We start from the raw sequence: 57,671 nt of genomic DNA, 5'->3' as shown, positions 1-57,671 counted from the left end.
CACGGGCTCGCGCAGCGCTATTACGTCAAGGCCCTGGAGCTTGCGGGGGCGGCTGATGACCACCTCACTTACTGCACCACTCTGCGCGGTATGAGCGTGCAAGCGGTCGACCTGGGTCACAGCGCGAGGGCCATGGAGTTGGCGGAGGCCGCTGCCGCCGCGTCTCCGAAGGCAGGGCCACGGATGCAGGCTTTCCTTGCCGGCCAGCAGGCACATGCCGCCGCACAGATCGGTGACCGAAGCAGGTCACTGCGGTACATCCGCGAAGCGGAGGCTGCTATGGACCGCGCCGAGTCTCGTGGCAAGGTGTTCGGCTCGTACGATCCTTCGGCGCTTAACTATCACATCAGCCAAGTCCGTTACGAACTTGGCGACGCCCATGGGGCCGTTGAAGCCCTTCAGCAGTCGGACCGGCTGCTCTATGACATCTACCGCCGGACTCGGGTACGCCAGCGCACCTACCTGGCTGAGCGCCAATTCGAAATCGGCCACCTCGAAGCCGCCTGCACCACCTGGCACCAGGCACTCGACGATTACCCCATGGTGCAGTCCGGCCGAGCGGATGAGCGGATGCGGACCATGGTCAGGATGATCAAGCCACATACGCGAAATGCTCACGCACGGGCCCTGGACGACCGAGCCCGAACTACCCTTCCCGCTTCCCTGCACTGACGGCAGAAACCCTGTCACACCTCCCCGTGCCGGAAGGCACGACAGCACCCTTCCGGCGTGAACTCCGCCGCGCTGGGTGTCACGCGAACGTCAGGACGTCCGCCGGGCGGTCGAGCCAGGCGCGGGTGGCCCCGTCCGGGCCGACCGTGAGACCGAACCGGTCGAGGTCGGGCCTGCCCCGCTCCGCCCACCAGGTCAGCGTTTGCTCCACCTCGTCCCACAGTCGGCGCGGCCCGGACTGGTGGACCGTGGCGACCGGCTCGCCGCTGCGGAACTCGACGGCGGCCCAGGACCGGCTCGTCAGGTCGAAGAACCACGCCTTCGCGGTCTCCTGGTCCGTCTGGTTGACGACGTGGGCGCAGTCCGGCACACAGAGCCCGACCACGAACCGGGCAGGCTGGTAGCGGTCCCCCAGATCCGCCAGGGTGACCGCTGTACGGGACACTTCGGCGTCGCCGGGGAAGGCGGGGACGTAACCGCGGAAGCGGTCCCAGTCGAGACGCTGAGCCCGTAGTTTCATGAACTCGACCATGCGCAGGAACGGCCCGGACGCCTGGCCGTCCTCGTGCACGGTCAGCCGGACCAGCGCGTCCTGGTCGCTGTAGTGGGTGCCCCACGGGGCGAGGATGATCCCGCCCGGCCGCGTCTGCTCCAACCACACAGGGGGGATGGCCCGCACGCCCGCCGTGACGATCACGCGGTCATACGGTGCCCCGTCCGGCCATCCGTCCCGGCCGTCTCCCTGGACCACCTCGGGGCTGAGTCCGGCCCGCTTCAAGGCGGTGCGGGCCTGCTCCACGACCGCGGCGTCGATCTCGACGCTGGCCACATGGGAACTGCCCAACCTGCGCGACAGCAGGGCGGCGTTCCAGCCGGTACCGGTGCCGACTTCGAGCACCCGCATGCCGTCGCTCACGTCCAAGTCGCGGAGCATCGAGGCAACGACGTACGGCATGCTCGCGGAACTGGTCGCCACCGTGCCCGGCTCGGTGCCGATGTGCCGGCCGTCGTCCCACTGGGTGACGATCGGGGCGTCCGCATACGCGGCCCGCTCCCACGCTTCCGGGTCGTCGCCACGATGGACGGGGACGCTGCGGCCGGTGGCCATGTCGTAGGACCAGACGAGATCCGGCAGGAACAGCGTGCGCGGTACGGCCCTGAACGTCTCGGCCCATTCGGGCGTCAGGGCTCCGATGTCGCGGAGGGACCGCGCCAGTTCGTCACTCGTCACTGGCGCGGCCGTCCTGACCAGGGGTGAGCGTCACTTGCGGTGCTTCCCGTCACCTTCGGGGCTGCCACCGTCCGGGGGCGGCGGCGGGGGCGGCGTCCAGGGCTCGCCGGGGAGGCTGTCCCCGTTGTCACCACTGTCCCCGTCACCCTCGTACCACACGAACGGTCCCTTCATCGTCGGGCCCTCCCTCACCTCGTACGGAACCCGTCAGGCAGAGCGCCGAACGGGGTGTACTCACACGTACGGTAGTGGGCTCTCCTGCCCGCCGGGGCGCCATCGGGGGGCGGGTAAGGACGACATGGTGCACGTTTGGCGCCGTCCGTACGTCGCGCTCACCCCACCCACCCCTCTCGATACCCCCGCCAGTCCTCCTCCGTCGCCGCGAAGTCCACGTACAGGGCGACGCCGAAGCGGGGGCGGTCGGGGGCCGTGCGGGACAGGCCCAGGCGGACGCCGCGGACGGCGGCCGGGACGGTCTCGGCGTGCGCCCAGTGTCCGAAGCGGTTCTCGCTGAAGAAGGGCAGGCCCATCAGGAGGTCGGTGGACTCGGGGGTGACCTCCAGGGCCAGTGAGGTCTGCTGGGCGACATAGCCGCCGTACAGGCTCTGCAACGGCTGCATGGTGTCGTACGACATCACGGCGATCTGGTCCACCCGGCGTGCCACCTGGCCGAAGAACTCCTGCGACCACCACTTGGGGTGACCGGTGACCGCGCCGAAGACGGAGTGGAAGGAAGGCAGCGGGTCGATCTGGTGGGCGGCGACGGAGAGCAGGGCGTCGTGCTCGCGGGTGAGGCGGTGCAGGTCGTCGAGGAGGGCGAGGTAGTCGCGGTCGCCGGAGTGCAGCGGCTCCAGGTCGAAGTGGGCGCCCTCGAACCCCGCCGCGAGGATCTGCCGGGTGGAGCGGACGACGGCGGTCCGGGTCTGCGGGCGCTCCAGGCGCAGTCCGTCGGGGCTCTCGGTGGCCAGGACGTCGCCCAGCCATGCCTGGACGCGGACGCCGGGGAGTTCGCGGTGCACGGCGGCGATCAGCCAGGCGGCCTTCGGGTAGGCGGACTCGGGGAGCGTGCCGTCGTGTTCCAGGGGGCCGGAGTGCACGTACAGGTCCCGGATGCCGGTGCCGTCCAGTTGCCGGGCGAGGGCCGCGACGTCGGCGTCGTCCTTGCGCCCGTCCACCCAGGCATGGCCGAGCCAGAGGGCGTCCCGGCCCCGGGTGTAGGTGCCGTCGGCCGGATCCCCCGCGTAGTTCACCCGCAGCGCGACGCCCGCGGCGAGGAGGGGGAGCAGGACGACGAGGGCCAGAGCGCCGGCCGCCCAGCGCAGGCGTCTTCGGCGGCGGCGCCGCGGTCCGTGCGGTGCCGCGGCGGCGGGCGGCGCGGCAGCGGGCGGCGCGGCAGCGGGCGGCGCGGCAGCGGGCGGCGCGGCAGCGGGCGGCGCGGCAGCGGGATCCTGGTCCGGGACGGCCGGGTCCTGGCCGGAGGCGGCCTCCTGGGTGGCAGCGTCTTCGTCCGGGGTGGCGCCGGACGGCCCGGGTTCCGCCGCCCGCGCCGGTGCCGCGGCGGGCTCCGGTGCCGCGGCGGGCTCCGGTGCCGGTCTGGACTCCGGTGCCGGTTCCGTGGTCATGCCGTCCCTCATCTCGTCGTCCCCGTGCCGTCCCGCCGTCCCCTGCCGTCGCCTCGTCCCCCGCGCGTATCCATCCCGCTCGCGGAGCCGGGCAGCCGCCCATACGCTCCGAAATGTGACGTCATCCGTGTTCCGGGGCCGGCCCAGGCATGCCGCGTCGTACATATCCGTGCGGGTGGCGCACACCGTGCTGGGCGGTTCCGTCTCGGTCGCGTGGCTGGTGTTGCCGGTGATGACGATCGGCACCCAAGATCCGGTTCCCGCGGTGCGGGCCGGACCGGTGGCCGTGGCCGAGGCCGCCGCGCCGGAACAGCACGCGCCGGAACAGCACAGGACGTCCCCGGCCGATCTCGTCGTACCGCTGGTGGCCGTGGGCACGGCGGGGGTCCTGGCGGGATACGCATACCTACGGCGCACCCGGCGGGCCCGGACCCGTACGACGCCCGGGTCCGCGTCGGGAGAGCCGCCCGCGCGCACCCACGTCGTGTCCGACCGGCAGGCCCGGGCCGCGCTGGTCGCGGCGGACGACGCCGTGCGCACCAGCAGGGAGGAACTCGCCTGGGCCGCCGCACGGTTGGGGGCCGCGGCCGTCGAGCCGTTCATCCGGGCGCTGCGGGCGGCCGAGACCGAGCTGTCGGCCGCGTTCGCGATACACCGGCGCTACGAGGAGGGTCTGCCGGGCGACGCGGGCGCCCGGCGGCAGGCGCTCGTGGGGGTGCTGGGGCGGTGCGCGGAGGCCGGGCGGCGGCTGGACGCGGAGGCGGCCGGGTTCGACCGGACGAGGGCACTGGAACGCGACACGGGCGGGGCGGCGGAGGCCACGGAGGGGCGGGTGCGGGAGCTGGCCGGGCGGGCGGCCGACGCGGAGGCGACCTCGGCCGGGCTGGTCGAGCGGCATGGGCCGACGGCCGTCGAACCCGTCCAGGGGTACGCCGTACAGGCCGGGGACCGGCTGGTGTTCGCCGCCGCGCAACTCGACCGGGCCCGTCAGGCGGCCGGTACGGGCGAGACGATGCGGGCGGTCCGCGGGCTGCGCGCGGCCGAGGGCGCCCTCACCCAGGCGGACGTCCTCGTGACCGGGGTGGCGCGGCTGTCCCGTGATCTGCGTGAGGCCGCGGCGCTGGTACCAGCGGCGCTCACCGGCGCCGAGGCGGCGCTGGCCGACGCCCGGAGGGGCATGGGGACCGGCGGGTACGCCCCGTTCGAGCGGAGCCGGGCGCTCAGGAGACCCCCCGGCCGCAACGGCACCGCGGCCGGTCGCAACGGCCGCACGGTCGGCCGCACCGGCGCCACCGCCGACCGGCGACCGCCCGCCCCGGTCCCGCCGCCGAAGCAGCTCGTCCCGGTGGGCGAACTGCGTGCCCGGCTGGCGCACGCCGACACCGTGCTGGCCGCCGTACGGCAGGAGCTGACCGGCGGGCCGTACGACCCGCTGGACGCCCTGCGGCGGATCGCGCGGGCCGTCGAGCCGGTCGGCGCGGGCCACCGGGGCGTCGTGGCGCTCGCCGGGTTCCGTGCCGCGCGCAGCGCCGCCGCGACCGCCGAGGACTTCGTGGCCACCCACCGGGCGGCGGTGGGCGCCGAGGCTCGCACGCTGCTGGCGGAGGCGGTACGGCGGCTCGCGCAGGGCGACACCGGGGCCGCCGACGGGCTCGCCCGCGTGGCCCGGACCCTCGCCGAGCGGGACGTGCGCGTCCACGGGACCCCGTACGCCGGTGCGGCCGGGCACGACCTCGGGCTGGCCGGTGCCGTCCTCGGCGGTGTCCTGCTCGGCGAGGACCCCGACGGCGGCCCTCCGGCGAGCTTCGGCGGGCCGCTCACCCGGGGCCGGCTCAGAACAGGCTGAGCAGCGCCTCCGCCGGGTCCGTCAGGGCGTTCTCCCCGTCGGGGAGCGGAAGTTCGAACCAGACGGTCTTGCCGCGCGGCGTCCGCCGGGAACCCCACGCGGCGCTGAGCAGGCCGACCAGTTGCAGGCCCCGGCCGCCCTCGTCGGTGTCCCGGGCCCGGCGGCGGCGCGGCTGGACCAGACCGGAGTCCCAGACCTCGCAGACCAGGGTGCGGTCCAGCAGCAACCGCAGTCTGATCTCGCCCTCGCCGTAGCGCAGCGCATTCGTCACCAGCTCGCTGACCAGCAACTCCGTGGTGTCCACCAGGGGTTCCAGGTCCCAGCTGAGCAGTTGGCCGCGCGCGTACTCGCGGGCGCGGCCCACGCTGCGCGGCTCACGCGGCAGCGTCCAGTCGCCGACCGACTCGGCGGGCAGGCCCTGCACCCGGGCCATCAGCAGCGCGATGTCGTCCTCGCCGTGGTGGGTGTCGAGGGTACTGAGGACGTGGTCGCAGATGTCCTCCAGGTTGGGACGGCCGTCGGCGCGCGGCGCCGCCGCCGGGGACCGGGGGTCGGGGGCGAGTCCGGCCGGGTTGGTCAGCGCGCCCACGAACGCCTGCAACCCCTCGTCCAGCGGATGGTCGCGGGACTCGACGAGTCCGTCCGTGTAGAGGGCGAGCAGCGCGCCCTCGGGCAGTTCGACCTCCACCTCCTCGAAGGGTTCGCCGCCCACGCCGAGCGGCATGCCCGGCGGCACGTCCAGCATCAGTGCCGCCTCGCCCGGCTCCACCAGCACCGGCGGCAGATGCCCCGCGTTGGCGAACGTGCAGCGTCTGGTCACCGAGTCGTACACGGCGTACACGCACGTCGCCAGGTAGACCTCGGAGAGGTCCGCGTCCCGGGGCTGGCGGGCCGTGCGGGTGGCCTGCTGGATGCCGCCGGGCGTGCCGAGGCCGCGGGCGATCTCGTCCAGCGCGGACAGCACCTCGGCGGGCTCCAGGTCGAGCAGCGCCAAGGTGCGTACGGCCGTGCGCAGTTCGCCCATGGCCACGGCCGCGCGCAGACCGCGGCCCATCACGTCACCGACGACCAGCGCCGTGCGGTGCCCGGGGAGTTCGATGACGTCGAACCAGTCGCCGCCGACCTCGGTGGCCGCGTTGCCGGGCAGGTAGCGGCAGGCGATGTCCAGGCCCGACGCCTCCGGGTCGCCGGGTGGCAGCAGGGACCGTTGCAGTATCAGCGCCCGCTCGTGCTCCCTGCGGTACAGGCGGGCGTTGTCGATACAGACCGCGGCCCGTGCGGCCAGTTCGACCGCGAGGTCCCGGTCGCGGTCGCCGAACGGTTCGCTGCCCTTCGTACGGGAGAACTGCGCGAGGCCGACGACCGTGTCGTGGGCCACCATCGGCACGGCCAGCGTGGACTGGACGAGGCCGCCCTCCTCGGCGGGGACGGACTGCGGACGGGCGGCGCGCAGGGCGCCCGCGCAGGGCGAGTTGAAGGGGTAGTGGTGGACGGCGCCGACCGCGACGGGCGAGCCGCCGCCGACGAAGGGCGCGCCGGAGACCGCGCTGGCGAAGGCGACCCGGCGCAGGTCGGCGCTGCCGTCGGCGAGGCCCGGCGGGGTCTCGTCACCGGCCAGCAGCCCCTGGTAGAGGTCGACGCTGGCGAGGTCGCAGAACCCGGGGACCACGACGTCGAGGAGTTCGCGGGCGGTGGTCTCCAGGTCGAGGGAGTTCCCTATCCGGGCGCCCGCCTCGTTGAGCAGGGCGAGATTTCGCCGTGCGGCGGCCGCCTCGCGGGCGGCGGCCCGGCGGGCCGTGACGTCCGTGCCGAGCCACGCGATGCCGAGCGGGCGGCCGGTGCCGCTCTGTACCCGGTAGAGGTTGACGGACCAGTGCCGGCGCTCCTCCGAGTCCCGGGTGAAGCCCGTGACGTGCATGTCCGTGATGGGCTCGCCGGTCTCCAGGACCCGGCGCAGGGTGGCGGCGACCCGTTCCGCCTCGCCCCGCGACAGGTAGTCGTGGACCCCGCGGCCACGGTGGTCGTCGGGTTTGCCGCCGAAGAGGTCGGCGATCCGCGTGTTGACGCGCCGCACCCGCAGGTCGGTGTCGATCAGCAGGAAACCGAACGGAGTTTGGCCGAAGATCGCCCGCGAGGCACCGAGGTCGGTCTCGATGCCACGCAGGGTACGGACGTCCACCACGATGCAGACGGCGGCCCGTTCGCCCTCGGCGGTCCTGGTCGGCATGACGAACACCTCGGCGAGGCCCTCCTCGCCGGGCCCGCCGCCGTGCTCGTCGGGCAGCCGGAGGGGGACCACGCCGGTCCACTCCCGGCCGTCGAGGATCTCGGCCATCTTCCGCAGGCCGCGCTCACGCTGGTCGGGGGCGACGAAGGCCGCGATGGGGTCCATGCCCACGGCACGCTCGGCGGGGATGCCGAAAAGCCGCTCGGCCCGCAGGCTCCACTGGTCGACGAGCCCGTCGGGGCCGATCGAGAAGGACGCCACGTTGATGTAGTCGTAGAGGGAGCCGGGCGGGCTGCTCTGCCACAGGCCGTCGCCGGGCGCCGCGGCAGCCGCCACGCCCCGAACCCTCGCGCCGTCCGACGGGTCCTCCGACTCCGTGGCCTTCGCTGGTATCTCGCTCACGCGAACCGTCCCCTCCAGCTCACCGCGCCCGGTACCGGTCACCAGGGGCGGCTGCCCGCAGTATCCAGCACTACGGGGCCGCACGGCACGGTGTTCACGATCACAACCTGGTCCGGGCGGTGCTCGGACCGGGTCGCGACAACACTTTCAGTCTTCTAACCAGGGAACACGCCGTCGAATCACGTCCTCCGGTAACCGTCGTCGGACGGCCACCGCGAGTGGACGGACCGGCAGGGCGTGTACACCGGCTTCTCTTCCGTCACGCATCAGCACCTTCCGTATTCCACATACCGGTTCCCCGCCGCACCGGCGCACACCAGCGCACACGCGCACGGCAACGCGCACCGCCGCATGAATCCCCACCGAACGGCGGACGGCCACCAACCGGGCGCCGACAGGGCGCCGGACGGACCGCACCCAAAGGGTCACAAAAACCCGCACTTCCAGCCACGACACACCCCCACTCACCAAGGGGCGCGGGGAACTGCGCGACCAGCCACAACGCACCCGCAGCCGAACAACAACCCGCAACCGCCACCGCCCCGTCCCCCTTCCCCCCCGTCCGGCAGGACCCGTCACCGCCCCTCAAGCGGAGCGCTCAGCTCGAACCACACCGTCTTTCCCTTGTCCGCCGGCCTGGTTCCCCAGCGACGCGACGAGTTGGCGACCAGTTGGAGACCGCGGCCACTCTCGTCGTCGGGCCGCGCCACCCGCTCGCGCGGCGGGTCGGGCAGCGGGTCGGACACCTCCACCCGCAGCGCCGCACCGAGGGCCGTACCGAGCGCCGCACGACGGACCAGACGGACTCCGATGGGCCCCGTCGCATGCCGCAGCGCGTTGGTCACCAGCTCGCTCACCAGGAGCGCCGCGACATCGGCGAGGCTGTCGAGGCCCCAGACCCGCAGTTGCTCGCGGACCGCGCGGCGGGCGGTGCGCACGGCCCCGGGGTGCGCCGGAAAGGTCCATTCGGCGCAGTCGCCTTCGGTGTCGATCACGCCGATCACATCCCAGGCCAGCGAACCCACCCATGTCCGGTTTCGTGGGGCTATTGGGCACATACCCGATATCCGGGACCCAGTACCGCCCGGGAAGGTGCACAGTGGCACAAACGGCGTACGGGACGCTCAGCGGGCGTCCGGCGCCGGCAGGCCCACCACCTCGCGCACCGCGGGGACGTCCTGGTCGAGCCAGTCCACTTCCCAGACCTCACCGGGGGCGAGGCGGCGCAGCGCGTCATGGTCCTGGAGGGGCGCGGGGGCGGCGGAGCCGGGCCGCAGCCGGGCGGTCCACACCTGGAGCACGTACGGGTCCTTCAGGGGCCACTCCCCCGGGACGCGCGCGACGACCTCGGCGTCGACGCCGAGTTCCTCGCGCAGTTCGCGCACCAGGGCGTCCTCGGGCCGCTCACCGGGTTCGACCTTGCCGCCGGGCAGTTCCCAGCGTCCGGCGAGGTCGGGGGGTGCGCTGCGGCGCGCGGCGAGCAGCCGGCCGTCGTCGAGCAGGGCGGCCGCCACCACCACGATCCGTTCCGTCATGTGGCGGAGCCTACGGGACCGCCGTGCGGGTCAGTTGCGCGTGGCGCCGCCGTGCTGGCCGGCGCGCTCGACCCAGTAGAGCTGTCTGTGCCCCCGGTCGTCGAGACTGTCGGCTATCTTCTCGGCCTCGGCGCGGGTCGCGTACCTGCCCACGCGGTAGCGATTGCCGTTGTCGTCCTGCCGTATGACGAGCCAGGGCAGGGTGACCGTGTCGTCGCTCATCGCGCCCCTCCGCTGCCCATCGCCCCGCCTTCTAAGGAAACCGCAATCCGCATATGCCCGAGCGTACGCCTAACCTTCACTGTGCGAATACGGCTTTTCACAAAGAGGTACGCAACCAGCCAGAACGCCGGGGGCGCGCGTTGCTGAACGCGCCCTGCGTGCGTTCCGGTGCGAGAGGTCGCCGCATGTCGCGGACCTCGCGGGTCACCAGCGCGAACGTCCGGATCCCAACGGCCCGCGGCAGCCCGCGGATCCGGGAGGCCAGGAGATGAACACCCCGGGGGCGTGCGCTACTTCACAGGCAGGTGGTACGAAACCCGGTACCGGTCGGCGGGAATGACCACATCGGCCGTCTCGACCGGCCGGCCCGAGGCGTAGTACGTGCGCTGGAGGACCAGGACGACATGTCCGGGAACGCCGCCGAGCACGTGCAGTTCCTCGGCGAGGCCGGGGCGGGCGCCGACCTCCTCGGTGACGTTGTCCACGATGACGTCGATGGCGCGCATGCGCTCGACCACGCCCATGCCGCCGAGCGGGCCCTCCTCGGGCAGCATCACGGGCGTGCGCCCGGTGACGGCCAGGGGCTCCCAGGAGGTGGAGAGCATCATCGGCTCGCCGCCGTCCCGGAAGAGGTACTTGGTGCACATCACGCGGTCGCCGGCCCGGATGCCGAGCCGGTCGGCGATGGCCCCGCTCGCCTCGGTCTGTTCGGTGCGGGACTCCCAGGTGCCGCGGGCGGCGGCGTCGGCCTGCTCCTGCCGGAACGGTGTGGCGCCGCCGTCCGGCCGGAACCCGGAACGGGCCACGCGCCGGGGCATCGGCCGCTCGCGCACGTACGTCCCCGAGCCGGAGCGGCCCTCGACCAGCCCCTCGGCCATCAGCACCTTGCGCGCCTCCAGCGCGACCGTGTCCGAGACGCCGTACTCCTGGCGGATCCGGGCCTGCGAGGGGAGCCGGGTGTGGGGCGGCAGTGAACCGTCGACGATCTTCTGGCGGAGATCACCCGCAACCCGCAGGTACGCCGGCTGTTCACCGAAAGTCACTGGCCGCTCCCATCAGGTTGTACAGACAGCAACAGAGTGGCAACCGTGGGTTGAGCCATGCAAGTAAAGGCCAGAGAATCACTCGATGTGATTACCCCCCGCCGGGAGGGCCGTGCCCAGGCATTTTCTCCCCGCTCCCGCCGCGATCACACCTCCATTCCGGTACCGCCCGGGTCACCGCCCGCCCCGCTGCCGCCCTCCTCGTACGGCGGCGGGGTCGTGGCCAGCCCCAGAGCCTTGCGTGCGGTGACCGTCCGGTCCGGTTCGAGCAGCCGGAAGCCCTTCTCGTAGTGCGCGTAGAAGGTGTCCACGTCACTGGCCCCGGCCGCCTTCGACAACTCCGTCCGGGCCTTGTCGAGGTCGTCCGCGAGGGACGTCACCGGCCCCTTCGCGTCCTGCGGCCAGTCGTGCCCGCGCAGCATCCCGCTCTGCTGGGACAGCGCCGCGGTGACCCGGCGCGCCCACGCCCGGTGTCCCGGCAGGTCGTCCTCGACGTACTGCGCGGGCACCGTGTCCAGGGCCGCGTTCAGGACGTGCGCGGCCTTCAGATAGGCGATCTGGTGGGTGTCGAGGACGGTCTCGTCGTTGCGCAGCGGGCCGGTCAGCTTCTCGCCCTCGGTCGTGTTGCCGAACAGGCAGGTCACCAGGCGGTCGTCGGCCTCCCAGCTCTGCCGGGTGGGCACCAGGTAGTACACGTCCACGTCGTCGGGGACGGCCCAGGCGTCCATCGCGTAGCTGTCCTGGAGCCCGTAGCAGCGGCCGCCGGCGGTCTCGTCCATCGACTCCTCGCCCGGGTACGGGCCGTCCGGCAGGTGGAAGGAGGCGAACACCTCGGCGTCGTGCGCCTTGGCGCAGGCGACCTTGGTGAGGTCGTACGTCTCGCCCTGGAGGGAACCGCCCGGCGCGTCGAAGCACTCGCCCTTGGACAACGAGAAGACCGCGCTGTCGCGCGCGCCCTCCTTGACCCCCTGCCAGAAATCGCCCGCCGCACCGGTGCCCAGCACCAGCGCCCACAGCACGAGCCCGATCACGGACAGCACGGAGCCGCCGACCGCCAGGCCCGTGCCGCGCTCCCCGCGCCGCTTGATCTGCCGGAGGGCGATCGCCCCCAGGACCAGCCCCACGCCCGGCAGGCAGCACAGGATGCCGAGGACGAGGGAGGAGATGGCCAGCCCGTTGACGGGCGCCGGCCGGCCGTAGGGGTCGTGGCCCGGTCCCCACCCGGGGTGAGGCGGCTGCCCCTGGAGACCGGGCGGGTACGGCTGCTGCCCGTACGGGCCCTGGGGATACGGGCCTTGGGGATACGGGCCCTGGGGATACGGGCCGTGCGCGTACGGATCCTGCGGATACGCGTCCGGCGAATACGGACCGGGCTGCGGGTGCTGCCCTTCGGGCTGCTGAGGACCGGGGGGCGGAGGTATGGACACCGGTACCGTGCTCCTGGTTCGAACGACAAAGGCGCGAACTGACGTACGACTTCGCGCATCGTAAGCGCGGTCCGGGCGGGGACGGAATCCAGCCGCACCGCGCGGCGGCCCTGCCGCGCCGGTGCGCGGCGGCCGGCCCGCTCACGGCCCCGGCCCACCGCGGAACGCACAAGGCCGCGTCCGAACGCCGTACCGCAGCCGTCCGTCGTACCGAAACCGGTCAGGGTCACGGCCCCGGTCCCGCTCCGCCCGATGCCACCGCCGCCCGCGCGGCAGGGGCACGGGCCGTCAGTCACACGGGACTTCCTCGACGACGTTCTCCCCGAAGCGCCAGGAACCCCGGTTGCCGAACGCCTCGGCGCGCAGCCCCATGTCCCGGCCGATCCGGGCGGCCCGCCGGTGCGACACGTCCGGGTAGTCCTTCGGGTGCACCCGGACGTAGCCGCTCCGGTCGGCGGGATACGTACGCAGCGCCTCGCGCAGCCGCTCCTCCTGCTCGTCCGGAGTACCGCGGCCGGCGGCCGGGCACGCCTCCCGCGGCCCGGCGCAGGTCTTCGGCGCGTCGTGCTCGCCCCGCCGCGCGGTGTCCGGCCCGCGCCAGGCCATCCACCCGACGGCGGCGAGCGCGGCGACAACGAGCAGCCCCGCGCCGGCCACGTCGCCGGTGGCGTCCGCCTGGCCCGGTGTCTGGGGGCGGAGTTCACCGGCGGGGTCCTCGATCACCCGGATGCGCTGCCCGACGTCGAACCGGTCGGACGTGACCTTCAGCGCGGGACCGGGGACCTCGGTGCCGTCCAGATGCTCCACCTCGTAGGTGTGGCCGCGGGGCTTGCGCCCCTGCGCCGGGTCGCGCCACTCCTTCACCACCGTCACGGTGGTCTCCTCGCCGCGCCGCTGGAGGGTGAGGTCGTCGCGGACCACGGAGACGACGTACGCGGACATCGCGGACGCGAACACGATGAAGAGGGCCGCGGAGAAGCTGTACTCCCAGGCGCCCAGCCCGGCGAGGAGCGCGATCAGCACCACCCCGTGCCCGATCCACAGGAGCATCTCGCCGACGGGCCCGATGTCGTCCGCGAGCAGGGACATCCCCCAGATGCCGGCGAGCACGTAACAGCCGGTGCCGATCGCCAGCGGCCCGCGGTAGCGCACCCGGATCGCTTCCACCTCGCCCTCGTCGTCGGCCCTCACGTCCGCCTCCCTGTCCCGGCACCCTCCTGCGGCGGGCCGCATGCGGCACCGCCGGGCCCTTCCCCACGAGTCGCGCCGCATAATCGAGGCCGTCAACTTCCGCGGCCCGCCGCCGCCCGCACGTAGGTAACGGCGGCGGGCGAGTGATGCCGCGGGCCGCCCGCCCGGGTCCCGCCGGCCCCGCTGGTCCTGACAGGGCGTCAGCGATGGCTGCCGTTCGCCGGGAGGCGGCCCGGCGGCTACGCCTCGGGGACCGTCGACGCCCGGGCGACGAGATGCGGGCGCAGCCGCCGGGAACGGACGTCTTCCTCGCGCAGCCGCCGCAGGAGCAGGTCCATGGCCTGGCGGCCCATGTCGAACATGGGCGAGTGGATCGTGGTGAGCGGCACCGGGATCTCGGCGACGACGGGGATGTCGTTGTAGCCGACGACGGCCACGTCCGCGCCCGGCCGCAGCCCGTGTTCCCGCAGCGCCCCTATGACGCCGATCGCGGCGGTGTCGTTGACGGCGAAGATGGCCGTGGGGCGGGGATTCAGCCGCAGCAGTTCGGCGCCCGCCGCGTGCCCTCCGGAGCTGTCGAAGCGTGAGTGGAGCACGTACTCCGGGGGCAGCGGCAGGCCGGCCTTCTCGTAGCGGCGGACGAAACCGGCGGTGCGCTCCGCACCGGTGCTGGCGTAGGGCTCCCCGGCCACCACCCCGACCTGCCGGTGGCCGAGTTCCAGCAGGTGCTCGGCGGCCAGCCGCCCGCCGAGCAGGTCGTCGGTGGTGACGGACAGATGGCCTTTCAGGCGGCGGGAGACCAGGACATAGGGGATTTTCCGGTCGGCGAGCGTCCGGACCAGTTCGTCGCCGTCGAGCCGGGCGTCACCCAGCACGATGCCGTCGACGCGGCGGGCGAGGAGTTCTTCGAGGCGCTCGCGCCGCAGGACCGGGTCGTCGGTGGTGTTGACGACGAAGGTGTTGTAGCCATGCCCGGCGGCCTCCGCGTCCAGGCCCTCGTAGATGCGCGCCAGGACGAAGTCGGTCAGCCGCGGGACCAGGACCCCGAAGACCCGGCTGCGGCCGGTGCGCAGGGCGGTGGCCGCGGGGTCGCGCTGGTAGCCCAGCTCGGCGGCGAGCGCGCGGATGCGTTCGGCGGTGGCGGCGCCGATGCCGGGCGCCCCGGGAGTCAGCGCCCGGGACACGGTCGAGACGTGCACCCCCGCGCGGGCGGCCAGGACGGCCAGGGTCACGGTGCTGTCGGAGGGGGGCGGGGCGGCGGTCACACGTCGTTTCTATCGCATCGGCCCGGCGGCCGGGAAACCGCGGTCCGCATCACCTCTTGTCGTCCCGCAAAGGATTGCATAGAGTCCTCGCAATCGTTCGCGCAAACGTTCTCGTGGACGATCGTGCAAAGGATTGCTCACCTGTGCGCCCACCGGCCGTGGAGGGACCCGTGACCCGTTTCCGTCTGATCGCCACCGGCGGCACCATCGCGAGCCGGCGGTCGGCAGGGGGCCTGCTGGCCGAGACCACCGGCGCACAGCTCCTGGCGGCGAGCGAACTGGGCGCCCTGGAGGTGGAGGTCGACGACTTCACCACCAAGGGCAGCTACGCCTTCACCCTGGACGACCTCCTCGCGCTCGTGCGCCGCGTCCACGACGCGCTGGCCCAGGGCGTGGACGGCGTGGTCGTCACCCACGGGACCGACACCATGGAGGAGTCCGCGTTCCTGCTGGACCTCTTCCACGCGGACCCGCGGCCGGTCGTGCTCACCGGCGCGCAGCGGCCCTTCGACAGCCCGGCCCCCGACGGTCCGGCCAACCTCGCGGCCTCGTTCGCCGTCGCGGGCAGCCCCCAGGCGCGGGCGCTCGGGCCGCTGCTGGTCTTCGACGGGCTGGCCTGGCAGGCCCGGGGCGTCCGCAAGGTGGAGACCCTGGCCGCCGCCGCCTTCGGGGCACCCGGGCGCGGCCCCTGTCTGCGCGTGACGCACGACCGCGTACTGCCGCTCGGCGCGCAGCCCCGGCCGCCCGCCTTCGACCTCGACGCCGTACGGGAACTGCCCCGGGTCGACGTCGTCGCCGCCTACGCCGGAGCCGACGGCGCCCTGCTGGAGGCCGCGGTGGCCGCCGGGGCCGGCGGCGTCGTGGTGCAGGCGCTGGGCGCGGGCAACGCGTCCCCGGCGATGACCGCCGCCGTGGCCCGGCTGGCCGACCGGGGCGTTCCGGTGGCCGTGTGCAGCCGGGCGTTCAGCGGCCCGGTCGCCCCGATGTACGGCGGGGGCGGCGGTGCGGATCTGGAACGCGCCGGCGCCGTTTTCGCGAGTGATCTGAGCCCCTGGCAGGCCAGATTGCTACTTTCCGTATCAATTGCCCACAAACCGGAAGATCCCGGAGCCGTTCTCAGACAGTGGCTCCAACAGGAGGCGTCCGCCGGGGCCCACGTCCGGCGGATGTCCGACGGCGCCCGCACATCAGACCAAGGAGCATCATGAGCAAAGAGATCTTCGTGTCCTTCGGTGTGGACATCGACGCGGTGGCCGGGTGGCTCGGCTCGTACGGCGGAGAGGACTCCCCCGACGACATCTCCCGCGGCATGTTCGCCGCCGAGGTCGGCGTGCCGCGGGTCCTCGAACTCTTCCGCCGGCACGGCCTCACCCAGACCTTCTTCTGGCCGGGGCACTCGATCGAGACCTTCCCCGAGCAGTTCGACGCCTGTGTCGCCGCCGGGCACGAGATCGGTGTGCACGGCTACTCGCACGAGAACCCGATCGCGATGAGCCGCGAGCAGGAGTCGACGGTCCTGGACCACTGCATCGGCCTCATCGAGTCGCGCACCGGCCGCCGGCCCACCGGATACGTCGCGCCCTGGTGGGAGTTCTCCCCGGTGACCAACGAACTGCTGCTGGAGCGCGGCATCAAGTACGACCACTCCCTCATGCACCGCGACTTCGAGCCGTACTACGTCCGCGTCGGCGACAGCTGGACCAAGATCGATTACGACGCGCCGGCCGAGTCGTGGATGAAGCCGCTCGTACGCGGCCGGGAGACCGACCTCATCGAGATCCCGGCCAACTGGTACCTCGACGACCTGCCGCCGATGATGTTCATCAAGGCCAGCCCCAACAGCCACGGCTTCGTCAACCCCCGCGACATCGAGTCGCTGTGGCGCGACCAGTTCGACTGGGTCCACCGCGAGAGCGACTACGCGGCGTTCACCATGACCATCCACCCCGATGTCTCCGGCCGGCCCCAGGTACTCCTCGCCCTCGAACGGCTGATCGAGTACATCGGCTCCCACGAGGGCGTCCGCTGGAGCACCTTCGACACCATCGCCGACGACTTCGCCCAACGCCGTCCCCGGGAGGTCTGAGCCATGTCCTCCTCCACCTCCGCGCAGACCGCGGGCGTCCCCGTCTGGGAACGTCCCGTGACCTCCCGGTCACTGATGCGCATATCCGCCGTGTGTTTCCTCGCCTGGGTGGTGTCGGTCTACGACTACACCCTCTTCGGCACCCTGCTGCCCAAGATCGCGGACAGTTTCGGCTGGTCCACGGCGCACGCCACCAACGTCGCCACCTGGGTGACCGTCGGCACCTTCGTCATCGCGCTCACCGTCGGCCCGCTGCTGGACCGCGTCGGCCGCAAGCGCGCCCTGGTGATCGCCATCCTCGGCGCGGCGCTCAGCTCCGGGTTCACCGGCCTGGCCGCCGGCGCCGTCTCCCTCGTCGTGATCCGCGCCTTCTCCGGGTTCGGCTACTCGGAGGAACTCGTCAACACCGTCTACCTCAACGAGATGTACGGCAAGGCGCGCAGCCGCGGCTTCATGTACAGCTTCGTGCAGAGCGGTTGGCCGGTGGGGGCGCTGCTCTCGGCGGGACTGACCGCCGCGCTGCTGCCCACTCTGGGCTGGCGCTGGTCCTTCGTCGTCGCCGTGGTCCCCTCCGTGCTGGTCGCCCTCGCCGCCGGCAGGCTGCCCGAGTCGCCTGCCTTCGCGGCCCTCAAGGAGATACGCCGGCTGAAGGCCGACGGGGACACCGCCGCGGCCGACGACCTCTCCCGGCGCATGGGTCTGACGGTGTCCGGCGAGGCCAAGGCCACCCTGCGCGACGTGTTCGCGCCGGGGCTGCGCCGCCACACCGTCTGCCTGTCGCTGGCCTGGCTGTTCAACTGGATGGCCATCCAGGTGTTCTCGGTGCTCGGCACCACCGTCCTCACCCAGGGCAAGCACGTCTCCTTCAGCAACGCCCTGCTGGTCCTGGTCCTCGCCAACGCGGTCGGCTTCGCCGGCTACCTGTTCCACGGCTGGATCGGCGACCGCGTCGGCCGCCGGTCCACCATCATCGTCGGCTGGACCATCGGCGCCGTCCTCACCGCCCTGATGCTGCTCGGCCCCGACAGCAGTGCCTTCGTCATCCCCCTGTACGCGCTGTCGCTGTTCTTCCTGACCGGTCCGTACGCGGCCCTGCTGTTCTACATGGGCGAGTCCTTCCCCGCCCAGGTCCGCGGTCTCGGCCCGAACGTGGCGCACACCATGGGCCCGGTCGGCGCGATCGTGGGCTCGGCGCTGCTGACCGGCCTGCTCAGCGCCGGGACCTCCATGGTCGTGGCGGCCCTGATCGCCGGGTCCGTCTTCATGCTGGCCTCCGGTGTGGTCATGCTCGGCACCAACCGCGTGGACCAGGGCGAACGGACCGCGGCGCCGCGCCTGCACGCCGAAGGAGCCGTCTCATGACCGCACCCGGGCAGTCCGCTCCGGCCCGCGACGACGGCCTGGCCGGCCAGGTCGCCGTCATCACCGGGGGCGCGAGCGGCATCGGCAGGGCACTGGCGGTCGCCTACGCCCGCGCCGGCGCCGTCAGCGTGCTCGGCCACTACCCGAAGGACCCGCACGACGTACGGCAGACGGTCCGCGAGGTCGAGGCCGCCGGCGGCCGGGCCCTGGCCGTCGACGTCGACATCCGCGACCCCGCGCAAGCCAACGCCCTGGCACAGGCGGCCGTGGACCACTACGGCCGGCTCGACATCGCCGTGGCCGCGGCCGGGATCCTGCGCCGCGCCCCGCTCGCCGACCTCAGCGACCGGGCGTGGGACGACATGCTCTCCGTCGATCTCACGGGCGTACTGCGCCTGTTCCGCTCCGCGGCCGGCGTGATGACCGGTCCGGGCGCCATGGTCGCCGTCTCCTCCATCGCCGGCGGGGTCTACGGCTGGGACGACCACGCCCACTACGCCGCCGCGAAGTCCGGCGTGCTGGGGCTGTGCCGCTCCCTGGCCGTGGAACTCGCCCCGCGGGGCATCCGCGTCAACTGCGTCATCCCCGGCCTGATCGAGAGCCCGCAGTCGCTCGACCCGGTCAACTCGCTGGGCCCCGAGGGCCTGGCCGAGGCCGGCCGGATCATCCCCTGGGGACGGGTGGGCTCCACGGACGAGGCGGCGCGCACCATCCGCTTCCTCACCGGTGCCGACGCCGCCTATGTGACCGGGCAGCACCTCATCGTCGACGGCGGTCTCACCGTCCGCTGGCCGAGCTGAAGGAAACCGACACCGCCATGAGTCAGTCACTGAAACAGCGCGTCGCCGTCGTCACCGGCGCCGCCAGCGGGATCGGCGCGGCCGTCGCCGACGCCTACGCGGCCGAGGGCGCCCGCCTCTTCCTCGCCGACCGCGACCTCGACGGCGCCGAGGCGACCGCGGCCCGGGCCCGGGCGGCAGGCACCACGGCGACGACCCACCGGGTCGACCTCACCGACGCGGACGCCACCCGCGCGATGATCGACACCGCGCACCGGGAGTTCGGGCGCATCGACATCCTCGTCAACTGCGCCGGGCTGCTCACCGAGGTGCCCTTCGTCGACATGCCGGTGCACATCTGGGACGAGATGATCGACGTCGACCTGCGCAGCGTGTTCCTGTGCTGCCGCTGGACGGCGCCCCTCATGGTCCGCCAGGGCACGGGCCGCATCATCAACGTCTCCTCGCAGCTCGCGCTGAAGGGCGGCGAGAGCCTGGTCCACTACTCCGCGGCCAAGGCCGGGGTCATCGGCCTCACCAAGGCCCTGGCCCGCGAACTCGCCCCGCACGGCGTCCTGGTGAACGCCATCGCCCCCGGCCCCATCGAGACCCCGCTCGTGGCCGGGATCAGCGAGGACTGGAAGAAGGCGAAACGCGCCGAACTCCCCCTGGGCCGCTTCGGCGTACCGGCGGAGGTGGCCCCGACCGCCGTACTGCTCGCCGGTGACCCCTCGGGCAACCTGTACGTCGGTCAGGTCCTCGGGCCCAACAGCGGCGACGTGATGCCCTGAACACCCGGAGGAAGGGGAAGCATGTGCGGCGCGTGCGGTACCGGCACGGTCCGTCCGCCCTGGGAGGTCGTCCTGGCGGGCGACCGTCCCGCGGACCGGCGGCGACGGGCGGCGGCCGCCGCCGAGGCGGCGGGCGGCCGGGTCGGGGTCGCTCCGTGGGGCGCCGCCGGTTACCTCGTCACCCCGCGGACCGGCCCCCCGAGGCACGTACCCGACCTCGACCGGCTCGCCGCCTGTCTCCTCCCGCACCTGCGCCGGCACCACCCGCTGCCGGAGTGCCCCGCCTGCCCGCACGAGGCGGAACGGCACCGGGTGGGCCTGCCCGCCGACCCGGACCCGCAACGCCTCGCCGTCTGGGCGGCGCTGGCCGGCGCCCACGGCGGCGCGGGACGGCTCCGGATCGAGATCCACGTACCGCGCGCGCCTCTCCTGTCCGCGTCCGCGACGCCTGAACACCCGTCGGACGACGCACCGGTGCGGGTACGCCCCGGCAGCCCCGCCCGGCCGGCCGTCGTACTGTGCGGGCCGCACGCCGGGGAGTACGCGGACCATCTGCGCCGGCACCTCAGTACGGTGCCGCGGCGCGACGCGAGCGCGGCTGCTGCCGGGTAAGGAGATCCGCCGAACAGACCGCCGGGGCCCTGCGGACCCGCGGACTCCGGCGGGCGGCCTTCTCCTTCCGGCCGGTACCGGCTGCAATGGCAGGCATGAGCAGAGGCATACCCCGTTCGGGGGCGCGCGGCCGGCAACTGCACCGGATCGTCGACCGCCGGGAACTCCCAGCACGCCGGGACCCACGACGACGGCTTCGGTCACCCCTGGGGGCGCATCGCCCGGGACACCGCAGCGGGGGACCCCAACGGGTCGGCGTCCGCCGGACGGTGCTCGGTCCGGCCGAGGGAGCGGGCAGCCCGGCCCGCTGGATGGCTTCCTTCGCGGCGGTGCTCCCCGGGCTGGCGGCGGTCGCCGCGCTGGTCTTCACCTGGGTCTCCGTCGCCCAGGTCTCCGACGAGCTGGCCATTTCCGAGCAGGGGCAGATCGCCGACCGGTACGACACGGCGGTGAAGAACCTGGTCGACGGTTCCGTGGACGTGCGCAGAGGCGCCATCTACTCCATGCAGAGCATCATGACGGACTCCCCCCGCACGCAGCCCGCCGTGATCGACATGCTGTCCAAGTACGTCCGTGACCGCGCCACCAAGAAACTGAAGACCACGGAGAAATCCCCGGACATCCAGGCGGCTCTCTACGCGCTCGGGAATCGCAATCCCGCCCAGGACGGGAACGCCGCCATCGACCTCAGAGGCGCCTACCTCAAGGAGGCCAAGCTCGAAGGCATGAATCTGACCAACGCGGACCTCAGAGGAACGGTCCTGTCCGGCGCCAACGCCGAGAAGGCGATGCTGTCCGGTGCGGATCTGGAACGGGCCGTGCTGACCGGGGCGGACCTGACCGGAGCCGACCTCTCCCATGCCGAGGTGCCGAAGGCCGATCTGAGGACGGCCGTCCTGGCCGACGCGGCTCTGAAGAACGCCTCGTTCGGCCGGGCCGACCTCCGGAACGCGGACCTGACCGGCGCGAACCTGAGCGGCGCGGACCTGACCGGAGCGGACCTGGAAGGCGCCTATCTCGCCGAGGTCACCTGGACCGACACCACCCTCGCGGGGGTCCATCGGCCGGAGGGGGACCTGCTCGACCACGCACCCGGCGCGACGTCGCAGCCATCGCCGTCCCGGACCGCCGACCCGCCCGGCTGGACGGACCGGTCGTGAGGGAGGCCGCGGCCGCATCCGCGCGGGCTCGGCTCCGCCACCGGCCCGGGGGCGGTGAGGCGGTGTGCCTCGCCGCGCCCGGGAGGCACGACGTCCGTCGGTTCGCCTAGCCCTTCGTCACCAGGAAGACCGGGTTGGTCAGGGCGGCCATCGGGCCGAACATCAGGGCGTCGCCCATGGTGTTGCCCTGGCCGGGGCTGCCGTCCGCCATCGGGTGGCGCACCTCGGCGCGTACGTACGACACGAGCGAGGCGGTCGTGCGCCACACCACGGTGCCGGAACCGGAGGCGCCCACCGACTCCTGGTGCATCTGGCCCTCGTCGGTGATGAAGCGGACGGTGCCGCCCGGCACACCCTCGACGTCGAGGCGGACGTCCACCGGCGCGTCGGCGGGGACGGCCAGCTTCTCGCCGATGCCGGCCTGCTTGCCGTTGCCGGTGGCGGTGAAGGTCAGCTTGACGGAGGACGACTCCGCGATCCAGCTCCGGCCCGCGCGGATACCGGCCATGACGGCGTCGGTGGCCAGGTCGTCCGCCTGGACGACGTTGTGCGGCAGGCCGATGACGTTCGGCACGCTGTGCGCGTCGCTGTTGCCCATGGCCGGGAGCCAGCGCTTGCCGGTGCGGACGGCCTCACCGAGCTTCTGGTCCCAGGTGCTGACCGCGTGCTCGTCGTCGTAGGTCCACGGGCCGGTCCACACCTCGGTGGCGTCGGCGTCGTCGAAGCCGAACTTCCACTGGCTGGCTATGTACGCGCAGTACATGTGCGCGGGGACCACCAGACCGCCGCCGCGGTGCACCTGGCGCGCGAAGCGGCCGAAGTCGTCGTCGCGCGAGCGGTAGCGCCAGTCGATCCACTCACCGGGCGGGAGGCCGAGGGCCAGCCAGTGACCGTTGCGGGTGGTGACCTCCTCACCGGTCATGATCAGCAGGTCCGGTCCGGCGTACTCGCCCCACACCGCGTGCGAGGACGAGGTGTTGTGGTCGGTGGAGACCATGAAGTCGAGGCCGGCGGCGCGCGCACCGGCGGCGACCTCGCCCGGCAGCCGCTTGCCGTCGGAGTAGACGGTGTGCAGATGGCAGTCGCCGCGGTACCAGTCACGGCCGCGTCCCTTGGCGCGCTGCGGCGGGTAGTTCTTCACGTACGCGGGCCCGGGCTCGCCGTACGTCAGGGTCACCTGGACCTGGTAGTTCAGGCCCTGCGGCGCCACCTGGTAGGGGCCGAGCACGATGTGCCAGGTGCCGGCGTTGACCGGGCCGGGCAGGTACCCCGGCGTGGCGTCGCTGTTGCTGATCTCGAACGAGGTGCGGAAACCACCGGACCAGCCGCGGAAGCCACGGCCGCCGAGGGCGATGCCCCGCTCGTCGAACACACCGATGTCGCAGGAGTTGCCCGGGGTGCCGGAGGGCACGGACGGCCTGTCGTAGGAGTACGAGACCGCGATCTTCTGCACGCCCTTGGGGACCTCGACCGGGAGGTAGACGAAGTCCGCGACCCCGGTCTCCAGGAACCCGCTGATGGTGCGGGTCACGTCACCGCTGGTGGGCGCGGCGCCGCCGGACGAGCCGTCGGCCGCCTGCGCGAAGGACACCGGGGCCAGGGTGAGAGCGGCGGCACCGGCCATCCCCACGGTCAGCAGCCGCCGCCGGCCGAGGCCGGCGTCCGAGCCGCCGGCGCCCACGGCGTCGGCCGGGAACGGGTTGACATTGTGCTCGCAATGTCCGTCAAGACACATATTGCCCTCTGCAAGATCGGTGATCGGTGCTCGATGAACACACCGGAAGCCCTCAGACACTGATCCGGTCCAGTGGACGACGGGTGATATCAGAATGAAGGGTCTGCGGCAGACGGGCATAGACCTGCAAAGATGTGCTAACGGAGCCGAACCCGTCACAGCGAGTGAACGGCGGGCGGGACGAGCCCGGCCGACGGGCGGGGCCCGGCCGGCACCGCGTGCGGGGAGTGCGGACACACCGTCCGGCTCACCGCGCCCGGGTGTCCGCCGCGCCCGGGGTGCGGAGGTGCTGGCCGAGGAAGAAGGCCGCGCGGTCCAGCGCCTCGTCGGCCTCGTCGAGGACGCCGGCGAACGACTGGAACACATGGGGTACGTCGGCGGTGACGTCGAGGATGACGTCCACCCCGGCGGCCGTCGCGCGCGCGGCCAGCCGCGTGGAGTCGTCCAGGAGCACCTCGTTGGTGCCCACCTGAAGGAGCATCGGCGGGAAGCCGGTGAGGTCGGCGAGGGCGGCCGGGCTGAGCATGGGCTGGTTCGGGTCCTGCCCCGCGAGGTACATGACCTCGGTGTGGCGCAGGGACTCGCGGGTGAAGAACGGGTCGATGCCCTCCTTGGTGACCATGCTCTCGCCCGTCCGGCCCGCGTCGAGTCCGGCGGAGAACGCCACGATCGCCGCGGGCAGGGGCAGGCCGGCGTCGCGGGCGGCCAGGCAGGTGGTGACGGTGAGGCCACCCCCGGCGGAGTCCCCGGCGAACACGATGGCGGACGGGTCCTCGCCGCTGTCGAGGAGGGCGCGGTAGGCGCTCAGGGTGTCCTCGACGGCGGCGGGGAAGGGGTGTTCCGGGGCGAGCCGGTAGTCCAGTGAGAACGCCTTGATCCCGGTCCTCGCGACGAGGTTGCCCGTCAGCGACAGCGCGGTCTCGGGCGACCCGAACACGAAGGCACCGCCGTGGAAGTACAGGAGGGTCCCGGGCCGCGGGGTCCCGGCCGGTTCGACCAGCAGGGCGGGGCGCGGGCCGAGCGTCGTGGCCGTGGTGCGGATCCCCTCCGGGACCCTCATCTCGGCCATCATCGCCCGGAATCCGGCCCGTAGTTCCTCCACCGGCACGGGGCCCGCCGGCCGGGGCTGCCGCACCATCGCGTCGATCATCGCGCGCTGTTCCCTGCTCATGTCCGCTTCCTCGCTCTCGTCGTGGGCGGCCGGTGCCGTGGACAGCCGTGCCGCGAGCGGACGCCGCCTCAAGCAGACGCCGCCGCCGCGCGAAATCGCTGCCGCGAGCCCAGCCGGTGCCACAGGCATCCGGTGCCGCGCGCCCGGCCGCTGCCGTGAACCCAGCCAGTGCCGTGGGCAGCCGGTGCCGTGGGCAGCCGGTGCCGTCGTGGGTGGCTGGGGGCGCAGCGACCCGCCGCCGTACATAGCTGCCGCTACACTATATGCCGTGGCATATAAATCTGGCGACGACACCTCCGGCCTCCCGGCCTTCTTCTCCGACCTCGTGCGGTGCGAGACGCGTCTGTACAACGCCCTGAACGACTGCCTGCGCGAGCGGCACGGGATCGTCACCTCGCAGTTCGAGTTGCTGCGCCGCCTCCGGGACCACCCCGGGGCGCGGGTCGCGGACCTCGCCGCGGAGTTCGCGATCGGCATCGGGGCGACCAGCAAGAGCGTCGACCGTCTGGAGCGGCACGGCTGGGTCGCCCGGCAGCGGAATCCGGCGGACCGGCGGTCGTCGCTGCTCGCATTGACCGACGAGGGCCTGCGGCTGGTCGACGCGGCCGACCGCACCTTCACGGAGCGACTGACCGAGCTGATCGGGGGCGCTCTAGACGAAGCCGCGACGGCAGCCGCCGCACGGACCATCGCACTGCTGCGCTCCGCGCTGGAACGCGACCGGATCGGCATGCCCACGGGGTGACGGGCGCCCGCGGACCGACTGCCGCACTCCGGCCACGCAAGCCGTGTCCATGCCATTGACAAAGAGCGGGTAAACCTGAAATCTGTCACCCAAGAGCCGCAAAATATCAATGAGTTGACGCAAAATCACAACTTTGTTGAGTGGTGTCGACCCGTCAGGCAGTTCCGCCTGCCCGGGTCGCCCCGCGTCCCGGTCCCGCACGACCGCGTCACCTCACGGCCCGGCACACCCACGCGCTCCCTCGCACCACCAGCGTCGCCCCGCACCACCGGCACCACCCCGCGCAGCCCCTCCGTATCACCGTCGTAGCACCGTGTGCTCCCACCCCCAGTCGTCCCTGCCATGGAACGAGGACGCCATGAGACGGAAACGATTCGGCCTGCGGACGATCACCGGCCTGCTCCTGGCCGGCCTGATCACCGTGGGCCTCCAGCCCGCTGTCGCGACCGCCGCGGAAGCCCCCGCGGGACCCAACCTCGCGCTCGGCAAGAGCGCCACGGCCGGCGGATCCAACGGCAGCTACCCCGCCGCCAACGTCACCGACGGCAGCCAGCAGAGCTACTGGGAGGGCCCCGCCGGATCCTTCCCGCAGTGGGTCCGGGTCGACCTGGGCTCCGCCGTCGAGGTGGACCAGGTCGTCCTGAAGCTGCCCGCCTCCTGGGAGGCGCGGAGCCAGACCCTCGCCGTCGAGGGCAGCTCCGACGGCTCGGCCTTCAGCACGCTGTCCGCCCCGGCCGCCACCCGCTTCGACCCGGCCGCCGCGGGCTCGGTCACCGTCGACCTCACCGCCCGCACCGTGCGCTACATCCGGGTCCAGGTGAGCGCCAACACCGGCTGGAACGCCGCCCAGCTGTCCGAGCTGGAGGTCTACGGCACCGGGGGCGGCGACCCCACGACCCCGCCCCTGGACGGCGCCAACCTGGCCCAGGGCAAGCCGATCGAGGCGTCCTCGACCACCCAGAACTTCAAGGCGGCGAACGCCAACGACGGCCAGGTCACCAGCTACTGGGAGTCCAGCGGCCACCCCGCCACCCTCACCGTCCGGCTCGGCGCGAACGCCGACGTCACCGGTGTCGCGGTCAAACTGAACCCCGACCCGGCCTGGGCGGCCAGGACCCAGACCATCGAGGTCCTCGCCCGTGACCAGGCGGCCACCGGCTTCACCTCGGTGAAGGCCGCCGCCGTCTACAGCTTCAGCCCCTCGGCCAACGCCAACACCGTCACCATCCCGGTGACCGGGCGCTTTGCCGACGTACAGGTCAAGTTCACCGCCAACTCCAGCGGATACGGCGCGCAGGTCGCCGAGTTCGAGGTGATCGGGACCGCCGCCCCCAACCCCGACCTGGTGGTGAACGACCTGACGTGGACGCCGGCGTCGCCCGTCGAGACGGACACCGTCACCGTCCAGGCGACCGTGCGCAACGCGGGCACCGCCGCGTCCCCGGCCTCCACGGTGAACGTCAGCGTGGACGGCACCGTCGCCGGCAGCGCCCCGGTCGGCGCCCTCGCCGCCGGTGCCACGGCGACCGTCCCGGTGGGCATCGGCAAGCGGGCCACGGGCAGCTACACCGTCTCCGCCGTGGTCGACCCCACGGACACCGTGCCCGAACTCGACAACACCAACAACAGCCGCACCGCCACGAACAAACTGACCGTCGCCCAGGCCCCCGGCCCGGACCTGGAGGTCACCGGCGTCACCACCAACCCGTCCAGCCCGGCCGCGGGCGCCGCCGTCTCCTTCACGGTCGCCGTGCACAACCGGGGCACCACGGCGGTTCCGGCCGGCACGGTCACCCGGCTGGTGGCCGGCGGCCAGACCCTGGGCGGCACCGCGGGCGTCATCGCCGCGGGCGCCACCCAGCAGGTCGCCATCGCCGGCACCTGGACCGCGACCAGCGGCGCCGTCGTGCTCGCGGCGACCGCGGACGCCACCAACACCGTCGCCGAGACCAACGAGAACAACAACGTCTTCTCCCGCTCGATCGTGGTCGGCCGCGGCGCCGCCGTGCCCTACGTCGAGTACGAGGCCGAGAAGGGCACCTACACCGGCACCCTGCTGACCACCGACCAGAAGCGCACGTTCGGCCACACCAACTTCGCCACCGAGTCCTCCGGCCGCCAGTCGGTGCGGCTCGCCGCCACCGGCCAGTACGTGCAGTTCACCTCCACCAGCCCGGCCAACTCCCTGGTGGTCCGCAACTCCATCCCGGACGCCCCGGGCGGCGGCGGCCAGGAGGCCACCATCAGCCTCTACGCGAACGGCACCTTCGTCCGCAAGATCAACCTGACCTCGAAGTACAGCTGGCTGTACGGCAACACCGACTCGCCCGAGGGCCTGACCAACACCCCGGGGACCGACGCGCGCCGCCTCTTCGACGAGTCGAACGCGCTGCTCACCCAGACCTACCCGGCGGGCACCGTCTTCCGGTTGCAGCGCGACGCCGGTGACACCGCCGCGTACTACGTCATCGACCTGGTCGATCTCGAGCAGGTCGCTCCGCCCGCCGCGCAGCCCGCGGGCTGTGTCTCCATCACCGAGTACGGGGCCGTCCCGAACGACGGGCTCGACGACACCGACGCCATCCAGCGCGCGGTGACCGCGGACCAGAACGGGCAGATCGACTGCGTGTGGATCCCGGCCGGCCAGTGGCGCCAGGAGCAGAAGATCCTCACCGACGACCCGCTCAACCGCGGCCAGTACAACCAGGTCGGCATCAGCAACGTCACCATCCGGGGCGCCGGGATGTGGCACTCCCAGCTCTACACCCTCACCCCGCCGCAGCAGGCGGGCGGCATCAACCACCCGCACGAGGGCAACTTCGGCTTCGACATCGACGGCAACACCACCATCTCCGACATCGCCATCTTCGGCTCGGGCACCATCCGGGGCGGCGACGGCGGCGCCGAGGGCGGAGTCGGGCTCAACGGCAGGTTCGGCAAGAACACCAAGATCAGCAACGTGTGGATCGAACACGCCAACGTGGGCGTCTGGGTGGGCCGCGACTACGACAACATCCCCGAGCTGTGGGGACCCGCCGACGGCCTCCAGTTCACCGGGATGCGCATCCGCGACACCTATGCGGACGGCATCAACTTCACCAACGGCACCCGTAATTCATCGGTGGAGAACTCGTCCTTCCGCAACACCGGGGACGACGCCCTCGCCGTGTGGGCCAACAAGTACGTCAAGGACCAGTCGGTCGACATCGGCCACGACAACCACTTCCGCAACAACACGATCCAGCTGCCCTGGCGGGCCAACGGCATCGCGGTCTACGGCGGCTACGGCAACACCATCGAGAACAACCTGGTCTACGACACCATGAACTACCCGGGCATCATGCTGGCGACCGACCACGACCCGCTGCCGTTCTCCGGGCAGACCCTGATCGCCAACAACGCCCTCTACCGCACCGGCGGCGCGTTCTGGGGCGAGGCCCAGGAGTTCGGGGCCATCACCCTGTTCGCCCAGAGCCAGGGCATTCCGGGGGTCGTGATCCGGGACACCGAGATCCATGACTCGACGTACGACGGGATCCAGTTCAAGTCCGGCGGCGGCACGGTGACCGCGCAGATCAGCAACGTCACCATCGACAAGTCGAACAACGGCTCCGGCATCCTCGCGATGGGCGGCGCCCGCGGCAGCGCCACCCTGTCCAACGTCACCATCACGAACTCGGCCCAGGGCGACATCCTGGTCGAACCCGGCTCACAGTTCGTGATCAACCAGAGCGCGAGGGCCTCCGGCTCCGACCGCTGACCTTCGTCTCCGCCGTGGGGGTCCCCCACGTGGCCCCGCCGGGCTCCGGCCCGGCGGGGCCACTCACGTCCGCCTCACGTGCCGGCCGCACCGGGCCCGACGGTCGTCGCGCGGTGTGCCGCTCGGCCTCTCCTCCCCCTTCCCGCACGGACCGATTGCTCAGCTTTGCGGCTCCGGCAGAACCCGGTCCACCAGGGTGTCAAGACGCTCCTCGAACGCCTGCCGGGCGTCCGGTGCGACGGTGGCCAGGGCAACCATGGCCGTTACGATGACGTCGACCAGTTCCTTCTGGACGTCGGGCCAGGTGTGGGTCAGGCCCTTCCTCGGGTTGGCTCCGAGGACGCCGTGCACGGCCTCCACGACCTCACCGAACTCCTCCCCGATCTTCAGTACGCGCAGCAGCCGCATGTCCGCCGATCCGGCATCGCCGGTCTCGTCGTCCAGCCACTGCCGGATCCGGTCCACCTGCTCCCAGGTGCGGTCTCCCATGGAGTTCTCCTCGCTCGATGGTCAGAACAGCGCGGGTGCCGGGTCGGCGGCCCGCTCAGGGGCGGTCACGGTCAGCGGCTTCACCGGGTGAAGGGCCAGCGACACCGACAGGGCCGAGTGATCCGTCAGCCGGTCCGGCCCGGTCCGTACGTCATGCACGTACGTGCAGGCCCGAAGCGCGCTCGCCAATACCGCGGACACGTGCGCGTGGTCATAGCGGTAGCCGTCCCCGGTACGGCCGACCCAGGAGTATTCGGCCGCCCGCGGGTGCAGTGCACGGAAAGCGTCCCGGTAGCCGGACTGACCCAGCCACTCATAAAAGCCGTACTCGAATGGCTGGAAGAACCTGTATCGGGGTATGTGGGCGGGTTCCAGGAGGTTGAAATCACCCAGAACCAGGCGCAGCGAGTCCTCGGCCTGCGGGATGCCTGCGCGACACTGGTCGAGGAACGTCCGCTTCCTGGTCTTCTTTGCGTCCGTCGCGTCCCGGGACGGTACGTACAGACCGATTACGTCGAGTGGTCCCTCATCCGTGTCGACGGTCACGGAGACACAGCGGTGCGGCAGGTAGCCGGTTTCGGCGGTGCCGGGCCGCGTGGCCAGCCGGGAGACGACCATCACGCCGCGCTCTCCTCGCGCGGGCCGCGGAAACGCCACGTCGTACCCGGCTGCCGTGAACCGGCCGGCCAGGAGATCGCATCCGGCGCTGTCGGCGGTCTCCGTGAGCACGAGAACGGGCTCCGGCCGGGCGGCCAGGTACGCGAGTTGACGCTCCGCCCGCTCCCGCCCCGGATTGTTCAAGTTGAACGTCAACACGTCCAAGGTGGTCATGCGCGGCCCCGTTCTGTCAGCCATGATTCTTGATCGCCTCGACGACCGCGCGAGCGACGTCCTCCGGCCGGGCCGACGAGGCGTCCAGTTGCAGGACGCGGACGCCCGCAGCCATGAGGAACCTAGCGGTGTCGTAGTAGTAGGCGCATTCACGCTCGGTTCCGCGCGGTTCGCGCTCGTACCGGCTGTGCGTGCCGCGCGCCTCCAGCCGCTCGGTGATGACATCCACCCGTGCGTTGATGATGACGGCCAGGTCAGGCATGTCCGCGTGCCTGTTCAGCTCCCAGACCGTGTCACGCGGGACACCGTCCATCACCTGGAGCGCGAGGGAAGAGGGCACGTACCGGTCGCACACCACCACGTCACCGCGCGCCAGAGCCGGCCTGATTTCGTGTTCCACGTGCCGGTAGCGGTCAGCGGCGATAAGGCATGCCATGCTCATCCCCCGGTATTCCTCGGTGCCGTGGCGGGCGACCTGTCCGAGTGGGCTGTCACTGGGCTCCCGGGTGACGTACACCGCGTGGCCCTCTTCCCGCAGTTGCCGCACCAGGGCCGCGGCGACGGTCGATTTTCCCACCCCGCCCGGACCGTCGAGGGTTACGAAGCGGGCACTCATGAGACACCGACCACGGGGAGCACGCGGGTCTGCCGGGGAACGACTGGGCACAGCTCCATGTCGACCGCGCCAATCCGCTCCCCGGAAGCGACCACCGCGGCGGGGCAGCCTTTGCCGCATCCGTCACTCAGCGAACAACTGCCACAGGTCGGGTTGTCGCCGACCGTCCAACGCTCGTGAAAGCGGTAGGCATCCAGGCGGGCCGCGATGTCTTCGTGCTCCCACACGTTGCCGACGATGAAGTCCGTATCCGGATGCCGACTCGCCTTGGTCCGGGCAGCGAATACGAGATAGGGGCAGACGGTGACTTCGCCTTTGGTGAAGACGTAGATGATGGTCCCCGCCTCGCAGCCGGACAGCGGCTTGTCGTCGTTCGGGAACCGGATGTTCACCAGCTCCAGGCCCTCACTGGCGAACGGTGCTGTCAGTTCGGCGATGTGCCGCATGTGGTCGTCCGGCCGTCGGAGCTTCTGCGCCCCCTTGGCAGCTCCGCGGCCCATTTCCCCCAAGGGATTCATCAGTACGTACTTGGCGCCGTGCTCCCGGGCGAACGCGCACAGCCGGGCGTACTCCTCGTCCTCGGCGAGGTTGTTCGGCGTGCACAGCAGTCCCTGAAGGATGCCGGAACGGGCGAACCGCTTGACCGTCTCGACGGTTTCGGCGAAGCCCTCCGGGCGACCGCGGAAGACCCCGTGCGAGTGGGCCGAGAATCCGTCGAGGGAGACATTCATGTGAGCGCCCATGTCCGCGAGGTGACCCATCTGTTCGTCGGTCACGATCGTGGCATTCGTGCAAACACCGACATCCATGCCCACGTCGTGAAAGGCGGCGGCGACGTCGACCAAGTCCTCATGCATGAAGGGCTCGCCGCCCGTCAGGGTGACCCGGTTGACGCGGGCCTCGGCGAGCTGGGGGATCAGCCGGCCACGGATCAGGTCGAGCGGCATGTACTCGCCGCGCTTCGTCGCGGACACGAAGCAGTGTTTGCAGCTCTCGTTGCACGGCTCGCAGATCTGGATGAGTGCTTTTCGGTGGGGAGAGTCGACGGAGGTACGGAAGTAGCACGAGACGGCCTGTCCGGCCGTGATGAGGGTACGAGCGGTCAAGGGAACCTCCCGGTAACGGTGTGTCATGAGCAGGGGGAGCGGTGATGAGGGCCCTGGTACTGGCGGCCGGGGTCCCTGTCAGAGCGCAAGTACCGGCCGAGTGTCCATGCGCGGCTCACCGCGGTCCTTCGGCGATCAGCACGCCGAGCCAGGCGACGAGCGCCACCACCGTGAGCACGTAGATGATCTGGGCGGTCGTGGTGGCGAACGGATGCGGGCCGGCTGCCGCGGCGGCGTCGGAGGGGGCATCGTCCGGAGCCACATCCGCCCAGACCCGTTTGCCCCACGCGAGGGGCTCCGTTCCCCACCGTTCCGACAGCGCTTCGACGAGTGCCAGTCCCCGGCCGTTGTCGTCCTCGGCGCCTGCGGTCTTCCGTACCGGCGGGCTCTGGCTCTTGTCGATCACCTCCAGCCGTACGCTCCCGGCCCCCCGACGCCGAACCGTCAGCCTGAACGTGCCGTGCCGCGCGTGCCGGACGGCGTTCGAGGCCAGCTCGGAGACGATCAGCTCCGCCGTGTCCACCAGGTCCGGCAAGTCCCAGCCCGTCAGGGTCCGGCGGACCAGTCGGCGGGCCTCCGGTACCGACGCGGCTTCACGAGGCAGGCAGACGGACACCACCGGGGAGCCGTCTTCGGCCACCAGGACGCGGCGGCTCGGGTCACCGTCGTGCCCCGGGAAGGTGTCAGGCATGGGCTCCTCCCGCACCGTGGCGGCGCTGCCGCTCGTGGATCCCGGCGAGTGCCCGGCAGGACAGTGCCAGATCTTCGGCGCGTTCAGCGGCTTCCCGATCGGTGGGCGCCGGTTCGGCCGCAAGCGCCTTCCGGACGCGGTCGAGGAGCCACTGCGCCGTTCGCCGGTCGTAGGAGCCCTCCTCATGCATGAGGGCTTCCATGACGTACCGGATCAGGTCTTCGACGTATACCCGCAACTCCTCGACCAGCGGATCCAGCCGGTCCCGCGGCGGCACTGTGTCCGGCAGGTCGCGCGTCAGCAGCAAGATCTCCTTCCGCACCTGGCGTGGGCGCGTCAGAGTGACGGCCTCGGTAAGAGCGGCGAGCAGAGCGAGGCCATCGGTCAACCTGACGGCACCCTGCTGCGGCGGCACCAGCCAGTAGACACCAGGGGGCATCTGCCGATCGTCCGGTGGAGGCATGAAATCCGTCGTGACGCTGAACGCCCCACTGGCAGGTCCCTCCGGCCACGACGCAACAGAACCGATGTCTACGAAGAAGTACACAGCGGGCGTCACTGGATCGATCGCCACGGTGCCGAACGTGCCCAACCGAGCCAGAGCCTGGAGACCGTAGAAGCGGCCTATCCGAATCGTCTCCCATCGCTCCCATGCCGGGTCAGGTACCGAGCGAAGGACACAGGACAGCTCTGTCATCGCGGATACTCCATCTCTTGGCCGCTGTCCACGAGACGCTAGGACGCGACAAGAGCAGCAACCCGAACTCCCGGTTCGGGCGAACCCCTGGTTCGGTCAGGCAAGACCCATGCTCTGTGCCAGTCCCACGACTTGACGGCGATACGTGGGGCGTACGCGTTGCAGCAGGCCGGACACCATGTCAGCCGCCAGTTTGCTGCGCGCCATGTCCTCAGGGCTGAGCTTCTCCAGGTCCAGCAGATGTACGAGAACAGCAGCGTCATCGCGCCGCAGGTCGTAACAGCGGGCAACTTCCGCAGTGAATGTGAACTGCCGTTCCCGACTCGGCAAGCGGGAGATGTCCACCTCGTCCGCCCGTCGCAGGCCCTCCGCACTCTCACCAGCCAGCATCTCAATGCTCAGAGCGTGCAGGTGGATGTTCGCCGGCCCGAAGACCGTCCACTGGACATTCGTCTCCCCGGCCCGCTCAGCGAGAGGCGCCGCCCGCTGTTCGAGCCGATCACGCGCGCGCCACCACTCCTTCTTCTGAGCGTCCGCCACGACCTGTACAAGCTCCAGTGCTCCGCGCATGGCGGCCTTCTCATCGCTGTCCGGGACATCTTGCAGCTGCTCAACTGCACGACCGGCGATCTCACCGGCTTCTTCCGCACCGCCTTCCTGGGAGAGCAGACAATGCCCCAGATTCCAGTGCGCGGCAGCCAAACGAATCGGGTCGTCCGCTTCCTCCGCAGCGCGGCGTGCCCGGTCCGCAACCATGAGCGCCAGGTCAAGACGCCCGGTGCGCCGACAGTAGGAACGGACCAGTCCGTACAAGTCCGCCGCCGCACGCAGGACTTCGCGGCGGTTGTCGGGTTCATTGCCGACGCGATAAGCGCGGGCAGCATGCTCGACCTCGCCGATCAGGCGCGGCAGCACCGTCTCGACGTCACTGAATCGTTCCTCGCTGGTCTGCCAGGTTCTCCACGCCTCCTCGACACGGTCACGAAGATCTGCCGGTGTCGCCGCTGAGCCGACCCGGGCAGCCCCGTGCCCCATCAGGGCACGAGCGATGTCGGGAGCGGTGCTCAGGGAGACACTGCCCCTGCGCGGCGGCTCGTCGGACAGCAGGGCAGCCACAGGTACATCCAGCTCTGCGGCGAGCCGGACCAAGACGTCTGGAGACGGCGTCTTCTTCCCCGTCTCGATCAGTGAGAGATAGCGTTCGGTGATCCCGCACAGGCCCGCAATGGCAGCCTGCGACCGGTTACCGTTCTTGCGCCGGTAATACCTGATCCGCGCCCCGATGGGCAGCTTCGGTGAATCGACCATCCGCCCTCCCGTATTCCGTCAGGGTAGGGCTGTCCCGTTCGTCGTGGATACCTTCCGCAACGATCGGGGGACTCAGCGCATCCGGTCAGACGTTCCGTTCGGAAAGGCCCGTCGTATGCCGCAGCTCGTCTTGTGGGACATCGACCACACGCTCATCGACACCCGGGGCTTCGGACGCAAGCTGTCCGCATCCGCGTTCGAGGACGTAACAGGTCAGGACATGCGCCGACAAGCGAAAATCGACGGGATCACCGAAGCTGTCATCTTCCGGGAGACCGCCGGGCTCCACGGCCTCAGTACCGACCGTTCCGACTTCGAGCGATTCGCTGCCGCCCTCACGGCGCAGCACGTCCGGCACGCGGCCGAACTACGGGAGCGGGCCTACGCCTTGCCCGGCGCCGCAGCCGCCCTTGATGCCCTCGCTGGGGCCGGAGTACGGCAAACCGTCGTCAGCGGAAACGTACGCGCCGTCGCCGAGATCAAACTGAAGGTCTTCGGTCTGGACACGTACATTCGGTGGGACGACGGCGCATATGGCGAAGACGCCGATCTCCGGCCGGAACTCGTGGAACTCGCACTCGCCCGGTCAGCCACCGCGGCCTCGGACACCGTGCTGATCGGCGACACGCCCGCCGATGTCGAGGGAGGCGTGGCGACGGGGGTCCGGGTCATCGCCGTCGCCACCGGCCGCAGCTCTGCGGAGGAACTTCGCGGATCGGGTGCCCACTCCGTGATCCCTGACCTGACTGATACCAGCGAACTGGTGAAACTGGTGACAGGGAGCAATCCGTAGCGTCGACGCGCAGGCGGCAGAAGTGGCGGTCCGACCAGTTGGCCGTTCCGCGCCTGGGGCACGCGGCACCGTCGTGGGTCTCCTGCCGGTTCCGGCTGCGGACCTCGGGCCAGGCAGGCCGGGCGGCACGGACCGCGGCCGGTCCGGCTGTCGCTGCGGGTCGTCGACCGTCACTCATCCACCCCCGACGGGCCCGCCCCGGACCGTCTGGGAAACTGGCGGTCCTGGGACGGATCGGGAGGAGTGGAACACGTGGGCACAACACCCGTACGTTTCGCCATCGTAGGCACCGGCTGGCGCGCCCGGTTCTACGCACGGCTGGCCCAGGCACTGCCCGAACGGCTCACGGTGGCCGGAGTCGTGACCCGCTCCGCCGAGCGTGCCCGGCAGGTGGAGGCCGAGTGGGGGGTGCCCGCCCATCGGTCCGTCGGTGAACTGTCCGCCGGCAGGCCGGAGTTCGTGATCGCTTCGGTGCCATGGGAGGTGTCGCCCCGGGTCGTGCGGGAACTCGTCGAGCACGAGATGCCGGTCCTGGCGGAGACGCCACCGGCACCCGACGCGCCGGGACTGCGGGAGTTGTGGGCCGCGGTGGGCGGCGCGCGGCGGGCCGACGGCAGCGGGCTCGTGCAGGTCGCGGAGCAGTACACGCTGATGCCCGGCCACGCCGCCCGGCTCGCGCTGCTGCGCGAGGGGGTGATCGGCGAGGTCACGTCCGTGCAGGTGTCCTCGACGCACCTGTACCACGCGATGTCGCTGATCCGGCACGCCCTGGGCGTCGGTCACGGCGCCGCGACGGTCACGGCGCACGCCTCCACCGCCCCGCTCGCCGATCCCCTCTCCCCCGCCGGCTGGTCGGACGACCTCACGCCCAAGGACGCCGTCACCACGCTGGCCTTCCTGGACTTCGGCGGCGCCCGCACCGCTCTGTACGACTTCACGGACAACCAGTGGTGGAATCCGCTGCGCGCCCGCCGCATCGTGGTGCGCGGTTCCCTCGGCGAGATCGTGGACGACACCGTGGTGCGGATGGCCGATCCGCGCACGCCTGTCGAGTCCGCGTTGACGCGGCGCCGTACGGGTACGGACCTCAACCTGGAGGGCGCGGAGGTGCACCACATCTCGTTCGACGGACGGGTGGTGTGGCGCAACGACTACCTGGGGGCGAGCCTCACCGAGGACGACCTGGCCGTGGTGGACCTGCTGTGCCGTACGGGCGCGTGGGTGCGGGGCGCCGGACCGGAGCCGTATCCGCTGGCCGAGGGCTGCCAGGACCACCTGCTGGCGCTGGCGGCCGAGGAGTCGGCGCGTACGGGGGCACCGGTGACGACCGCGGTGGAGGCGTGGGCGACCCGCTGACCGCTCGCACCGGCAAGCCGGCCCGGCCCGGGTCCCCCTTGTCAGGCTCCGGGTGCGCTTCACCCAGGAGCCGGTGGAGATGGGGCCGGTCATCACTGCGGTGCTGGACGACACCTGCGGCAATCTGATCCAGATCGCCCAGTACCGATAGGCCCCGTCCGGGTGGCGGGCGGTCTCCGGCGGGCACGGCGGACGCCGGCCGCCCCGACGGTGCGGGACGGCCGGCGCCGCGGGCCGGAGCCAGGGGCGGTCAGTCGGCCCGGGTGATCGGGATGCCCTGCCAGTGGCCGGCCGCGGGCACCCGTTCCGCCGCCATGACCAGCGAGCCCGCGCCCACCCGTGCCGCCTCGCCCAGCGCGCTGCCCGGCAGGACGATGCTGTGCGGGCCGAGTACCGACCGGCTGCCCAGGCCGACCGGTTCCAGCCGCATGACCCGGTCGTGGAACAGGTGGGTCTGCAGGACGCACCCGCGGTTCACGACCGCGCCGTCCCCGACGCTGATCAGGTCCGGCTCCGGGAACCAGTGCGTCTCGCACCACACCCCCCGGCCGATCCGCGCGCCCAGGCTGCGCAGCCACCAGTTCAGCACCGGGGTGCCGGTCGCGGGGGTGACCAGCCACGGAACGGCCAGCATCTCCACGAAGACGTCCCACAGCTCGTTGCGCCACACGAACGCGCTCCACAGCGGATGCCGTTCGGCGGTGAAGCGCCCCATCAGCGCCCACTTCGCGGCCGTGGTGACCAGCCCGGCGACCACCCCGGCGGCACACATCAGCAGGCCGGCCGCGGCCACCGCGCCCCAGCCGCCGTAGACGTCCCACAGGTACAGCAGGGCGTAGGTCAGGGTGAGCTGGAGCAGCGCGCCGAGCAGCAGCGGCACCACGCGGCACAGTTCGACCGCGGTACGGGCGGTCCGCAGGGAACGCGGCGGGGCGAACGTACGGGCCTGGTCGTGCTGTTCCACCACCCGGCGCAGCCGCATCGGCGGGCGGCCCAGCCAGGACGAGCCGTCCGGGACGGTGGCGGGCGTGTCGGACAGGACGCCGATCAGCGCGCCGTCGGCGACGGACCGGTCGGGTCCGACGACGGCGGAGTTGCCGACGAAGGCGCCGTCACCGATCCGGGAGTGGCCGAGCCGCACCCAGCCGCCGCGTGCCTCGTACGGCGCGGCCAGCACGTCGTCCGCGAGGAACGCCCGGTCGTCGATGTGCAGCAGCCGCGGCAGGGCCAGGACGGTCGACGCCTCGACGTTCTTGCCGACGCGGGCGCCGAGCAGGCGCAGCCAGACCGGCGTGAACAGGCCGGCGTACAGGGGGAAGAGGGTGGTGCGGGCCATGGCCATCAGGTCGTGGGTCAGCCACGCGGACCAGCCGGCCCGGCTGTGCAGCGGGTGCGTGCCGGGTTGCAGACCGCGGCCCGCGAACCGGACCCCGGCGAGGATGAGCAGGGCCTCGCAGACGGTGCCGAGGAGGACCAGCGGCACCAGCCACAGCAGCCGGTCGGACCAGGACAGGCCGTCCGCGCCGGACACCGCGACGAGCGTCAGCAGCGCGGGGGCGGTGGCGACGGCCGTCAGCAGGCCGCGCACGGCGGGCGTCAGGGTGTACGCGAGCGCCCAGGCCCGGGAGCGGGGCGCGCGGGTGCGGGGCCAGGCGGCGCCGGACGGCTGCGGCTCGGCGGGCGAGCCGCCCCAGCACGCGCCGGGCGGAACCCGTGTGCCCTCGGTGACGGTGCTGCCGGTGAGGACGTCCGCGCCGGCGCCGATCCGTGCGCCCGGCTGTAGCCAGACCCGTGCGCCTACGCTCGCCCCGGCGCCGATCTCCACCGTGCCGACGCGCAGCAGGTCGCCGTCGATCCACCAGCCGGCGAGGTCCGCCTCGGGTTCGACGGACGCGCCGTCACCGAGTGTCGCGAGTCCGGTGACCGGCGGCAGGGCGTGCAGGTCGACGTCCTTGCCGACGGTGCAGCCCAACAGCCGCGCGTACCAGGCCGCCAGCGGGGTGCCGGGCACTGCGGCGAGACCGACGGCGGCCACCCAGCGCTCCGCCGTCCACAGCCGCAGATGGGTCAGGCCGCCGCGCCGGTACCCGCCCGGCCTGATCCGGCCGCGCAGCAGGCGTGCGCCGCCCGCCGCCAGCAGGGCCCGGGTGGGCGAGGTGAACATCACCAGCCAGGCGGGGCCGAGCAGCCACCAGGACACGGTCGGCAGCCAGGACGTGAAGCCGGCCGCGGCGAGCATGTTGCCGGTGAGTCCGAGGGACAGCACCCAGCGCAGTCCGGCGACGCCGAGCAGCAGCGGTTGCAGCGCGGTCTGGACCCAGCCGGTCCACCTGGGCGTACCCGGTACGGGCCTGTCGTCCCGTCGGGTGTCCGGGTCGGCGCGGTCGGGGTGGACGCGCGGTGGTGTGCCGGGAGCGGGCTCACCGGGTGCGGCCCCAAGGCGGGTGCGCAGCGCGGCCGGGGTGGGGTTCCGGTAGAGGTCGGCGACGGAGACCTCGGGGAAGCGCTCGCGCAGCGCGGAGACCAGCCGGGCCGCGGCGAGGCTGGTGCCGCCGAGGTCGAAGAAGTCGTCGTCGGCCGTCACGTCGGCGCCGAGCATCTCGCTCCAGACGTCGAGCAGCCACCTGGTCTCCGGGTCGGCCGGGTCCGTACCGCGGGCTGTGGGCTGCGCGCGGGCGACATCCGCCGCCGGGCCGTCGGCCGGCGGGCCGTCCTGCGGGCCGGTCGCGGTCCGCCGCGGCGTGGGCTCCGCCGGCAGCGGCCAGGGCAGCGCGTCGCGGTCGGCCTTGCCGGAGGCGCGGGTCGGGAACTCGGCGAGCACGGCGAGCCTGGGCACGAGGGCCGCGGGCAGCCGTTCGCGCAGCCGCCGGACCGCGCCTGACCGGTCGAACGCGGCCGGGTCGCCGTTGGACGGGACGAGGTAGCCGACCAGTACGTCGAGGCCGCCGGCCGTGCGCCGGACCATCGCGGCGGCAGCGGCCACGGCGGGCAGGCCGAGCAGCGCGGCTTCCACCTCGCCGAGTTCGACGCGCCGTCCGCCGATCTTGACCTGGTCGTCGGCGCGGCCGACGAACTCCAGGCCGCGGGGGTCGGCGCGGACGAGGTCGCCGCTGCGGTAGGCGCGGTCCCAGTCCAGGGACGGCAGGGCGGTGTAGCGTTCCGCGTCCTTGACGGGATCGAGGTAGCGGCCGAGGCCGACGCCCGCGATGACGAGTTCACCGGTCTCGCCCCAGGCGACGGGTGCGCCGTCGGAGTCGACGACGGCGAGTTCCCAGCCATCCAGCGGCAGGCCGATGCGTACGGGTTCGCCATCGACGAGCTGAGTGGCGCAGGAGACGACGGTAGCCTCGGTCGGGCCGTAGGTGTTCCACACCTCGCGGCCGTGGCAGGCGAAGCGCCTGACCACCTCGGGCGGGCACGCCTCACCGCCGACGATCAGCAGCCGCACGGCGGCGAGCATGTCCCGTGACCACAGCGCGGCCAGGGTCGGGACGGTGGAGACGATGCTGATCCGGCGCTCCTTGAGCCACGGGCCGAGGTCCGCGCCGGTGCGGACCAGGGCGCGGGGTGCGGGCACCAGGCAGGCGCCGTGTCCCCAGGCCAGCCACATCTCCTCGCAGGAGGCGTCGAACGCGACGGACAGCCCGGCCAGTACCCGGTCGCCGGGGCCGATCGGTGCCTGGCGCAGGAACAGCCGGGCCTCCGCGTCCACGAAGGCGGCGGCCGAACGGTGGCTGATCGCCACGCCTTTGGGTGTGCCGGTCGAGCCGGAGGTGAAGATGATCCACGCGTCGTCGTCGGGTCCGGGCCGGCTGTCCTGGGCGTCCTGTGCGTCCTGTGCGTCCTGTGCGTCCTGTGCGTCCTGTGCGTCCAGGGTGTCCTGGCCGAGCGGGACGGTTCCCGGGCGGGTCCGGAGCACGTATCCGTCGCCCAGTACGGCACGGACGCCGGACTCGCTCCAGACCAGTTCGGCCCGTTCGTCCGGGTCGTCGGCGTCGACCGGGACATAGGCCGCGCCTGCGGCGAGGACGCCGAGGATCGCCAGGTACAGGTGGGCGCTGCCGGAGGTCATGCGGACGCCGACCCGGTCGCCCCGTCCGACACCCGCGGCCCGCAGCACGCGCCGGACGCGGTCGACGTCCGTGGCGAGCCCGCGATAGGTCAGTGTGACGGCGCCGTCGTCCAGGGCGAGGGCGTCCGGCGTTTCGGTGACGGACCGTTCGAGGACGTCGAGCAGGGTGCGTGGCGCCGCCGGGTGGGCGGAGCGGTAGACCGCCCGCTCACGGGTAAGCAGCGGCATACTCCGGTCACGTTCGAGATCTTCATAGCTTCCTGCCGCCAGTTTGGGTGTCAATTTCACTCATCCCTGACATGTTGAACTCACGAATTCCTTACAGCCGCGGATCCGACCCGAACACGGATTGCCCGATGTCCGAACCCGCCGTCTGCGGGGGGGGCGAATTAACCATAGGCGGGGCATCCTATGGATCCCCGATCAGGAATCTGTGCGTATCCCATGACCGTCGAAATCACCCAATACATAGGCTCTGACCTGGCACTTTCCCCTTCCGAAACGTGTCACAGAATCGTCACCGCGGCCGTGACAAATAAGCTGCCTATAAAAAGAGGGCAGACCTCAATTCAACCGGAAAAACGTTCGACGAAAACGTGAAAGAACACGCCCACCCGATTTCACACGTTCCACACGGTCGGGCCGCTCTGCGCACCCACGCTCACCGGGGAGTCCGCCTCACCCGGCCCGGCGCTGCGCCAACTGCCCAGGACCCGGACCTGGAACCGGCTCGGCTCCGCACCGGCCACCAGTTCCAGCCGCCGTGCGTCCGTGTGGACGAGCCGTCTCTGGAAGAGTTCCTGGCGGGCCAGCTCGATCTGCTCGACATAGGACTACTGCGCCCCTCGGGAAAAGGTGTCGCGCACGGTCCAGGTAGCCCGGGAAGGTCGCGCCGGGGTTGCCGGGAGCGGGGTTGCCGGGAGCGGAGTCATCGGCGGTACCGGGGTTGCCGGGGTCCTGTGGTGTGGGCACGGGCGGAGGCGACCGCATGGGGTCGTCCTGATGGTGTGAGGGTGGCCAGGGGGTCGCTGTCGGGCCGTCGCTGGTTCACCGCCGGGGCAGGGTCGAAGTGCCGTACGACGCCGCCCGGTCCGGTGATCGCGATCCGCATACCGAGGTCGGCCGCCGCCAGGGCGGCGGCGGTCTCCGTGACGGTGACCCGGCTGTCGTCCCACTGCCGCAGCAGCCGGTAGCGCTGGGCGAGGGAGAGGGCGACCTCCCCGGGGGACAGCCCTCCGGCGAGCCCGGCGTAGCCGCGCTGCTCGTCCGTCACCCGCACGTCCAGGGCATTCAGTTCGGCGAGGGTCAGCGCGCGGCCCGGCCCGGCCCAGCCGTCGGAGGCGAGGTGCGGGGCGTACTGCCCCGCGTCGGGTTCGGCGAGCCGGGACTCGACCCAGCGGTGGAACGCCTCGGCGGCGTCCGGCCGCGAGAGCAGGGCGCCCAGGCCCGGACGCTGCAAGCGGCCGAGCGCGTAGACCTTCAGCGCGTCCGCCAGGGCCCTGGGCAACCAGTCGCCGCTGTCCGGTACCTGCTGCACCGTCAGCACAGGGGCCCGCGGACCCGCGCGCAGCGCGGGGTCGTCCGACGACTGCCGCAGACCGTCCAACTGCCCCACTGTGTCGCGCAGTTGCGGGTAGAGCCCGTTCGCCGTCAGGCCGCTGCCGAAGGTCCGGACGAGTGTCTGGTGGTACAGGGCACCGGGGGCGGGGTGTACGGGTGTGGGGGACTCCGGCTCGGGGGTGTCCAGGTCCATGTCCGCCGAACCCGGGGAACCTGCCGGAGAGGCGGGGCCGGTGACATGGTTCTCGGCGCCCGGTGCGAGCACGGCGAAGGCGTCCGTCGCGTTCCCCGCGGCGGGGGTCGGTCCGGGTTCGGCCGGTGGGACGGAAGGGTCGGTCAGCGTCCAGGGTCCGGTGGTTCCGCGCGCCGGGGGGACGGGTCGCGGAGGACGGACAGGCGGAGGGACCTGTGTGGCAGCGGCGGTGCCAGGGATGTCGCCCTGCCCCTGCCCTTGGCGCCGTATGCCGAGAACGTCACGGAGCCGCTGGGCGAGTTCCCTGGCCGCCTGCCGTGACCCGTCCTCCGCCGCCAGCAGGTCGGCGACCTGCCGTACGGCGTCCTGGAACCGGTCACCGGCGTACCGGGGGTCCGCGACGGCGGGCTCGGGGCCCACCGGCAGGATCAGCCGCAGGGCCCTGTGCCAGTGCCGCGTCATCTCCTGCCGGGGGGTGTCCGGGTCGGCCGCGAGCACGCTGTTCGTGAAGTCCGCGTACGCCTGGTTCCAGATCCGGGTGGCCGCGCGGGCGGCGACGGCGTGCACCTCCTGGGGCCAGCTGCCGGTTTCCCGCATCAGCTTTCGGAGCTGGTCGACGGGCTCGTCGGCGTCGTAGATGCCCTCGGGGCCGGGGATACCCCGTCCCGAACGGTCGGCGGGGAGGTCGCCGTCCGTCACCTGCTGGGCGATCCACCGGCGTTGGGCCTCGTCCAGGGCCACGACCGGGACGGTGCGTACCGGCGGGTCCAGTCCCGCGTCCCGGTCGTCCCGCCCGTCGTTCTCCGCAGTGTCGGAGGACCGCCCGCCGCCGTCGGTACGACCGCCCTCGACGAACGGATGGTTCGCCCCCGGAATCGAAGTCGCGGCCGTCGTCGCGGTCATGGCCGTCGTGGGCGTCGTAGTCGTCGTCGCGGTCGTAGCCGCCGTAGCCGTCGGCGGCTCCGAAGACGTCACCATCGGCGTGGGCGGTGGCGGAGGCGGATACGTCGGAGCGGGTGGTGCGAGGGGCCCGGGGGGCGCCCCCGTCGGGGTGAGCGGGTGGGGCAGGACGGACAGGTAGGAGTCGCCCCGGCGGTACACGGTCGCCTCGCGGAGCGGTTCGGTGGCGTTCGGCCCGGCGCCGGAGAACCACCGGGCGCTGCCGTCCTCGTCGACCACCGTCAGGTTCACGCCGAGCGTGCGCGCGGTCACCGAGGCGGCCAGCTCAGCCGTGGCGTCGTCCCAGTGGCGGGCCCGCTGCACATGCAGCCGGACCAGGCTCAGCCGTTGAAAGGGGCTGAGCTGGTCGCGCACGGCGTCGGTCAGGCGTCCCCCGTCGGCCTCGATGGCTGTGCGCAGACCGGGGTCGCGCAGGGTGCGGAACGGGATTCTGGTTTCCAACTCACCCATGTGGAAAGCCGCGTCCGGGTCGAGGGCCGCGTCGGCGGGCAGATCCGGGCTGTGGGCGACCCGTTCGGCGAGCCGTACGTGGTTCACGGGGCGGCCGGGCAGGGCGTGGGCGACGGCGGCGTAGAAGCCGTTGCCGTTCACATCCGGCCGGTGCAGGTCGTAGACCTGGGTCCGGCCGTCGGGGGTGGTGGCGGTCAGGGTGCGGTGGTCGGTGGCGGCGTCGAAGCGTACGCCGGGTTCCTTCGGGTCCGGCTGCCAGGGCGGGCGGTCGTAGGCCGGGCGGACCCCCTGCCCGGTGTCGACCTCTTTCTTCTCGCCCTTCTTCTCGCCCTTCTTCTCGCCCTTCTTCTCGTCCTTCTTCTCGTCCTTCTTCTCGTCCTTCTTCTCGTCCTTCTTCTCGTCCTTCTTCTCGTCCTTCTTGGCGGCCGGTGACTTGTCGGCGCCGTTCGCGGGCGGCGGGGTGAAGGTGACCTCGGCCGGTTCGGGGGTGGTGCCGAGCTGCCTGCGGCCCTCCTGGGTGGCGTTGAGCTGGTGCCAGCGGGTCAGCCGGTCGGCGCCCTCGCGCACGTCGGCGTACTCGTTCGCCAGGGTCTCGGCGGTGGTGCGCGCGGTGTCCAGCCGGGTGGTGAGCGCGTTCAGCTCGGTTTGTACGGTGTTCCGGGCGTCCTGGGCGGCGGTCACCTCGGCGGCTGCCGCCCGCCGCAGGTCCGCCAGCCGGCTCTCGGCCTGTTCCAGCTGCTGGTCCTGGAGTTCGGCCCAGCCGTCGTGGGCGGGATCGGAGGACCGTGTCTCGTCCTGGAGGTGCCGTACGACGGCGCGCGCGTCGACGATCTCCGGCAGGTTCTCGGCGTTGCGGACGGTGAGCGCCGCCAGGTTCCGCTCCGCCTGCGCCAGCGCCGTCTCCAGCCGCGCTCCCTCGCCGCGGCGCAGGTCCCAGTACGCCTTGTCGGCGGCCGTCCACGCCTTGTCCGCCTTGGTGACCGCCTCCCACGCCCTGGCCACCTTCGGCGGGAAACCCGTGTCGTCGATGAGGCCGAGGTCGCGGGCGACGTCCTCACGCACCCAGGCCAGCACGGCCGTGTCGGTCTGCACCGCCTGCGGCGCCCGGCGGGTGTTGCCGAACGGGCTGCGCAGCACCCGTACCGCACCGCTGTCCTTCACGTGGTGGTGGACGGAGGCCACGCTCAGCCAGGTGGTGGGGATGGCGAAGAGGAACGAACGCGTCGTGTTCGGCTTGACGTTCACCGAGGCCAGCCGGTCACCGCCCGCGGTGAACGCGTCGGAGTCGGTCGAGGAGTCACCGGGACCGGAGGCCCCCATCTGGTTGGAGCCGGTGTCCTGCGTCGACATGAGCGGACCACCGCCCAGCGCGGACTCGGTGGTGCCGACCCGGGCGGCGGACATGCCGCCGGCCTGCGTGTGCCGTTTGGGTGCCTCGTGCTTCATCCCGTCCGTGACGGTGAGCAGTTGGGCCCCGCCGAAGTCGGGCCTGGAGTACAGGGTCAGGTCGCCGTCCGCGCCGCCGAAGAAGCCCCGGTCGGTCAGGCCCGGCACCTGGTAGCCGCCGGGGTTCAGCGTCCGGTCGTAGAACGCGGTCAGCGCCCCGTTGCCGGTGGCGTCCTCCAGGTTCTGCGCTGAGCCGGTACCGGCCCGGGTCAGCGGGGTGTCCAGCGCCCTGGCCATCAGCCGGTCGCTCGGACGGCCGGTGCGCGGCAGCTCGATCGACGCGTCGTACGCGCCCGCCAGCGCAAGGGTGTTGGCGTTGTGCAGCTGGTCCAGGCCGACGATCCGGCGGACCTTGAACCCGTCCTCGGGCAGGGTGAACGGCTTCGTACCGCCGTCACGCGGATGCCGTACGTCGTGCCAGCCGCCCGCACCCATGGCACGCGGCACATCCACCTTGCGAGGAGTACCGGGCGGGGCGAGGACCGGCGGGGCCAGCGGGTCGGCTTCCTGGGCTTCACCGTCGGCCCGGACCGGCGGATCGGGGCGCATCAGGCTGAGCGGGTAGTGCTCGATCAGGTCGCCCACCTCGCCCTCGGAGACGATGGACAACCGGCGCCGGCCCGTGGCCTTCCGCACCCACCGCCCGGCCCGCTCGCGGATGCGGTCCCTGGTGGAGGCCGTGCTGCCGACAGCGGCAGCCGTGTTGTCGGCGGTCGTCGCCGTGTTACCGGTCGCTGAAGTGGTGCCGATCGTTGCCGTGTTACCCACGATCGTTGACGTGTTACCGGTCGTCGCCGTGGCGCCGGTGTTCCTCGTGTCGCCCGGGACCCCCGTGTCCGTGATCTCCAGGGTCAGGCGGAGCCGGTAGCGGGTGACGTACTCGCCGTGGGCCTGGGTGGTCGTCGCCGTGGCGATCCGCACACCGCCCTCGGCCCGGTTCTGGGACACGTTCTGCTGGGTGGAGCCGATCTCCGAGTAGGTCGGGCCCGCCGCCCGCACCGTCTCATTACCGGTGTGCACGCCCTCCGTGATGACCGTGCCGATGCTGGCGCCCGAGGCCCGGTCGCGGCCCTCCTGGACCGTCTCCACCGCCTGCCGGTGCTCCTCCAGCTCCACACTGTGACCCAGCCCCCCGAACCCCGGACCGCCCGCCTCCGCCCCGGCCTCGGCGCGGGGCACCTGGACCGGAACCAGTTCCGCACGCGCCCTGGCCCGCCGCGAACCGATCCAGAACTGCACCGTCCCCGAACCCCACCGGCCCACACCCGCCGCCACCGACGAACCGGCACCCACCATCTCCTTGCCGATGCCCCGCACCACCCGGTCCGAGACCAGCCGCATGACGGTGTCCCGGTCCGCCTTGGACAGCCCGAGCGGCCGCAGCTTGCGGTCGAAATCAGCCAGCACCGACGCCGTGTTCAGCGAGTTCACCGGGAAACTGCCGAACGGATTGGCCGACAGCCAGGGCTGCGGCGACCAGGAACGGCCCGCGCGGCCGGAACGGCCGTCGTACAGGGGCACCCCGCCATCCGGAAGCAACCGGCCGTCGGGGCCGGCGCTCCAGCGGTCCGTCAGCAGACCCAGCCGGTAGGCGCTCTTCTCCGGAATGTGCGCCGTCCAGCCGTTGTCGATCAGCACCCGGCGCCCAGCGGTCCCCGCCAGCCGCCGCCACATATTGCTCCACCCCAGCGCCCGCTGGCCGACCGTGGAGGAAGCCGCCGCGATCTCGTGCTGGACGTCACCCGTCACCAGCACCTGACGGTTGAAGTCCTTCCGGTTGATCTCCGCGACGGCATTGCGCAGGACGGTGGACACCCGGGAACGGTCGAGCCGGTACGGGCTGACGGCCACACCGTAGGTGCCGGACACCCCGGGCCCGGCGTCATGGGAGTGCAGATACCCGAGCTGGCCGCCGAAGAACAGCGAACTGGTACGGGAGTTTCGGCCGGCGACCGGAGTGACACCACCGATCGTGGTCTCCGTGTCCACCGGAACCCCACCGGTCAGCGCGGTGATACTGTCCGGCAGGATCCGCGTGCGGTGCGCGACCACCGAGGACCGGTTCAGATACGGTGCCTTGTCCCACAGCCCCGCCACCCGCCACGCCAGCGGACTCGACGTCTGGTCGAAATTCGCCGTCAGGTACTGGCTCTGGAACGCCCGCATCACCGCGTCGTGCGAGGGAGCGCCCTCCTGCGACAGCAGCCACGAGTTCCCGGACGCCTCCTCCAGCGTCTCCTGGGTGGCCTGGAGAAGACCCGGGTCGGCGGTCACGGTCAAGGTGAGGAACGGGTGCTTCTGGTACGCCGGGACACGGCGCCGCGCCGCCTGCTCGAACAGGGTGGGGGTCGCCAGCGCCAGATCGTGGGCCACCCGGTTCGGCATGCGAAGCGGCCGGCCGTAGTGGGCGAGCCGGGGACGGGCCGGGACGGGCCTGTTCGGGATGTGCTCCGCCGGGATGCTCACCAGCACCCGTCCGGTCACCGGTGCCCGGCCCGAGCCCGGCCCGATCAGGGGGCGTTCCCGCTCGGCGAAGACGAACGGCTGGGTGCCCAGCAGGTTCAGGAAGAGGGTGCCGCGCAGCAGGCTGCGGAACCGCCAGAAGCCGCTCTGCCGGGCCGTTATGGTGAGGTCGTAGCTGTAGAGGTGCGAGCCCTTGGTGCCGATGGACATGGCCTCGTGCGTGACACTGGGGCCGTAGGAGCTGTCGGAGTCCCGCCGGACGCCGTAGCGTCCGCCCATCGACACCGTGCCCGCGTGCATCGGCATGCCGATGTTGTCGGTGGAGGTGTCGCGCACCGACACCAGGCCCTCCACGCCGACGTGCGCGCCGCGCCCGCCACTCTGCTGCCCGCCCAGGTTCTCGCTGCCCGGCGCGCTGAACCGCAGCCGCAGGTCCTTCTGGAACCCCTCGTAGCGCCGCCCGGTCAGCTGGGCGTCGATCCACACGTTCCGCAGCCCCCGGCTGACCCAGCCGGAGTCGACCAGTTGGATGGGCAGGCCGGTGGTCAGCATCGCTTCGAGGGTGCCCTCCATGCTGTGGTGCGTCAGCGTGTTGAGTACCTCCAGGGAATTGGAGACCACGATCTGGAAGTGGTCGGCGTCGCGCCAGCGAGGGTTGTCCGGGTTGAGTTCGGCGAGCGGCGCGACCAGGTCCGGGTGGACCCGGGCGACCTCGTCCAGCATCCGCTCCGCGACGTGTTCGGCGAAGGTGCGCTCCCGGCCGCCGACGGTACGGGTGGCGGAGCCGTCGGCGAAGGTGAACTCCTCCGGGCGGGCCATACCCAGGGTCGTCGGGTTGTCCTCGGCGAGATACGGCGGCGCGGCGGGCTCGGCGGTACGCAGCAGGCCGTCGTCGAGGCCGGCCAGCCGCCGGGCCTCCGTGGCGGTCATCCGCTCCACGGCCCAGGTCTCGAAGGTCCGGCTGCTGGGCAGCCGGCTCCACGTCCGCGGCGGGTTCTTGCGCAGCTTGCCCCGCCGCCCCCGCCCGTCGCCCCGCTGCGCGGGCAGCGGGGCCTTGGTGTCGGGCGGCGCGGTGACGGTGATCACCTTCTGGACGAGGTACAGCCCGGTGGGGTTGTTTTTGGCCTGTCCTGCGGACTTGAGGGCGCCGGTGCCGCCGGTCGTCGAGGTACGGCTGCGGGAACTGCCGTACCGGGCGTTGATCCCGAGCAGCACCCGCAGGTCGAACTTGCCCTGGCTCAGGCCGAAGAGGTGGAAGGCGGGCCCGAGCGCGCCGCCGATGTCGGTGTTCTTCGAGCGGCCGATCATCCGCTCGTTGCGGACCGTGGACTGCATGATGTCGCGCAGTTCGGCGGCCTTGGTCTCACTGATCCGGACCGCCTCGCCGGAGCGGACCTCCACCGAGAAGACACCGAACGGCGACTGGCCCGCCGAGTCACGGAAGAGGGGCGGTGTGGTGGTCCGGCCCGCGTTCAGCGTACGGCTCATCCGGTGGAAGCCGTCCGTGGAGAAGAAGTCGCCCAGCTGCGAGCCGGCGAAGCTGTCCGACTTGACCCCGGCCTGCTGCAACGCCCAGTCGTGGATGTGCGCCATCGGGCCGTATGCCTCGGTACCGACCAGGCGGTAGGAGGGACGGCCGCCGAGGTTCATCCGCTCGGGCAGTGGTTCGGGGAGCGCGGTGTCATGGGTGAGGCTGTCGGCGAGCCGGGCCCCCACACCGTCCCGGACGGCGAAGCCGAAGCCGACCGCGCGCCTGCTGCCCGCCGGGACGTGCGTGCCGGTGTCGTCCACCGGCCGGCCCAGCCGGTCGGTGACCGTGGCCTCGTACCAGACGTCCCCCAGGTGGGGGTGGGACCCGTCGGTGGTGCGGGTCTCGCTCTGGTTCACCACCTGGTTCTGCATGTTGTACTGCGCCCGCTTGCCCCATGCCTTGCGGATGTGGACCCGCCCCCACACATGGAACTTCTCCTTGGCGGGCCCCAGCGGCACGGAGGGCAGCAGCGAGGTGGAGGTGCTGTTGACGGCGGCCCGGCCGGTGGTGCTGGTGAACCGCTGCATGGTGTCCACCTTGACCGGGTTCGCGTAACCGAACGTGAACCGGCTCCAGTTCCCGTACGGCCGGGCCCGCACCGTGACCACCCGGGTACGGCCGCCCGTGGTGCGGTAGGTGAACCGGTGTCCGTCGCCGAAGAAGCCGCGCGGATTGCGCGCCAGCCGCAGCTGTATGTCCTCCTGGAGGCTCCGCGGGGTGGTGCCCCGCCGCTTCTTGGGCGCGGCGGGCGCCACCTTCCCCGGAAGCCGGCCGACGATCTCCGCCGCGACCTGGTCGCCGCCGCGCAGTTCGGGGTCGCTCTGGCCGAGGGTGTAGGAGCGGCGCAGGACGTCGGGGGACAGCCCGGGAAGCAGGGCGGCGACGCCGCCCATGTAGGCGGGCAGCCGGGTCCCGTCGGTGAACCGCACCGGTCCGCCGCCGTCCAGGGGTGCGGCCGGCAGGTCCCGGTCGATGCGCGGCGGCCTGCGCCGGTCCAGGTCGTGGCCGACCCAGGCGGGCGGCCGGCTGCCGCCGGGCCGTACGGTCGCCGGGCCCGGCACGGGCGGCAGTGTGGGGGGAACGGGGGGCGCCGGGACGTCCTCGGGCACGGTGGTCAGCGGGGTGCCGCCCCGGTGTGCGCGAGGTGGCGAGTCAGGGCGGGAACGGCTGACGCGGGGGGTGGCGCCCGGCCGCCTACCGGTGGGGGGCGTGGTACCCGACGACGTACCGACGGACGTCGTCGGTGTGGTGGAGGTGACGGTACTCGCCAAGGGGGCCGGGGAGGGCGAGTTCTGTGGGTGCGTGTGGTCGGAGGCGCCGCCACGTCCCTGGGGCGGCTGCAACCCGGCGATCAGGTGCGCGATGGCCTCGCCCCGGTCGTGGGCAATCCGGCTCTGCTGCCAGCGGGGCAGCCGGTCGTGGTACGCGGCGACCTCTTCCGCGGTCGCCGGCTCGCGTTCCGGCCGCATCCTGGGCAGCAGGGTGTTCACCCGCGCCAGCACGGCCGGGTCCCAGCGGGGGCCCTGCCGCACCTCCTCCGGCTCGGTCACGGGCGCGGGCCCGATGGCGTCGATCTCGTCGAGGGTGCCCCCTGCCGGCCGAGGGCGCGGCGACACGGAGCCCTGTGCTGTCACCGGTCCGGTCACGGATTCGGTCGACGGAAGCACCGGTACCGGCACCGCGGGCGCGGGCCGCACCGGCGCCGTGACCGCGGGCGGGGGCGGAGGCGGGGGCACGTTCACCGTGGGTGGAGGCGGCGGCACCGCGGGCGGCGTCGGCGGGGGCGGCACGTCCGCCGGCACATCTGTCCGCACGTCCGTCCGCACGTCCGTCCGCCGGGTGGTACCGGTCACCTCGGGAGCGGGTGGGAGGGCTTCGGTGGTGCGGAAGAGGAGGTCGCCGACGAGCCAGCGCCGACGGCCGTCCGGCCCCTGGAACTCCATCACGGCGAGCGCGCGGGCCCGGTGACCGGTCAGCCCGGAGCCGTCGGCGCCCTCCTTGGGCGTGCCCATGCGCAGCAGTTCACGGCGCTGGCTGGACACGCTGGAGATCTCGCCCAGGCGCCTGTTGTTCCCGAGCAGCGGGACGCTCACACTGCCCCGGTCGGTCCCGGCGGCGTTCACCGGCGAGCCGGTGAAGGTCAGGGAGGCGCCCATGCCGCCGTCGGCCTGGCTGAGGAAGCCGTCCACGGACAGCTCGACCCGGTCGATCGCGACGTCCTTGCCGGTGGTCTCGGGACGCGGGGAGAACAGGCTGATCTTGAGCAGCGTGCCATTGCCGCCCGGTCCTCCGAGGAACGGCCCGGCGTGGGCGGACGTCAGCACGGTCAGCCGGTTCGAGGCGACCAGTTCGGTCAGGCGCAGCAGTCGGCCCTCGGCCGAGCGGGAGGTGCCCGAGCCCAGAGGCTGGGTCAGGGACGGGTCCACCTCGCGCAGTGCCTGGCCCACCTTGGCCAGTCCTTGGGGACCGCCGAAGTCGAAGATGTGGAACGCGCGGGACGGCACCCACTGCGGACCGGCCAGCAACTGCCGTACGTCGGCTGGGACTTGGTCCTCGTCGATCTGGAGGGCGAGCCCGTTCCCGTCCGGTGTCGGGCCCGGACGCAGGGTCGGGTCGAAGTCGTACAGGACGGGCTGGACGGAGTGGGCCCGTTTGCCGCCGTCGACCGGGGTCTCGTTCGCGTCGAAGCGCAGGCTCGCCGACGCCGCGACCGAACCGCTGATCCGGCTGACCGGGCTCGGGAGCCGCTTGAGTTCCGGGAGCAGTTCCAGGATGCGGGTGGCCCGCCCCATCCACAGCAGACCCTGGCCGACGCCGCTCGCCGCCCTGTCCACCAGCTTGACCAGCATCGCCTCTTCCAGCGGCCGGGACGTGACCTCGTATTCAAGGACGTAGCGGACGCCGTTGAACTCGGCGCTGTTGCCGGTGCGTTTCCAGGTGCGCAGCTCGCGGGCGGAGGACTGGGTGTCGAGGGTGGAGCGGCTGCTGGTCAGGTTCAGCTGGGGCACGGCCTGGTTGCCACGGACCTGCCCGGCCGGCTGGAAGGCCAGCGTGTGACTGCGGCTCTTGCCGGTACTCACACTGGTCGCACCGGGCTTCCTCAACGCGGCGCCGTCACCGCTGGAACGCCCGAAGACGTTGTCCACACCCGAGTTGGGGTCGACCATCCGGCCGCGCTGGGCGTCCAGGTCGGTGTCGTCCGCGGGCCTGGCCCGCAGCACGACCTCCACCAGCCGCGGCCCCGCCCAGGAGCGGTGCACGAAGTGGAAGGCGACACCGTCCTCGGGCCCCGGCCCGGCGTTCGGCAGAGTACGCATGCCCAGCGTGCTGGTGTGCTCGCTGATCCTGCTCAGCACGTAGGGCAGGTAGCCGGAGTGGCCCGGCACGCTGATCCCGGGGGACCCCTTCTCCACCGCGGCGAGCACAGCGTTGTGGAACGCCTTCCTGCCGCCCCGCGCATGCATCTCGGTGACCGCGCCGCCGCCCATCGCGCCGCGGCCGTCGATGTACCAGGACGGCAGCCTCCGCTCCAGCGGCCGCTCCTCCTTGGGCGCTGCCGGGACTCCCGGGATGTTCCGCAGATCGGGGTGGTTGCGCAGGTCGTTGTCGACGAGCAGGAACTCCACCGCGTCGGGCACCTCGACCACTCGCTTGCGCTCCAGATACGGCCCGGGACGCAGGGTGCCGACGAAGACGTTGTTCAGACCACGGCGGACGGTGACGACGTAGACCGCCTTCGCGGTGAACCGGTGCACCAGCGTGGTGTCCTCGGTCGTGACCCGGAACGCGCCCGTGTTGTCGTTGACCGTCTCGCTTTCCGTGGTCGACGTGTCGTACTGGTGACGGCCCGCCGGGTTGGCCGACCGGCGCGTGGTCCCGAACCGTCCGCCCACCCTGCTCGTGAACGTGTGCCCGGAGGTGACCGACTCGGTGGTCTTGAAGTTGTCGGTGGACTGCAACCACCGTTCGGAGTCCATCTTCGGCGGCTGCGGCATCAGCTTGATGTCGGTGAGATAGCCCTCCACCGACACGATCACATCGGTTCCGGCCGCCCCACCGGGCGTGCCGCCGCCCTCGATCTCGTGCGAGTCCCGGAAGATCCGCAGCGAGTGCGCCGTCATGTGCTGCGGGGACAGCGCCAACCGATGCACCTGCTCCGACGGCGCCGCCCCGTCCGTGACCGGCTCGCCCACCGCGAGATGCTTGACGAACCGCCACGTCGGCGCCGCCCCGGACCACTCGGCCACCCACCGCCCCCCGGCCCAGGCGGCCTGCGAGCCGAGATCGGCCAGCATCCCCTTCCACGAGGAGGCGTTCGGATCGAGTGGTGCGCCGGGGCGTTCGGGGTCGGTGCCCTGCGCGTCCCGCTCGGGGTCCTGCACGTCCGGCGCGGTGTCCGCAGCCTCGCGTACGGTGTCCGGCGCATCCTGCGCGGTGTCCGGCTCGTCGTCCCCCTCCACCCAGGCACCGGGCACCTGCGGCATCGGCGCCGCCCGAGCCCTGCGCTCCAGCTCGGCCACTTCCTCGTCCAGCCCGGCCAAGCTGTCATGGACGACGGCCTTCAGCACCTTGCTGCCCTCGACGCGGTCCGCCCACCACGTCTCCGGCGGACGCAGCACACCGTTCTGATACGTGTGCCCGTCCTCCGGACCCGCCAGCCCGGCCGTGTCCTCCTCCGTCAGATCCCGCACGATCACCCGCTGCGGGGACGTGCCGGCAGCCGGCGGCTCCTTCAGCGTGCGGTACGTCGGCACCGCCATCCGCACCGCACCGTCCGCCTCCGACGCCGCCAGCCCCTCCTCGCCCGGGCCGACGGTGATCCCCACCCGGTGCGTGACCGGAACGCGGAAGACCTGCGCACCGTCCTCGGTGGGGCTCAGCGCATAACTCTCGTGCCCGGTACCCGAAGCCGCCCCGTGGGTCTTCGTCTTCCACCAGCGGTACGCGTACCCGCCACCCGCCTGGTTGAGCGGCTGGTTCACGCTCGGGCTGTCGAGCGGGTTGCTGGCCGCCCCGTCGACGGCGGCGCTCATGGCCGCCGGGGTCGAGCTGAACTGCTCCTCCCCCGCGACCGACGCACCCGAGTAGTTCAGCGTCTGCACATCCGGCAGCACCCGCTCGTGCACCACACCGTCATGGGGGTTCGGCCCGGGATACCGGCGCTCGACGACATGGTTGAGCGTGGCCCGCCGCGGGCCCTTCGCCGTGGGCAGCTCGAACGTGGTGTCCGCGCCGCCCTCGATCGCCTCCTCCAGCTCGGCACGCGACCCCAACTGCTCCCGGATCCGGTCCAGTTTCTGCTGGTTCAGCAGCCGCGCCGCCCGTATCTCATCCGCCACCAGCGGATCCAGCCACTCCGCCACCCCCGAGCGCGGGGGCAGATAACCCTTGTCCCGCAGCCACTCCTCGGCCTCGGCGAGCAGCGGCTCGGCACCGGTGACCTCCAACGGCGTCGTCGACACCGCCAGCGACCGCATCTCCGACAGATGCGAGGGCAGATACCGGCGCTCGGCCTCACTGGGCTCGTGCCCCAGCGTCGCCAGCGACGGCACCTTCATCGTCACCGCATACCGCCGCGCCGGATCGGCCAGCGGCGTACCCGGCGCCGGACCCAGTGCCTCCCCCGCCGGACGGACCAGGCTGACCCTCAGCTTCGCCCGCGCGCCCACCTGGAAGAACGGCTTGGCCGCGCGCAGCGAGTGCACGATGCGCGCACTGCCGCCGCCCGTCAGGGTGTGCACGAACCGGTGCTGCACGCCCGCCTCGGCGGTCACGGAACCACCCAGGCCCGCCACCCCCGTCCGGGGGTCCATATCACCGCCGAGGACGAACGACAGCCCCGGGATCGGCACGTTGATCCCCAGCGAGTTGGTCACCGACGAACTGCCCTGCACCTTCACCGACCGCAGGACATACGACTCCACCACCGCGTTCTGGGTCGTCGGCCCCGTCACCTCGGCGTCGTCGTCGAAGTCCATGCCCAGCTTCAGGTACCCGATCACCGAGCCCGAGGAGTTCTTCAGCAGCGGCGCGGGCGTGGATCCGGTCCACGTCATCGGCAGCTGCGCCCGGTTGTTGCCCTCGGTGAAGTACTCCAGCAGCGCCTCCTTCGACTTGTCCGACAGATCCCCCAGGCTGTCCTTGAACGAGGCCATCACGTCCGCGAACAGCTGATCGTGGTCGGGGATGCCGATCGGCCCGTTCAGCGGGAACTCGGTCCGCAGCCGACCCATCGGCGCGGGCACGGTCGCCGGGTCCGCCGGGTCCTGCTGCGGCAGCGCGGTCGCCTCCGCCAGGTGCTTGGGGAACCACACCACCAGCCTGTCCGGCGCGGACCCCTCCGCCGGCTCCCAGCCGTCCTCGGGTATCCGGCCCGCCAGCAGCTCCGCCGTGGCATCACCCCGCCGCAGCTCCCAGTTCATCCGGTACGCGTACGGGAACGTCCGCTCCCGGCTGCGCACGATGACCATGGGCTGGACGACGTGCCCCATCGTCGTCTGGGTGCTCACCTCGTTGTAGACGATGTTCGCCTTCGGACCGGCGGCGACCTGACGGAGCTTGCCCTTGTTGCTGTTGAAGGTGTGGGTATAGGCCACCGAGCCCGGCCGCAGCCCGCTCTCCGCCGCGGTGTCGTCCGTCTCCGCGATCCCGAAACCCCAGCGCTGCACCGTCACCGGCGGACCGCCGTCCGGCATCAGATCCATCCCCGGATCCGCCTTGCCCTCCACGGCCAGGGACCGCCGCAGCGAGACCGGATACCACGACCCCTTGTACGCCACCTTCAACTGCAGACCGGACCGGCTGGCCAACTGCGTACGCTTGTCCGTCAGCAGACGCTGGGTGAGCACCTTCTCCACATCGGCGTGGAACTGCGCATCCGGCTCGTTGTCCCCCTCCACCACCCGGAACACCTGCTGCCGCAGCCACTCCACCGTCTTCTGCGGCACCTCGCCGGCGAACGCCTGTTCCGTCTCACCGTCCCACCGGGTGCCGTAATGCCGTACCGGGTCGCTCAGCTCGGCGTACTCCAACTGCTCCTGCACGAGATCGTTGAAGTCCGAGAACCCCGCCAGCGCCTCGTCCGACAACCCGCCGGGCTGCTGGACCGGCGGCACGCCCTGCTGCACGGGCGGCAGCGGCACCGTGGAATCCGCCGCGGGCGGTACCGGTTCCTGCACCGGCGGCACAGGCTGCTGAACCATCGGCACGGGCTGCTGCACCGGCGGCCCGTTCTGCTCCACGGCCGGTACCTGCGGCCCGGAGGACTGTGTGACCGGCGGCGCGACCGGAGGCGGCACCTTGCCGGCCGTCTTCACCTTGCCGGCCGTCTTCACCTTGCCGGTCGTCTTCACCTGGACCGGCACCACCGGGACGCCCAGCCGCTCGGCGAACAGTGCGGCAACATTGTCCAGCCAGCGGACCGGGTCCGCGGGATCAAGGATCTTGCGAATCTCAGCGCTCATGTACCGGCCGGACTTGTCGTTGACCGACCACGAGTTGAGATTCGCGTCCCAGAGGAACTCACCGGAGATCCGTGCCCGGCCGGGCACGGTCTCCTTGTTCTGGTCGAACCGGAAGGCAAGGCTGGTATGGCCGAGACCGTCGATACGGGCCCGCAGTCCGTCAGCGGTCAGATCCGGTTCGGTGCGCTGCACACCGGTCAGCAGCACATCGAACTCTTCCCGGGTGAGCACCACGCTCACCTTCTCGCTGCCCAGAATGATGTCGCCCTGCTCGGTGACCGTGTACAGCCACGCAGCGCGCTTGTCCGAGATCAGCAACGCCGGATCGATGTCCTCGAAACGGCTGTACAGCGGATTGGGACGCACCCTCTTGCTGACGGGGAACAGTTCCTCGTCCTTGACCCTCTTCGGTTCCAGGGCATCGCCGAATCTGTGGTCGAGATCGGCCTGTCGTTCCACCAGATCATGGAAATCCTGGACGTAGCTCTCCGGCTCCGGCGTCTGAGGGGTCCGGGGTGCCGGCGGCGTGGATGCCGGCAGCGCAGGAGCCGGTGCAGGAACCGGGGTGGTGTCCGTGGAGGCGGAGGTGGAGGTGGTGGGGATCGGCGCGGGAAGGTCGACCAGCTCCACCACCTCCGTCTCCGGAGCGGACGACGACGAGGTGGGCATGATCGTGCCGGTGCCGCGCGCGCCACCACGGAGGCGGGGACGCAGACCGAGATCGTGCCGGAGGCGGTCGGCCAGGTGCACCGCCGCGGGCCG

At 72.0% G+C, this 57,671-nt stretch carries 35 protein-coding genes and 1 pseudogene (2 of these 36 running past the window's edge); 14 read left to right on the top strand and 22 right to left on the bottom strand.

Going from position 1 to position 57,671, the window contains the following annotated elements; translation table 11 throughout:
* On the top strand, positions 1–672 hold the 3' portion of the coding sequence (locus ACFY2B_RS03300; RefSeq protein ID WP_390761397.1) for a tetratricopeptide repeat protein. It extends 669 nt beyond the left edge of the window; 672 of the gene's 1,341 nt are visible here — the last part of the coding sequence; its start codon lies off the left edge, out of view; it ends in the stop codon at positions 670–672.
* A gap of 79 nt (positions 673–751) precedes the next feature.
* On the opposite strand, the gene ACFY2B_RS03295 is transcribed toward ACFY2B_RS03300, so the two are convergent.
* From ACFY2B_RS03295 to ACFY2B_RS03285, 3 genes are all read right to left on the bottom strand, one after another.
* Positions 752–1,903: a methyltransferase domain-containing protein gene (locus ACFY2B_RS03295; protein ID WP_390761396.1), complete on the bottom strand. Its 1,152-nt coding sequence runs from the start codon at positions 1,901–1,903 to the stop codon at positions 752–754.
* Positions 1,904–1,933: 30 nt separating this feature from the next.
* A complete protein-coding gene (locus tag ACFY2B_RS03290; protein ID WP_390761395.1) occupies positions 1,934–2,077 on the bottom strand; it encodes a hypothetical protein in 144 nt (47 codons plus the stop codon).
* A gap of 158 nt (positions 2,078–2,235) precedes the next feature.
* Positions 2,236–3,525 carry a hypothetical protein gene (locus ACFY2B_RS03285; RefSeq protein ID WP_390761394.1) on the bottom strand — a complete coding sequence of 430 codons (1,290 nt, stop codon included), beginning with the start codon at positions 3,523–3,525 and terminating at the stop codon, positions 2,236–2,238.
* Between the two features lie 115 nt (positions 3,526–3,640).
* Between ACFY2B_RS03285 and ACFY2B_RS03280 the strand changes: the two genes are divergently transcribed.
* Positions 3,641–5,371, top strand: coding sequence for a hypothetical protein (locus tag ACFY2B_RS03280; protein WP_390761393.1), 1,731 nt, complete (start codon positions 3,641–3,643; stop codon positions 5,369–5,371).
* Here the strand turns inward: ACFY2B_RS03280 and ACFY2B_RS03275 are convergent.
* The 8 genes from ACFY2B_RS03275 to ACFY2B_RS03240 form a co-directional block, all read right to left on the bottom strand.
* Positions 5,358–8,000: a SpoIIE family protein phosphatase gene (locus ACFY2B_RS03275; RefSeq protein ID WP_390761392.1), complete on the bottom strand. Its 2,643-nt coding sequence runs from the start codon at positions 7,998–8,000 to the stop codon at positions 5,358–5,360. The genes ACFY2B_RS03280 and ACFY2B_RS03275 overlap by 14 nt on opposite strands.
* A gap of 575 nt (positions 8,001–8,575) precedes the next feature.
* The gene (locus tag ACFY2B_RS03270) at positions 8,576–9,025 is read right to left on the bottom strand and encodes an ATP-binding protein (RefSeq protein WP_376529663.1); all 450 of its coding nucleotides are present in this window, start codon (positions 9,023–9,025) and stop codon (positions 8,576–8,578) included.
* Positions 9,026–9,124: 99 nt separating this feature from the next.
* Entirely contained in the window at positions 9,125–9,535 is a 411-nt protein-coding gene (locus tag ACFY2B_RS03265) for a (deoxy)nucleoside triphosphate pyrophosphohydrolase (protein WP_390761391.1), read from the bottom strand.
* A gap of 30 nt (positions 9,536–9,565) precedes the next feature.
* Positions 9,566–9,757 (bottom strand): SPOR domain-containing protein, encoded by a 192-nt coding sequence (locus ACFY2B_RS03260; protein WP_390761390.1) that lies wholly within the window; start codon positions 9,755–9,757, stop codon positions 9,566–9,568.
* A gap of 290 nt (positions 9,758–10,047) precedes the next feature.
* Entirely contained in the window at positions 10,048–10,800 is a 753-nt protein-coding gene (locus ACFY2B_RS03255; RefSeq protein ID WP_390761389.1) for a GntR family transcriptional regulator, read from the bottom strand.
* 146 nt (positions 10,801–10,946) lie between these two features.
* Positions 10,947–12,227 carry a DUF4190 domain-containing protein gene (locus ACFY2B_RS03250; RefSeq protein WP_390761388.1) on the bottom strand — a complete coding sequence of 427 codons (1,281 nt, stop codon included), beginning with the start codon at positions 12,225–12,227 and terminating at the stop codon, positions 10,947–10,949.
* 288 nt (positions 12,228–12,515) lie between these two features.
* Positions 12,516–13,418, bottom strand: a complete 903-nt coding sequence (locus ACFY2B_RS03245; RefSeq protein ID WP_390761387.1) for a hypothetical protein — start codon at positions 13,416–13,418, stop codon at positions 12,516–12,518.
* A 239-nt stretch (positions 13,419–13,657) separates the two neighbouring features.
* The gene (locus ACFY2B_RS03240; protein ID WP_390761386.1) at positions 13,658–14,683 is read right to left on the bottom strand and encodes a LacI family DNA-binding transcriptional regulator; all 1,026 of its coding nucleotides are present in this window, start codon (positions 14,681–14,683) and stop codon (positions 13,658–13,660) included.
* Between the two features lie 170 nt (positions 14,684–14,853).
* Between ACFY2B_RS03240 and ACFY2B_RS03235 the strand changes: the two genes are divergently transcribed.
* The 7 genes from ACFY2B_RS03235 (at position 14,854) to ACFY2B_RS03205 (ending at position 21,473) form a co-directional block, all read left to right on the top strand.
* Entirely contained in the window at positions 14,854–15,891 is a 1,038-nt protein-coding gene (locus tag ACFY2B_RS03235; protein ID WP_390761385.1) for an asparaginase, read from the top strand.
* Positions 15,888–16,769, top strand: a complete 882-nt coding sequence (locus ACFY2B_RS03230; RefSeq protein ID WP_390761384.1) for a polysaccharide deacetylase — start codon at positions 15,888–15,890, stop codon at positions 16,767–16,769. The genes ACFY2B_RS03235 and ACFY2B_RS03230 overlap by 4 nt, the downstream gene beginning before the upstream one ends.
* Positions 16,770–16,772: 3 nt before the next feature.
* Positions 16,773–18,131 carry an MFS transporter gene (locus tag ACFY2B_RS03225; RefSeq protein WP_390761383.1) on the top strand — a complete coding sequence of 453 codons (1,359 nt, stop codon included), beginning with the start codon at positions 16,773–16,775 and terminating at the stop codon, positions 18,129–18,131.
* On the top strand, positions 18,128–18,931 hold the full coding sequence (locus tag ACFY2B_RS03220) for an SDR family NAD(P)-dependent oxidoreductase (RefSeq protein WP_390761382.1): 804 nt from the start codon (positions 18,128–18,130) through the stop codon (positions 18,929–18,931). The genes ACFY2B_RS03225 and ACFY2B_RS03220 overlap by 4 nt, the downstream gene beginning before the upstream one ends.
* Before the next feature lie 17 nt (positions 18,932–18,948).
* On the top strand, positions 18,949–19,701 hold the full coding sequence (locus ACFY2B_RS03215; RefSeq protein ID WP_390761381.1) for an SDR family NAD(P)-dependent oxidoreductase: 753 nt from the start codon (positions 18,949–18,951) through the stop codon (positions 19,699–19,701).
* A 21-nt stretch (positions 19,702–19,722) separates the two neighbouring features.
* Entirely contained in the window at positions 19,723–20,313 is a 591-nt protein-coding gene (locus tag ACFY2B_RS03210) for a hypothetical protein (RefSeq protein ID WP_390761380.1), read from the top strand.
* A gap of 311 nt (positions 20,314–20,624) precedes the next feature.
* Positions 20,625–21,473, top strand: coding sequence for a pentapeptide repeat-containing protein (locus tag ACFY2B_RS03205; protein WP_390761379.1), 849 nt, complete (start codon positions 20,625–20,627; stop codon positions 21,471–21,473).
* 106 nt (positions 21,474–21,579) lie between these two features.
* On the opposite strand, the gene ACFY2B_RS03200 is transcribed toward ACFY2B_RS03205, so the two are convergent.
* Both ACFY2B_RS03200 and ACFY2B_RS03195 read right to left on the bottom strand, forming a co-directional pair.
* Positions 21,580–23,097 carry a CehA/McbA family metallohydrolase gene (locus ACFY2B_RS03200; RefSeq protein WP_390761538.1) on the bottom strand — a complete coding sequence of 506 codons (1,518 nt, stop codon included), beginning with the start codon at positions 23,095–23,097 and terminating at the stop codon, positions 21,580–21,582.
* A gap of 358 nt (positions 23,098–23,455) precedes the next feature.
* The gene (locus tag ACFY2B_RS03195; protein WP_390761378.1) at positions 23,456–24,379 is read right to left on the bottom strand and encodes an alpha/beta hydrolase; all 924 of its coding nucleotides are present in this window, start codon (positions 24,377–24,379) and stop codon (positions 23,456–23,458) included.
* Between the two features lie 268 nt (positions 24,380–24,647).
* Between ACFY2B_RS03195 and ACFY2B_RS03190 the strand changes: the two genes are divergently transcribed.
* Positions 24,648–25,124, top strand: a complete 477-nt coding sequence (locus tag ACFY2B_RS03190; RefSeq protein ID WP_390761377.1) for a MarR family winged helix-turn-helix transcriptional regulator — start codon at positions 24,648–24,650, stop codon at positions 25,122–25,124.
* A 358-nt stretch (positions 25,125–25,482) separates the two neighbouring features.
* Positions 25,483–28,884: a CARDB domain-containing protein gene (locus tag ACFY2B_RS03185; RefSeq protein WP_390761376.1), complete on the top strand. Its 3,402-nt coding sequence runs from the start codon at positions 25,483–25,485 to the stop codon at positions 28,882–28,884.
* Between the two features lie 159 nt (positions 28,885–29,043).
* Here the strand turns inward: ACFY2B_RS03185 and ACFY2B_RS03180 are convergent, their stop codons facing one another.
* The 7 genes from ACFY2B_RS03180 to ACFY2B_RS03150 form a co-directional block, all read right to left on the bottom strand.
* Positions 29,044–29,373 carry a MazG-like family protein gene (locus ACFY2B_RS03180; protein WP_390761375.1) on the bottom strand — a complete coding sequence of 110 codons (330 nt, stop codon included), beginning with the start codon at positions 29,371–29,373 and terminating at the stop codon, positions 29,044–29,046.
* Positions 29,374–29,394: 21 nt separating this feature from the next.
* Entirely contained in the window at positions 29,395–30,204 is an 810-nt protein-coding gene (locus tag ACFY2B_RS03175; protein ID WP_390761374.1) for an endonuclease/exonuclease/phosphatase, read from the bottom strand.
* Between the two features lie 16 nt (positions 30,205–30,220).
* Complete coding sequence (tmk, locus tag ACFY2B_RS03170; RefSeq protein ID WP_390761373.1) at positions 30,221–30,820, bottom strand: dTMP kinase; 600 nt, start codon at positions 30,818–30,820, stop codon at positions 30,221–30,223.
* The gene (locus ACFY2B_RS03165) at positions 30,817–31,953 is read right to left on the bottom strand and encodes a radical SAM protein (protein WP_390761372.1); all 1,137 of its coding nucleotides are present in this window, start codon (positions 31,951–31,953) and stop codon (positions 30,817–30,819) included. The genes tmk and ACFY2B_RS03165 overlap by 4 nt, the downstream gene beginning before the upstream one ends.
* Positions 31,954–32,041: 88 nt before the next feature.
* The gene (locus ACFY2B_RS03160) at positions 32,042–32,617 is read right to left on the bottom strand and encodes an ATP-binding protein (protein WP_390761371.1); all 576 of its coding nucleotides are present in this window, start codon (positions 32,615–32,617) and stop codon (positions 32,042–32,044) included.
* Entirely contained in the window at positions 32,610–33,314 is a 705-nt protein-coding gene (locus ACFY2B_RS03155) for a DUF6415 family natural product biosynthesis protein (protein WP_390761370.1), read from the bottom strand. Before ACFY2B_RS03155 ends, ACFY2B_RS03160 begins: the two co-directional genes overlap by 8 nt.
* Positions 33,315–33,410: 96 nt before the next feature.
* Positions 33,411–34,622: a helix-turn-helix domain-containing protein gene (locus tag ACFY2B_RS03150; RefSeq protein ID WP_390761369.1), complete on the bottom strand. Its 1,212-nt coding sequence runs from the start codon at positions 34,620–34,622 to the stop codon at positions 33,411–33,413.
* Between the two features lie 115 nt (positions 34,623–34,737).
* Between ACFY2B_RS03150 and ACFY2B_RS03145 the strand changes: the two genes are divergently transcribed.
* The 3 genes and pseudogenes from ACFY2B_RS03145 to ACFY2B_RS03135 form a co-directional block, all read left to right on the top strand.
* A complete protein-coding gene (locus tag ACFY2B_RS03145) occupies positions 34,738–35,415 on the top strand; it encodes an HAD family hydrolase (RefSeq protein WP_390761537.1) in 678 nt (225 codons plus the stop codon).
* 252 nt (positions 35,416–35,667) lie between these two features.
* A complete protein-coding gene (locus ACFY2B_RS03140; protein ID WP_390761368.1) occupies positions 35,668–36,771 on the top strand; it encodes a Gfo/Idh/MocA family protein in 1,104 nt (367 codons plus the stop codon).
* 46 nt (positions 36,772–36,817) lie between these two features.
* Positions 36,818–36,922: pseudogene (locus ACFY2B_RS03135) on the top strand (VOC family protein); the annotation flags it as partial.
* A 99-nt stretch (positions 36,923–37,021) separates the two neighbouring features.
* Here the strand turns inward: ACFY2B_RS03135 and ACFY2B_RS03130 are convergent.
* Complete coding sequence (locus ACFY2B_RS03130; RefSeq protein ID WP_390761367.1) at positions 37,022–41,071, bottom strand: Pls/PosA family non-ribosomal peptide synthetase; 4,050 nt, start codon at positions 41,069–41,071, stop codon at positions 37,022–37,024.
* A gap of 700 nt (positions 41,072–41,771) precedes the next feature.
* Positions 41,772–57,671, bottom strand: the 3' portion of a protein-coding gene (locus tag ACFY2B_RS03125) for a hypothetical protein (RefSeq protein WP_390761366.1). Its footprint extends 870 nt past the window's final position; only the last 15,900 of its 16,770 coding nucleotides appear in the window; its start codon lies beyond the right edge, outside the window; its stop codon occupies positions 41,772–41,774.

This window comes from Streptomyces sp. NPDC001270, assembly GCF_042896695.1.
In the GTDB taxonomy this organism is placed as follows: domain Bacteria; phylum Actinomycetota; class Actinomycetes; order Streptomycetales; family Streptomycetaceae; genus Streptomyces.
This window is presented reverse-complemented; position numbering and strand designations above follow the sequence as displayed.

Excerpts from the sequence above, each read along its gene's own strand:
- ACFY2B_RS03220 (WP_390761382.1), top strand. The coding sequence starts at position 18,128 with ATGACCGCACCCGGGCAGTCCGCTCCGGCCCGCGACGACGGCCTGGCC.
- ACFY2B_RS03160 (WP_390761371.1), bottom strand. The coding sequence starts at position 32,617 with ATGCCTGACACCTTCCCGGGGCACGACGGTGACCCGAGCCGCCGCGTC.
- ACFY2B_RS03230 (WP_390761384.1), top strand. The coding sequence starts at position 15,888 with ATGAGCAAAGAGATCTTCGTGTCCTTCGGTGTGGACATCGACGCGGTG.
- ACFY2B_RS03175 (WP_390761374.1), bottom strand. The coding sequence starts at position 30,204 with ATGACCACCTTGGACGTGTTGACGTTCAACTTGAACAATCCGGGGCGG.
- ACFY2B_RS03195 (WP_390761378.1), bottom strand. The coding sequence starts at position 24,379 with ATGAGCAGGGAACAGCGCGCGATGATCGACGCGATGGTGCGGCAGCCC.
- ACFY2B_RS03210 (WP_390761380.1), top strand. The coding sequence starts at position 19,723 with ATGTGCGGCGCGTGCGGTACCGGCACGGTCCGTCCGCCCTGGGAGGTC.
- ACFY2B_RS03150 (WP_390761369.1), bottom strand. The coding sequence starts at position 34,622 with ATGGTCGATTCACCGAAGCTGCCCATCGGGGCGCGGATCAGGTATTAC.
- ACFY2B_RS03265 (WP_390761391.1), bottom strand. The coding sequence starts at position 9,535 with ATGACGGAACGGATCGTGGTGGTGGCGGCCGCCCTGCTCGACGACGGC.
- ACFY2B_RS03155 (WP_390761370.1), bottom strand. The coding sequence starts at position 33,314 with ATGACAGAGCTGTCCTGTGTCCTTCGCTCGGTACCTGACCCGGCATGG.
- ACFY2B_RS03200 (WP_390761538.1), bottom strand. The coding sequence starts at position 23,097 with ATGGCCGGTGCCGCCGCTCTCACCCTGGCCCCGGTGTCCTTCGCGCAG.
- ACFY2B_RS03130 (WP_390761367.1), bottom strand. The coding sequence starts at position 41,071 with ATGCCGCTGCTTACCCGTGAGCGGGCGGTCTACCGCTCCGCCCACCCG.
- ACFY2B_RS03225 (WP_390761383.1), top strand. The coding sequence starts at position 16,773 with ATGTCCTCCTCCACCTCCGCGCAGACCGCGGGCGTCCCCGTCTGGGAA.
- ACFY2B_RS03165 (WP_390761372.1), bottom strand. The coding sequence starts at position 31,953 with ATGACACACCGTTACCGGGAGGTTCCCTTGACCGCTCGTACCCTCATC.
- ACFY2B_RS03180 (WP_390761375.1), bottom strand. The coding sequence starts at position 29,373 with ATGGGAGACCGCACCTGGGAGCAGGTGGACCGGATCCGGCAGTGGCTG.
- ACFY2B_RS03290 (WP_390761395.1), bottom strand. The coding sequence starts at position 2,077 with ATGAAGGGACCGTTCGTGTGGTACGAGGGTGACGGGGACAGTGGTGAC.
- ACFY2B_RS03215 (WP_390761381.1), top strand. The coding sequence starts at position 18,949 with ATGAGTCAGTCACTGAAACAGCGCGTCGCCGTCGTCACCGGCGCCGCC.
- ACFY2B_RS03185 (WP_390761376.1), top strand. The coding sequence starts at position 25,483 with ATGAGACGGAAACGATTCGGCCTGCGGACGATCACCGGCCTGCTCCTG.
- ACFY2B_RS03145 (WP_390761537.1), top strand. The coding sequence starts at position 34,738 with ATGCCGCAGCTCGTCTTGTGGGACATCGACCACACGCTCATCGACACC.
- ACFY2B_RS03285 (WP_390761394.1), bottom strand. The coding sequence starts at position 3,525 with ATGACCACGGAACCGGCACCGGAGTCCAGACCGGCACCGGAGCCCGCC.
- tmk (WP_390761373.1), bottom strand. The coding sequence starts at position 30,820 with ATGAGTGCCCGCTTCGTAACCCTCGACGGTCCGGGCGGGGTGGGAAAA.
- ACFY2B_RS03205 (WP_390761379.1), top strand. The coding sequence starts at position 20,625 with ATGGCTTCCTTCGCGGCGGTGCTCCCCGGGCTGGCGGCGGTCGCCGCG.
- ACFY2B_RS03260 (WP_390761390.1), bottom strand. The coding sequence starts at position 9,757 with ATGAGCGACGACACGGTCACCCTGCCCTGGCTCGTCATACGGCAGGAC.